57 protein-coding genes and 2 tRNA genes (2 of these 59 cut by a window edge) are annotated in these 56,232 nt (G+C 57.9%); 28 read left to right on the top strand and 31 right to left on the bottom strand.

Going from position 1 to position 56,232, the window contains the following annotated elements:
• The 4 genes from moaA to LKE90_RS04595 form a co-directional block, all read left to right on the top strand.
• A protein-coding gene (gene moaA / locus LKE90_RS04610; RefSeq protein ID WP_291491711.1) for a GTP 3',8-cyclase MoaA crosses the window boundary here: on the top strand, positions 1 to 920 show its 3' portion. 118 nt of this gene lie to the left of the window's left edge; only the last 920 of its 1,038 coding nucleotides appear in the window; its start codon lies off the left edge, out of view; its stop codon occupies positions 918 to 920.
• Positions 921 to 1,046: 126 nt separating this feature from the next.
• Positions 1,047 to 1,832, top strand: a complete 786-nt coding sequence (locus LKE90_RS04605) for a DNA polymerase beta superfamily protein (protein WP_291491710.1) — start codon at positions 1,047 to 1,049, stop codon at positions 1,830 to 1,832.
• Between the two features lie 70 nt (positions 1,833 to 1,902).
• A complete protein-coding gene (locus LKE90_RS04600) occupies positions 1,903 to 2,091 on the top strand; it encodes a DUF4089 domain-containing protein (RefSeq protein ID WP_291491709.1) in 189 nt (62 codons plus the stop codon).
• Positions 2,088 to 3,458, top strand: coding sequence for an AtzE family amidohydrolase (locus LKE90_RS04595; protein WP_291491708.1), 1,371 nt, complete (start codon positions 2,088 to 2,090; stop codon positions 3,456 to 3,458). Before LKE90_RS04600 ends, LKE90_RS04595 begins: the two co-directional genes overlap by 4 nt.
• An 18-nt stretch (positions 3,459 to 3,476) precedes the next feature.
• On the opposite strand, the gene LKE90_RS04590 is transcribed toward LKE90_RS04595, so the two are convergent.
• Positions 3,477 to 3,869, bottom strand: a complete 393-nt coding sequence (locus LKE90_RS04590; protein WP_407066053.1) for a DUF4112 domain-containing protein — start codon at positions 3,867 to 3,869, stop codon at positions 3,477 to 3,479.
• Positions 3,870 to 4,035: 166 nt separating this feature from the next.
• Here LKE90_RS04590 and LKE90_RS04585 point away from each other — a divergent pair, with 166 nt between their 5' ends.
• Entirely contained in the window at positions 4,036 to 4,734 is a 699-nt protein-coding gene (locus LKE90_RS04585) for a MarC family protein (protein WP_291491706.1), read from the top strand.
• A gap of 85 nt (positions 4,735 to 4,819) precedes the next feature.
• Here LKE90_RS04585 and LKE90_RS04580 read toward each other — a convergent pair whose 3' ends face one another.
• The 7 genes from LKE90_RS04580 to LKE90_RS04550 all read right to left on the bottom strand — a co-directional run bounded on the left by LKE90_RS04580 (position 4,820) and on the right by LKE90_RS04550 (position 11,265).
• Positions 4,820 to 5,404 (bottom strand): uracil-DNA glycosylase family protein, encoded by a 585-nt coding sequence (locus tag LKE90_RS04580; RefSeq protein WP_291491705.1) that lies wholly within the window; start codon positions 5,402 to 5,404, stop codon positions 4,820 to 4,822.
• Complete coding sequence (locus LKE90_RS04575) at positions 5,404 to 6,126, bottom strand: NAD-dependent deacylase (RefSeq protein WP_291491817.1); 723 nt, start codon at positions 6,124 to 6,126, stop codon at positions 5,404 to 5,406. The genes LKE90_RS04580 and LKE90_RS04575 overlap by 1 nt, the downstream gene beginning before the upstream one ends.
• A 2-nt stretch (positions 6,127 to 6,128) precedes the next feature.
• Complete coding sequence (locus LKE90_RS04570; RefSeq protein WP_291501390.1) at positions 6,129 to 7,313, bottom strand: hypothetical protein; 1,185 nt, start codon at positions 7,311 to 7,313, stop codon at positions 6,129 to 6,131.
• Positions 7,314 to 7,337: 24 nt separating this feature from the next.
• The gene (locus tag LKE90_RS04565; protein ID WP_291491703.1) at positions 7,338 to 7,631 is read right to left on the bottom strand and encodes a hypothetical protein; all 294 of its coding nucleotides are present in this window, start codon (positions 7,629 to 7,631) and stop codon (positions 7,338 to 7,340) included.
• Positions 7,632 to 7,848: 217 nt separating this feature from the next.
• Complete coding sequence (gene cysC, locus LKE90_RS04560) at positions 7,849 to 9,726, bottom strand: adenylyl-sulfate kinase (protein WP_291491702.1); 1,878 nt, start codon at positions 9,724 to 9,726, stop codon at positions 7,849 to 7,851.
• 18 nt (positions 9,727 to 9,744) lie between these two features.
• Positions 9,745 to 10,539 (bottom strand): sulfate adenylyltransferase subunit CysD, encoded by a 795-nt coding sequence (gene cysD / locus LKE90_RS04555; RefSeq protein ID WP_291491701.1) that lies wholly within the window; start codon positions 10,537 to 10,539, stop codon positions 9,745 to 9,747.
• Positions 10,540 to 10,578: 39 nt separating this feature from the next.
• Complete coding sequence (locus LKE90_RS04550; protein WP_291491700.1) at positions 10,579 to 11,265, bottom strand: phosphoadenylyl-sulfate reductase; 687 nt, start codon at positions 11,263 to 11,265, stop codon at positions 10,579 to 10,581.
• A gap of 233 nt (positions 11,266 to 11,498) precedes the next feature.
• On the opposite strand from LKE90_RS04550, the gene LKE90_RS04545 reads away from it, so the two are divergent.
• Positions 11,499 to 12,104: a glutathione S-transferase family protein gene (locus LKE90_RS04545; RefSeq protein WP_291491699.1), complete on the top strand. Its 606-nt coding sequence runs from the start codon at positions 11,499 to 11,501 to the stop codon at positions 12,102 to 12,104.
• 65 nt (positions 12,105 to 12,169) lie between these two features.
• Here LKE90_RS04545 and LKE90_RS04540 read toward each other — a convergent pair whose 3' ends face one another.
• Positions 12,170 to 13,060, bottom strand: a complete 891-nt coding sequence (locus tag LKE90_RS04540) for a methyltransferase domain-containing protein (protein ID WP_291491698.1) — start codon at positions 13,058 to 13,060, stop codon at positions 12,170 to 12,172.
• A 137-nt stretch (positions 13,061 to 13,197) separates the two neighbouring features.
• Here LKE90_RS04540 and LKE90_RS04535 point away from each other — a divergent pair, with 137 nt between their 5' ends.
• The 6 genes from LKE90_RS04535 (at position 13,198) to LKE90_RS04510 (ending at position 18,399) form a co-directional block, all read left to right on the top strand.
• Positions 13,198 to 13,989, top strand: coding sequence for a ComF family protein (locus LKE90_RS04535; protein ID WP_291491697.1), 792 nt, complete (start codon positions 13,198 to 13,200; stop codon positions 13,987 to 13,989).
• Positions 13,990 to 14,140: 151 nt separating this feature from the next.
• Complete coding sequence (grxC, locus tag LKE90_RS04530) at positions 14,141 to 14,401, top strand: glutaredoxin 3 (protein ID WP_291491696.1); 261 nt, start codon at positions 14,141 to 14,143, stop codon at positions 14,399 to 14,401.
• Between the two features lie 8 nt (positions 14,402 to 14,409).
• Positions 14,410 to 14,880: a DUF1178 family protein gene (locus LKE90_RS04525; protein ID WP_291491694.1), complete on the top strand. Its 471-nt coding sequence runs from the start codon at positions 14,410 to 14,412 to the stop codon at positions 14,878 to 14,880.
• Positions 14,881 to 14,923: 43 nt separating this feature from the next.
• Positions 14,924 to 15,481, top strand: coding sequence for a DUF2147 domain-containing protein (locus LKE90_RS04520; RefSeq protein WP_291491693.1), 558 nt, complete (start codon positions 14,924 to 14,926; stop codon positions 15,479 to 15,481).
• Positions 15,482 to 15,523: 42 nt separating this feature from the next.
• Positions 15,524 to 16,075 carry a DUF2946 domain-containing protein gene (locus LKE90_RS04515; protein ID WP_291491692.1) on the top strand — a complete coding sequence of 184 codons (552 nt, stop codon included), beginning with the start codon at positions 15,524 to 15,526 and terminating at the stop codon, positions 16,073 to 16,075.
• 110 nt (positions 16,076 to 16,185) lie between these two features.
• Positions 16,186 to 18,399, top strand: coding sequence for a TonB-dependent receptor (locus LKE90_RS04510; protein WP_291491691.1), 2,214 nt, complete (start codon positions 16,186 to 16,188; stop codon positions 18,397 to 18,399).
• A gap of 49 nt (positions 18,400 to 18,448) precedes the next feature.
• On the opposite strand, the gene LKE90_RS04505 is transcribed toward LKE90_RS04510, so the two are convergent.
• From LKE90_RS04505 to LKE90_RS04495, 3 genes are all read right to left on the bottom strand, one after another.
• Positions 18,449 to 19,183 carry a hypothetical protein gene (locus LKE90_RS04505; protein WP_291491690.1) on the bottom strand — a complete coding sequence of 245 codons (735 nt, stop codon included), beginning with the start codon at positions 19,181 to 19,183 and terminating at the stop codon, positions 18,449 to 18,451.
• Between the two features lie 116 nt (positions 19,184 to 19,299).
• Positions 19,300 to 20,451, bottom strand: a complete 1,152-nt coding sequence (gene lldD, locus LKE90_RS04500) for an FMN-dependent L-lactate dehydrogenase LldD (protein WP_291491689.1) — start codon at positions 20,449 to 20,451, stop codon at positions 19,300 to 19,302.
• A gap of 174 nt (positions 20,452 to 20,625) precedes the next feature.
• Positions 20,626 to 20,973, bottom strand: coding sequence for a DUF3147 family protein (locus tag LKE90_RS04495; protein WP_291491687.1), 348 nt, complete (start codon positions 20,971 to 20,973; stop codon positions 20,626 to 20,628).
• A gap of 152 nt (positions 20,974 to 21,125) precedes the next feature.
• Here LKE90_RS04495 and LKE90_RS04490 point away from each other — a divergent pair, with 152 nt between their 5' ends.
• Positions 21,126 to 22,109 carry a zinc-dependent alcohol dehydrogenase family protein gene (locus LKE90_RS04490; RefSeq protein WP_291491686.1) on the top strand — a complete coding sequence of 328 codons (984 nt, stop codon included), beginning with the start codon at positions 21,126 to 21,128 and terminating at the stop codon, positions 22,107 to 22,109.
• Between the two features lie 12 nt (positions 22,110 to 22,121).
• On the opposite strand, the gene LKE90_RS04485 is transcribed toward LKE90_RS04490, so the two are convergent.
• Positions 22,122 to 24,710, bottom strand: coding sequence for an HWE histidine kinase domain-containing protein (locus LKE90_RS04485; RefSeq protein ID WP_291491685.1), 2,589 nt, complete (start codon positions 24,708 to 24,710; stop codon positions 22,122 to 22,124).
• Between the two features lie 215 nt (positions 24,711 to 24,925).
• Positions 24,926 to 25,504, bottom strand: a complete 579-nt coding sequence (locus LKE90_RS04480) for a YqaA family protein (protein ID WP_291491684.1) — start codon at positions 25,502 to 25,504, stop codon at positions 24,926 to 24,928.
• A 466-nt stretch (positions 25,505 to 25,970) separates the two neighbouring features.
• On the opposite strand from LKE90_RS04480, the gene LKE90_RS04475 reads away from it, so the two are divergent.
• The 5 genes from LKE90_RS04475 (at position 25,971) to LKE90_RS04455 (ending at position 32,680) form a co-directional block, all read left to right on the top strand.
• Entirely contained in the window at positions 25,971 to 26,846 is an 876-nt protein-coding gene (locus tag LKE90_RS04475; protein WP_291491683.1) for a bestrophin family protein, read from the top strand.
• 265 nt (positions 26,847 to 27,111) lie between these two features.
• Positions 27,112 to 28,779, top strand: coding sequence for a porin (locus LKE90_RS04470; protein WP_291491682.1), 1,668 nt, complete (start codon positions 27,112 to 27,114; stop codon positions 28,777 to 28,779).
• Positions 28,780 to 28,947: 168 nt separating this feature from the next.
• Positions 28,948 to 29,538: a CarD family transcriptional regulator gene (locus tag LKE90_RS04465; protein WP_173572437.1), complete on the top strand. Its 591-nt coding sequence runs from the start codon at positions 28,948 to 28,950 to the stop codon at positions 29,536 to 29,538.
• 18 nt (positions 29,539 to 29,556) lie between these two features.
• Positions 29,557 to 31,191, top strand: coding sequence for a tetratricopeptide repeat protein (locus LKE90_RS04460; RefSeq protein ID WP_291491680.1), 1,635 nt, complete (start codon positions 29,557 to 29,559; stop codon positions 31,189 to 31,191).
• A 31-nt stretch (positions 31,192 to 31,222) separates the two neighbouring features.
• Positions 31,223 to 32,680 carry a SulP family inorganic anion transporter gene (locus tag LKE90_RS04455; RefSeq protein WP_291491679.1) on the top strand — a complete coding sequence of 486 codons (1,458 nt, stop codon included), beginning with the start codon at positions 31,223 to 31,225 and terminating at the stop codon, positions 32,678 to 32,680.
• 207 nt (positions 32,681 to 32,887) lie between these two features.
• On the opposite strand, the gene LKE90_RS04450 is transcribed toward LKE90_RS04455, so the two are convergent.
• The 10 genes from LKE90_RS04450 to LKE90_RS04405 all read right to left on the bottom strand — a co-directional run bounded on the left by LKE90_RS04450 (position 32,888) and on the right by LKE90_RS04405 (position 41,876).
• A complete protein-coding gene (locus LKE90_RS04450; protein WP_291491678.1) occupies positions 32,888 to 33,079 on the bottom strand; it encodes a hypothetical protein in 192 nt (63 codons plus the stop codon).
• Entirely contained in the window at positions 33,076 to 34,026 is a 951-nt protein-coding gene (locus LKE90_RS04445; RefSeq protein WP_291491677.1) for a hypothetical protein, read from the bottom strand. The genes LKE90_RS04450 and LKE90_RS04445 overlap by 4 nt, the downstream gene beginning before the upstream one ends.
• A complete protein-coding gene (locus LKE90_RS04440) occupies positions 34,023 to 34,973 on the bottom strand; it encodes an MlaD family protein (protein WP_291491676.1) in 951 nt (316 codons plus the stop codon). Before LKE90_RS04440 ends, LKE90_RS04445 begins: the two co-directional genes overlap by 4 nt.
• Positions 34,973 to 35,671, bottom strand: a complete 699-nt coding sequence (locus LKE90_RS04435; protein WP_291491675.1) for an ABC transporter ATP-binding protein — start codon at positions 35,669 to 35,671, stop codon at positions 34,973 to 34,975. Before LKE90_RS04435 ends, LKE90_RS04440 begins: the two co-directional genes overlap by 1 nt.
• An 82-nt stretch (positions 35,672 to 35,753) precedes the next feature.
• Positions 35,754 to 36,653, bottom strand: a complete 900-nt coding sequence (locus LKE90_RS04430) for an MlaE family ABC transporter permease (RefSeq protein ID WP_291491815.1) — start codon at positions 36,651 to 36,653, stop codon at positions 35,754 to 35,756.
• 44 nt (positions 36,654 to 36,697) lie between these two features.
• Positions 36,698 to 39,016, bottom strand: a complete 2,319-nt coding sequence (locus LKE90_RS04425; RefSeq protein WP_291491674.1) for a cache domain-containing protein — start codon at positions 39,014 to 39,016, stop codon at positions 36,698 to 36,700.
• A gap of 106 nt (positions 39,017 to 39,122) precedes the next feature.
• Complete coding sequence (locus LKE90_RS04420; RefSeq protein WP_291491673.1) at positions 39,123 to 40,517, bottom strand: MATE family efflux transporter; 1,395 nt, start codon at positions 40,515 to 40,517, stop codon at positions 39,123 to 39,125.
• A 192-nt stretch (positions 40,518 to 40,709) separates the two neighbouring features.
• A tRNA-Thr gene (locus tag LKE90_RS04415) sits at positions 40,710 to 40,784 on the bottom strand.
• 85 nt (positions 40,785 to 40,869) lie between these two features.
• Entirely contained in the window at positions 40,870 to 41,283 is a 414-nt protein-coding gene (gene dksA / locus LKE90_RS04410) for an RNA polymerase-binding protein DksA (RefSeq protein WP_291491672.1), read from the bottom strand.
• A gap of 155 nt (positions 41,284 to 41,438) precedes the next feature.
• Entirely contained in the window at positions 41,439 to 41,876 is a 438-nt protein-coding gene (locus LKE90_RS04405) for a flagellar assembly protein FliX (RefSeq protein ID WP_291491670.1), read from the bottom strand.
• Positions 41,877 to 42,023: 147 nt separating this feature from the next.
• On the opposite strand from LKE90_RS04405, the gene LKE90_RS04400 reads away from it, so the two are divergent.
• From LKE90_RS04400 to LKE90_RS04390, 3 genes are read left to right on the top strand one after another with little or no spacing between them, the layout of a single operon-like run.
• Complete coding sequence (locus LKE90_RS04400) at positions 42,024 to 43,172, top strand: flagellar basal body P-ring protein FlgI (protein ID WP_291491669.1); 1,149 nt, start codon at positions 42,024 to 42,026, stop codon at positions 43,170 to 43,172.
• Positions 43,169 to 43,486: a rod-binding protein gene (locus LKE90_RS04395; protein WP_291491668.1), complete on the top strand. Its 318-nt coding sequence runs from the start codon at positions 43,169 to 43,171 to the stop codon at positions 43,484 to 43,486. Before LKE90_RS04400 ends, LKE90_RS04395 begins: the two co-directional genes overlap by 4 nt.
• Positions 43,483 to 43,887: a flagellar protein FlgN gene (locus LKE90_RS04390; protein ID WP_291491667.1), complete on the top strand. Its 405-nt coding sequence runs from the start codon at positions 43,483 to 43,485 to the stop codon at positions 43,885 to 43,887. The genes LKE90_RS04395 and LKE90_RS04390 overlap by 4 nt, the downstream gene beginning before the upstream one ends.
• 85 nt (positions 43,888 to 43,972) lie before the next feature.
• Here LKE90_RS04390 and LKE90_RS04385 read toward each other — a convergent pair whose 3' ends face one another.
• The gene (locus LKE90_RS04385; protein WP_291491666.1) at positions 43,973 to 44,464 is read right to left on the bottom strand and encodes a hypothetical protein; all 492 of its coding nucleotides are present in this window, start codon (positions 44,462 to 44,464) and stop codon (positions 43,973 to 43,975) included.
• A gap of 498 nt (positions 44,465 to 44,962) precedes the next feature.
• Here LKE90_RS04385 and mtnA point away from each other — a divergent pair, with 498 nt between their 5' ends.
• Both mtnA and LKE90_RS04375 read left to right on the top strand, forming a co-directional pair.
• Complete coding sequence (gene mtnA / locus LKE90_RS04380; RefSeq protein WP_291491665.1) at positions 44,963 to 46,063, top strand: S-methyl-5-thioribose-1-phosphate isomerase; 1,101 nt, start codon at positions 44,963 to 44,965, stop codon at positions 46,061 to 46,063.
• 247 nt (positions 46,064 to 46,310) lie between these two features.
• A complete protein-coding gene (locus LKE90_RS04375) occupies positions 46,311 to 47,219 on the top strand; it encodes a DUF2272 domain-containing protein (protein ID WP_291491664.1) in 909 nt (302 codons plus the stop codon).
• A 26-nt stretch (positions 47,220 to 47,245) separates the two neighbouring features.
• Here the strand turns inward: LKE90_RS04375 and LKE90_RS04370 are convergent, their stop codons facing one another.
• Positions 47,246 to 47,653 carry a rhodanese-like domain-containing protein gene (locus LKE90_RS04370; RefSeq protein WP_291491663.1) on the bottom strand — a complete coding sequence of 136 codons (408 nt, stop codon included), beginning with the start codon at positions 47,651 to 47,653 and terminating at the stop codon, positions 47,246 to 47,248.
• A gap of 136 nt (positions 47,654 to 47,789) precedes the next feature.
• Between LKE90_RS04370 and LKE90_RS04365 the strand changes: the two genes are divergently transcribed.
• On the top strand, positions 47,790 to 48,830 hold the full coding sequence (locus LKE90_RS04365) for a cysteine synthase A (RefSeq protein WP_291491662.1): 1,041 nt from the start codon (positions 47,790 to 47,792) through the stop codon (positions 48,828 to 48,830).
• A gap of 51 nt (positions 48,831 to 48,881) precedes the next feature.
• Here LKE90_RS04365 and LKE90_RS04360 read toward each other — a convergent pair whose 3' ends face one another.
• The 5 genes from LKE90_RS04360 to argC all read right to left on the bottom strand — a co-directional run bounded on the left by LKE90_RS04360 (position 48,882) and on the right by argC (position 52,882).
• A complete protein-coding gene (locus LKE90_RS04360) occupies positions 48,882 to 49,736 on the bottom strand; it encodes a DUF2167 domain-containing protein (RefSeq protein ID WP_291491660.1) in 855 nt (284 codons plus the stop codon).
• 109 nt (positions 49,737 to 49,845) lie between these two features.
• Positions 49,846 to 51,036 carry a phosphoserine transaminase gene (locus LKE90_RS04355; protein ID WP_291491659.1) on the bottom strand — a complete coding sequence of 397 codons (1,191 nt, stop codon included), beginning with the start codon at positions 51,034 to 51,036 and terminating at the stop codon, positions 49,846 to 49,848.
• A 17-nt stretch (positions 51,037 to 51,053) separates the two neighbouring features.
• Positions 51,054 to 51,138, bottom strand: a tRNA-Leu gene (locus tag LKE90_RS04350).
• A 52-nt stretch (positions 51,139 to 51,190) separates the two neighbouring features.
• Positions 51,191 to 51,838 (bottom strand): glutaredoxin 2, encoded by a 648-nt coding sequence (grxB, locus tag LKE90_RS04345; RefSeq protein ID WP_291491658.1) that lies wholly within the window; start codon positions 51,836 to 51,838, stop codon positions 51,191 to 51,193.
• A 78-nt stretch (positions 51,839 to 51,916) separates the two neighbouring features.
• Positions 51,917 to 52,882, bottom strand: a complete 966-nt coding sequence (gene argC, locus LKE90_RS04340; protein WP_291491657.1) for an N-acetyl-gamma-glutamyl-phosphate reductase — start codon at positions 52,880 to 52,882, stop codon at positions 51,917 to 51,919.
• A 249-nt stretch (positions 52,883 to 53,131) separates the two neighbouring features.
• Here argC and LKE90_RS04335 point away from each other — a divergent pair, with 249 nt between their 5' ends.
• The 4 genes in view from LKE90_RS04335 to LKE90_RS04320 are tightly spaced (at most 35 nt apart) and all read left to right on the top strand, a layout consistent with a single transcriptional unit that may run on beyond the window.
• The gene (locus LKE90_RS04335) at positions 53,132 to 54,304 is read left to right on the top strand and encodes an ABC transporter permease (RefSeq protein WP_291491656.1); all 1,173 of its coding nucleotides are present in this window, start codon (positions 53,132 to 53,134) and stop codon (positions 54,302 to 54,304) included.
• Positions 54,305 to 54,306: 2 nt separating this feature from the next.
• Entirely contained in the window at positions 54,307 to 55,155 is an 849-nt protein-coding gene (locus LKE90_RS04330; protein WP_291491655.1) for an ABC transporter ATP-binding protein, read from the top strand.
• Positions 55,145 to 56,128 carry an MlaD family protein gene (locus LKE90_RS04325; protein ID WP_291491654.1) on the top strand — a complete coding sequence of 328 codons (984 nt, stop codon included), beginning with the start codon at positions 55,145 to 55,147 and terminating at the stop codon, positions 56,126 to 56,128. The genes LKE90_RS04330 and LKE90_RS04325 overlap by 11 nt, the downstream gene beginning before the upstream one ends.
• 35 nt (positions 56,129 to 56,163) lie before the next feature.
• Positions 56,164 to 56,232: the beginning of a PqiC family protein gene (locus LKE90_RS04320; protein ID WP_291491653.1), read on the top strand. 528 nt of this gene lie beyond the right edge of the window; only the first 69 of its 597 coding nucleotides appear in the window; the start codon lies at positions 56,164 to 56,166; the stop codon falls past the right edge of the window.

Below are 56,232 nucleotides of genomic sequence, written 5' to 3'. Positions count from 1 at the left end.
CTCGTCCTGAGGTTCTGACCTATGCGGAACTCGAACGGCTCTGCGCGGTCTTCATCCGTCATGGCGTGCGACGGATCCGTCTGACGGGTGGTGAGCCGCTGGTCAGACGCGATATTGGCGATTTTCTTCTCACCCTTGGACGATGGATTCAACCCGACGCGACTAGACCGGCTGACGCGACTGGGCCGGGTCTGGATGAACTGACGCTGACGACCAATGGCAGCCAGTTGGGGCGTTATGCCGACCTTCTGGCGAGAGCCGGGGTAAGGAGGGTCAATGTCAGTCTGGATTCCCTGAAGCCGGACCGGTTTTCCGCGATTACCCGGCGCGGCGATCTGTATCGGACCCTTGAGGGTGTTCGTGCCGCGCGGAATGCGGGGCTGGCTGTCCGCATCAATACCGTTGCCATGAAGGGGATCAACGATGACGAGTTTGATGATCTGATCGTCTGGTGTGGCGAAGTCGGCGCCGATCTGTGTCTGATCGAGACGATGCCGATGGGAGAAACCGGAGAGGACCGGCGGGCCCAGTATCTTCCTCTCCACGCCGTGAGGCTCAGCCTACAGAAGCGCTGGACGTTTGAAGCCGCGAGCGGTGCGGGTGGCGCGGGGCCCGCACGCTATGTGCGTATCGGTGAGACCGGACAGAATCTCGGTTTCATCACGCCGCTCAGTCACAATTTCTGTGACAGTTGCAACCGTGTCCGTCTGTCCTGCTCGGGGCAACTCTATACGTGCCTCGGATCGGATGGGGCTGTCGATCTGCGCGCCATTCTGCGGAATGGCGGGAGCGATGCCGATATTCTCGAAGCTATTGACCTGAGTCTGTCCCGCAAGCCTTTGCGTCACGAATTTCTCATTCCTGACAACGATGCGAAAGTGCGGGGACCGACACGTCTGATGAGTGTTACAGGTGGATAAGTTAATCAGACTGTTGACGTTTGCCTAACACGAACGGACATTAGCGCCGGATGGCATTTTCACGGAATTGGTGATTTCTCAATATATTCCGTGCCTCATGCCACGATGCACAACATGAGGCAGGAAATGAGCGTCAGCAGTCGGATTGATCCCGTCATTCAGGACATCGTTGAGAAAGCTCTTGAAGAAATCGAGACATCACTGGGCGCCCGTATTCTCCTTGCAGTGGATGCCGGCCTGCGAGGGCAGGGTATGGAGTCTGTGGACAGCCCGTACCGCATCATGTTTGTCTATGTACATCGGCTGGACTGGTATCTGAAACTCTCACCCGGTCCTGCGACGGTCGAGCTGCCTGCCTCGGATGATTTTTCACTGACAGGCTGGGACATCCGGCATCTCGTCGAAAAATTGAAGCAGTCCAGCGCGACCGAGACGACATGGCTGAACAGCGGCGCGGTCTATCGTTCCGATGAGGATTTGACGAGACGTCTTGCGGTTCTGCAACGTCGCGTCTGGCAGCCGGCCTCCGCTCTTGCAGACGAAATCAAAATTGCGACCGGAGCGCAGGGCAAATGGTCGCTCGGCCACGACATGAGCACGGAAGAGTTCCTGACACCCATGTATGCGACTCTTTCGGGGAGAGCGATCGCGGAGGATAACGGGCCGCCCCCGCAGGACATAAGGGTGCTGTATGATGGGCTGAGCGCGGAAGTCACGGGCGAGATGGATTGCATGTTGTCTGAAAAGGCAAAAAACGTTGCAAATTCTGAATCTCCTCCAAGCTTTCGGTCCCAGATTTTTCTGAACGCCGAACTGGAGCGTTTGCAGACAGTCGAGCTGCCGACACATCCTGCTCCGGATGACAGTCTTTTTGACCGTTTTCTGGCTGATACGATCCGCCGGTTTGGCTGATACGGACCGGGAATATCGCTCTTGGATGTGATAGGACGATCCGAGGTAACCAGAGGGAAAGGCGAAAGCAGTGCAGTGTGACACGGATCAGGAAGCGGACGAGCTCCTTGCTGAAGCCCGGAAGATCGGGCTGACAATCCCGGAGGCCTGCATGCCTGGGGTTGCCGCCAATACCAGACTGCTGCGCTCTTATATCGACCTTGTGCTGGAACTCGATCTTCCTGACGACTGTCATCCGGCCTATGAGTACACACCATGAGCCAGACTGCCGTCGCCATTGCGAACACCGTGCGTTTCGGGCTGAGAACCGCCCGTGATGTCGTGGAGACGACGCTGGAGGCGCTCAGGACCCGTGACCAGACCTATCATTGCGCCACCCGTTTGCTGACAGAACGGGCGCTCCATATGGCCGACACGCTGGACGCCAGAATAGCTAACGGCGATCCGGTCGGCGTCCTTGCCGGTGTTCCCTTCGGTGTGAAAGATCTCTTCGATATGGAGGGGCTGGTCACGACCGCGGGTTCAAGCGTGCTGAACGGCAATCCTCCGGCCACACAGGATGCGGTCGTTGTGCAACGGCTTGTCGCTGCTGGCGCCATTCCTGTCGCCACATTGAACATGGATGAATTCGCCTACGGTTTCTCCACGGAGAATGCCCACTACGGCACCACCCGCAATCCAAGAAACACCGAGTGTCTTGCAGGTGGTTCATCCGGTGGTTCAGCCGCTGCGGTCGCGGCTGGCCTGCTGCCATTCTCTCTCGGCTCGGACACGAACGGCTCCATCCGTGTGCCCTCCTCATTATGCGGTATCTGGGGCCTGCGTCCTACTCAGGGTCTTCTGCCGCTGGACGGGACCTTTCCTTTTGTCCCCAGTCTCGACACGATCGGGCCTTTTGCCGGGACAGTGACGGATCTCCAGCGTGTTTTCGAGGCCATGAATGGTCATGCCCTTGAGGAACTCGAAGGTACGAACGGTCTGCGTGTCGCCCGGCTGGGAGGCTGGTTCCAGCAGGATGTCGATCCGGCCCTGCTCGACGGCATCGACCGTATACTGGCGTTTTTCGGTAGCCATAAAGAAATCGAACTGGCGGAAGTCGCACGCGCAAGAGCGTCTGCTTTCCTGATTTCAGCCGCCGAGGGGGGCAATCTGCATCTGCCCCGCCTGCGGAAATCTCCCATGGATTATGATCCTGCGACAAGAGACCGGCTGATCGCGGGCGCCATGCTGCCGTCGGCTGCCGTCATTCAGGCACACCGCTTCAGGAACTGGTTTCGCAAAGGGCTGCATGAACTCTTCGAGCAGGTTGATGTGCTGATTGCGCCAGCGACACCCGGCCCAGCTCCCCGTATTGATCAGGCGACCATCTCGGTTGGCGGCAAAACCGTTTCTGCCCGCGCCAACCTTGGAGTCTTCACACAACCCTGGAGTCTGGGAGGAATGCCCATTCTTGCCGCTCCTCTCCCTCCAGCCGCCTCAGCCGCGAAGGACGGGATGCCGCTGGGCGTACAGATCATCGCCGCTCCCGGAAAAGAGAATGTGCTTTTCGCTGTAGGCAAGGCGCTCGCTCATGCGGGTCTTGCGGGGTATCCCGTTCTGGGCACGACGCCATCAGAGGAAAACTGAGCCAGACAAAACGGTCGGTTATCGTCTGACAACGCCGAAATACTGTTCCAGAAGTTCGACATTACGCAGATTGGCCTTGAAGGCGATATCGACCAGATTTCCCAGAACCGGAACCAGATCGAACAGTGCTTCCAGCACGATGTTCACCAGCATTCTGGCCAGCAGACCGGCTGGCGCTTTCATACGCCAGCCTTCCAAGACGAAAAGCAGGGACAGGACAGTCATGATCACCGTGCCGCCCACCGGCAGCAGACCGATCAGAGCATCCGCTCCCATCCGGTATTTCGTTCCGGGTATGCGAAGGGCCGCATCCAGAAGCCATGCCAGCCGCCTCAGCCTCTGAAGACGCTGAAGCTCGTCTCCGGCAAGTGGGGGCAGGATGTCTCCGCTCAAAGCCGCTGCTGCATTCATATCAGAGATATGAGAATCGCCGGTCTCCCGCGCAAGGAGAGTAATGCAAAAATTTACTTTGCTTGCTAATGGAGGCCGCTTCGCTCCGGTTTGTCGCGACTGTCAGCCGCCGGATGACACTATTTTTCTGGGCCTTTTCGGGCCCGTTTCTGGAACCCGTCCGGTCATGCATATCCCGTCCGCCATAGTCGTTGCACGCGACAGCTTTCTTCTGGCGTTTCCCGCCCTGTTTTCGATCATCAATCCGTTCGGGGCGGCGATCATTTTTATTCAGGCAGCGGGTAACTGTCCGGCGAGCGAGCGCGCCCGTCTGGCCAAGATGGTCGCCTTTTATACAACGCTTCTGCTGATAGGGTCTGTCTGGATCGGCAGTCTGATGCTCAGTTTTTTCGGCATAACCCTCAACGCCCTGCGCGTGGCGGGTGGCCTTTTCGTCGCGCGTGGTGGCTGGATCATGCTGCAAAGTCCTGACGACAATGACCAGCAGAGACAGAGCCAGATTGTCAGTGAAGATGGCACGCCGATTTCAGCGCCCAACTCGCAGGACATCGCGTTCTTCCCTCTCACCATGCCGTTCACCGTTGGTCCCGGCACCATGTCCGTGGCCATTGCCCTGAGTTCCGGTGACAGCGGCAAGCATTCACTGGCCTACGAGGGAGGATTGTCCGCGGCGGCCGTCGCAGTGGCGCTGACCGTATGGCTTGCCTACGCCTATGCTGACCGGCTGACCAATATTCTGGGTGTTACCGGGACCCGGATCATGGGACGGCTGGCCGCCCTGATCCTGCTGGCGATCGGCGTGCAGATCGTGGCCGCCGGATTGATGGGGTTCGGGCATGACTTCCTGAATACCGTGAAAGACTGACACGTTTTCTGTCCTTTCGTCATGCAGACGGATGATATCAGGCAACCACCGTGCAGAGTTGTGTGACCAGAACCGGCGGTATGCATCACTGTCCGAGAATGCGGGCAACGTCCTGTCTGAGCGCGGGCAGGACATCTTCGCCAAACCAGGGATTGCGCTTCTCCCATGCTCCGGTCCGCCATGAGGGATGGGGCAGGGGAAAATAGCGGGGAAGATAATCCCTGAAATGGGCTACACGATCAGAAACACGGCCGGGTCCGAGCACGTAGTTCTGGGCGTAGCTGCCGACCAGCAGCGTCAACTGGATGTCGTGCAGTTCAGACAGAACCTGTTCGCGCCATAAGGGTGCGCATTCCGGTCTGGGCGGGCAGTCACCGCCCTTTGGCAGACGTCCCGGATAACAGAACCCCATCGGGACAAGCGCGACCTTTTCCGTGTCGTAAAAAGTGTCCCGATCCATATCGAGCCACTGCCTGAGCCTGTCACCGGACGCGTCATTGAAGGAAATGCCAGTCTCATGAACTTTCGTGCCGGGAGCCTGACTGGCGATCAGCACTCTTGCACGCGGCGAAACATGCAGAACCGGCCTTGGTCCAAGCGGCAACGCGTGCGCACAGACGGTGCAGGAGCGGATGCGGGTAACCAGTTCGTCCAGAGTGGCGTCTGACATCAGACTCTTCTGGCTGACAGTCGATCCCGGACAAAACGGGGAACAATCTGGGTCGCCGGGCCATACGCTGCTTCGTCGAACAGCGCGGCGTTGCCGCTCGGCACGAGGTTCAGTTCCACCGTATGGGCGTGGTCAGCCGCCTGACTTACGAAACCAGCAGCCGGATAGACGGTTGCGGATGTTCCGATGGCGACGAAGATGTCGCAGGCGTCGATGGCCTGCATGATCCGCTTCATGTGCAGCGGCATTTCCCCGAACCAGACCACATCAGGCCGCAGAGCTTTCTCTCCACATCCGGGGCACCGTGTTTCCCGGGTGCAGTCCCCCTCCCATTCCGGCGCGGCGCCGCACGCCAGACAGCGGAGACGCAGCAGTTCACCGTGCATGTGAATGACGTTTTCTGAACCTGCGCGTTCATGAAGATCGTCTATGTTCTGGGTGACCAGAAGAAAGGCATCGTCGCGGTTGCCTTCCAGTTCTTCCCGATAGGCTTTTTCAAGTTCGGCCAGAGCGGAGTGGGCTGTGTTGGGCGTGACGTTTTTCAGTTCAAGACGGCGGCGATTGTAGAAATCATCGACCATGGCCGGATTGCGCTCGAAACCTTCCGGCGTGCAGACATCCTCCAGCCGCACCTGTGACCAGATTCCGCCCTCATCACGGAAAGTGTCCAGCCCGGACTCACGACTGATTCCGGCTCCGGTCAGAATGACGATGCGTTCCAGTATCAGGGTTTCCTGTTGTCGAGTTTGTAGACGACCAGAAAAGCGCCGCTTCTGGATTGCCTGCGTCTGTAGACCTCATGATAGCGGCTCTTCAGAACGGCATAAAGCTGGGATCGTATGGCAAGATTTTCTTCCGACCAGGCTGGCTCTTCTGTCGTTACATAGAGCGGAGACGCCGCAAGAATACGCTCCATTTCCTCATGAGGGTCCATGCCGGTTGCGTTTCTTTCCGCGAACTCGTTGAAATGACCGGGAAAGGGATGGTTGGTCAGTCCACACCACGGCAGGACGTCATAGAGAATGACAGGTCCCTGATAGACAAACGTGCAGCCGATGGGCTGGGACATGACGGTCGTCAGTTGGGCCAGTGTCGCCCTGTTTCCATGCTGTTGTGTGTGTTTATGAATATCTTTCCGCCCCATAACAACGCCGCATGCCGTCAGCAGGACAAGGCAGACGCGTCCGCCGTTTGGAACATCCCAGAGCGGGGCGCACAGCAGCGTTAGCGGGGGAAGCAACGGTAGCGCATAATGCGTGTACCATCCTCCGAAGAGAATGACCCCGACACAGGCGGATACGGCCCACAGAATGAGGTAGCGAAAGGCCATGACTGTGGATTTTTCGGCGACTGCGGATTTTAATCCCCACCAGCAACCCGCTACGGCAGGGATGATGAGAGGCAGCGTGATCGACAACATCCTCAGTTTGTTGTCTCTCAGGGTCGCAGCAGTACGTGTTCCGCGCAGAAAGATTGAATCGGCATTGGCGAACAGCCAGTCCTGACCATGGCCGTCCGCATAGTAGAAACCGGCGACAGCAAGTGTGGGGACGAGCGCCAGCAGGCACCACAGGAAACCATCCCGCAGGATCGCATTGAGAGGGTTTCCTGCGCGCCAGTCGCTCCAGAGCAGGAAAATCCCAAGAAATACACCTTCAAAAACAGCCGAATATTTGATCTGAAGGGCCAGTCCGACAAGCAGCATGGCCTGACAGCCGGTTTTCCGCAGAATATTGTCGGGAGGATTCCGAAGAACCACCCGAAACAGGACCAGCGACATCGCTGCAATCATCAGGAAATTATAATAGACCGGGCTCTGGCCACCTTCGCCGCCGGCCAGATTGAGCCAGGCAATGTAGAGCAGCGCCGCGACGAACGCCCCGTTGCGGGAAGCGACCGTTCCAGCCATGCGCATCAGGACGAGAGCCGTTCCTCACACGGAGAGAAGCGCTCCGATCTGATAGGCCAGAAAGCGCCACGGCCCGAACAGGTGGAAAAAAGCGTAGAGCAGGAAAAGACCAAGCGGCTTACGATCCCATATCTGCACATAGGGCAGATCACCGTGAAGAAGGCGTCCTCCTGCGAACAGGTAAAACTGCTCGTCGATATGAATGAGAGGATTACCGAATGTCGCGACACGGGAGACTATTGCGAACAGCAGAAGCGATACGGGGAAAACGGCTCTGGTCTTGGCGTTGGGAAGCACTGTAACAGCCTGCTGAATCATATCTTCGCATCTGATGACAGCGATCGTTCAGAACGATACTCCCATATTCAGATCACGAAAAATTCTGAACGGCTGCATTCATAAACTGTATGTTCACCCAGACAATGCCGGGTAAAACACAAAATGTTTGGATATTTTTCAAAGTGTGACCCGTCTGGACACGCCAGCGGGAGATAGGGCCTGCCCCTGAAAAACAGGAGGCAGGCCCTTTGTGGGATCAGATAACGCTCAGAATGTGCGTCACAAGCGCGTCGGCGTTCTGTTCCGCCGTGGCGCCGTCTGCCCTGATATGCAGGTCGGCTTTCGTCGGCGCTTCATACGGCGCGCTGATGCCCGTGAAGTTCTCGATCTTTCCATCCCGTGCGGCCTTGTAGAGCCCCTTGGAATCACGCTGCTCACAGGTCGCGAGACTGGTGTCCACGAACACCTCGTCAAACGCCTCGCCGACGATTTTCCGCGCGAGGGCGCGGTCAGCCACCAGCGGCGAAATCAGCGCCACGATCACGACCTGACCGGCCTGTGTGAGAATGCTGGCGACCTCGGCGGCACGGCGGACATTCTCGTGACGATCAGCCTCGGTGAAGCCCAGATCGCTGCACAGTCCCATGCGGAGCGTGTCGCCATCCAGCACGAACGCATCCGTGCCACGGGCAAACAGTTTCTTCTCGGCCAGACGGGCGATGGTACTCTTGCCCGCGCCAGACAGTCCGGTCAGCCACATGACACGCGCCTTGTGACCCTTGCTGCGCGCACGCTGCGCGCTGTCAACTTCACCGGCTGAAGGATGGATCGCATGACCGTCCTTCAGATCGGCCGGACCAAGCAGCGGAGCACCACCAACGATGCGCTGGTTGCGGTCAACCAGAACACCGCGTCCATCGGATGTGCCGGGTGAGAACGGGTCGAACTGGATGGCTTCACCCGCTACCAGCGTAACGTGAGCAAAGCCCTCCGGTCCGACTTCCTCGGCCTGCTGTTCGGTCAGATCATCCAGACGCAGGACTGAGTCGATGGACGCAACCGTGACCTGATGCTCGGCTGTGGAGAGACGCAGACGGAAGCTCTCGCCAACACGCAGCGGCTCCTGACGCAACCAGAACAGATGCGCACGGATGCGGGCCGTTTTCTCGGGTGCCTGATGCGGCAGGAACAGCATGTCGCCACGGGCAGGGATCACATCCGGTTCAAGAACCAGCGCGATGGATTCACCGGCCACGGCTTCGTTGCTGTCAACTGCGTTCCAGCGGGCAACCTTCGCCACGCGGGCCTTGCTGCCCTGCGTGCCGATTTCAACCGTGTCACCCTCGCGAATGACGCCACGCTCGATGCGACCGGCGACGTAGCGCACGTCATCATAGCGGTAAACATCCTGCACCGGCATACGGAACGGCAGCGCGGCGCGGGTGTTGCCGCTAGGGACCGCCGCCAGAGCCTCGGTGAGGATCGGGCCTTTGTACCAAGGAGATTTCTCGGAACGGGAGGCGATATTGTCACCGTCGCGGGCGGAAGCCGGAACGAACAGGGATGGCTTCAGCTCAAGCTGGGCCAGAAGATCGGTCACGGACTGTTCGACGGCGCGGATTTTCTGCTCATCAAAGCCCAGCAGGTCAGCCTTGTTCAGCAGCACGATGATGTGACGGATACCGATCAGACGCAGCAGCATCGCGTGGCGACGGGTCTGCTCCTGAGCGCCTTCGTTGGCGTCCACCACCAGCACGGCGGCTTCAGCGTCGGCGGCGCCGGTGATCATGTTGCGTAGGAACTGGCGGTGGCCGGGCGCATCGACGATCACGAACTGGCGGTTGCCGAGACGGAACGGGATACGGGTGGAATCAACCGTTACGCCCTGATCGCGCTCGATCTGGAGGCTGTCGAGCAGGAAGCTCCACTCGACGGCCAGACCGCGCTTCTTGGAGGACTCGATGATCTGCTGGACCTTGCCGTCCTGCAGATTGTCGGTGTCATACAGCAGGCGACCGATCAGGGTGGATTTGCCGTGATCGACGTGACCTACGATGACGATGGGCGTTGCCGTGTCCAGCAGAGCCTCGCGGTCGGCAGCGTCAAGACGTGAAGCAGAGAGTGTGTCGCTCATGGTGTCTGTTCCCAGTTCTCAGAGATAACCGGCGACACGCAGCCGCTCGAATGCGTCTTCGGATTCATGGTCCATGGCGCGTCCAGCACGCTCGGACGTCTTCGTGGTCTCCAGTTCCGCAATGACCTCGGCCACGGTGGAGGCGTTGCTCTCGACCGGGAAGGTGATGTCGGAATCGCCGAGCGAGCGGTAACGCTTGCCGTTCTTGGCGAAATAGAGGTCCACCAGAGGGATGTTCTCGCGCTCGACATAGCGCCAGATGTCGATTTCACGCCATGCGAGCAGCGGATGCACACGGATATGCATGCCTTCCTCGTGCGGGGTGGCGTACTGGTCCCAGAATTCGGGCGGCTGGTTGCGGATATCCCACTTGTGGGACGCGCCACGCGGGCTGAATACGCGCTCCTTGGCGCGGGTGCCCTGTTCGTCACGACGAATACCAGCGATGACGCCCTGAAGCTTGTGATTCTCGATCATGCTGGCGAGACCAGCCGTCTTGCGGGCTGCCGAGCGGGCGGCGGGCGGCAGGGTCGGGTCCATTTCCTCGACCGGCGGGCAGTAGCCCAGCAGCAGGTCAAGATTCCATTTCTTGGTGTATTCGTCGCGGAAGGCATACATCTCGGGGAATTTCTTCTCCGTATCGACATGCATGACCGGGAACGGCACGCGGCCCATGAACGCCTTGCGGGCGAGCCAGACCATGACGTTGGAATCCTTGCCGAGCGACCACAGCATGGCGAGCGGCTTCAGCTTCCGATAAGCCTCGCGGAGGATGAAGACGCTCTGCGCTTCGAGTTGATCGAGATGATCCATGATGAGTGGAACCTTCTTATGCTGTCAGGTCGAATACTGTCAGGTGGGACGGTGGATGCCGCATTCGACTTTTGCCATACCAGCCCAGCGACCGGCACGGGGATCTTCATTTTCGCCGACCGGTTTCGTGCAGGGCGCACAGCCGATCGAGGGATAACCTCTGGAGGCGAGCGGATGACGGGGCAGGCCGCGCCGGGTCATCTCCGCGTCAATCTCCTCTCTCGTCCAGTCGGCCAGAGGGTTGATCTTGATACGCCCCTCGCCATCCTGCTCGATGATTTCCATCCGGTTACGGGTCGCGGCCTGCGAACGCTTGCGGCCTGTGATCAGAGCCGGATAGGGCAGGGACGCTGCATCAAGCGGTTCGACCTTGCGCATCTTGCAGCAGGCATCCGGATCGAACGCCCAGAGCTGGCCTTGCGGATCGCGGTCCTGAAGCGTGCGTTCTGTTGGTCTGACGTCGATCACATCCAGCAGGCCGAGGGTGCGGGCCAGTTCGTGACGATATTCGATCGTCTCCGGGAAATGCATGCCGGTCTCCAGAAACAGGACCGGAATGGCGGGATCGACTTCGGCCGCCAGAGCCAGCAGGAGTGCGGACTCAGCGCCGAACGACGACAGCACGGCGACCTGCCCCGGAAGCACCTCGCAGGCGGCTTTCAGGACAGTGTGCGCATCGTTTCCGGCTGCCCGGAGCGTCTCGATCTGCTGCTGGGTGACACTCATGTCGAACATCCCTGCTTGTTTAATACGACTGAACGCCGTGATTTGGAGGGCATGTAGAGGATCAGAGTCACAAATTCAAGATGTATAACGTAAATTCATAAGAGACTTGAGTATTAATTAAACTATATAAAATTGTACAATTAATGCTGCCGTTTGACAGCCGATCTGATAGTGAGTCTGGTGGCGGTACGGCTACGTTCACAAACAATGCCAGCACTCTCTGGAGGGACAACATGAAGCTTTATTACGCACCCGGCGCCTGCTCCCTTGCTTCCCATATTATCCTCAAAGAAGCGAATCTTCCCTACTCTCTGGAAAAGGTCGATCTGAAGAATAAAAAAACCGAAACAGGCGAGGACTATCTCACAATCAACGGGCGTGGCGCTGTTCCGGTGCTTGAGGTGGAGCCCGGTGTGTATCTGACGCAGAACGTGGCCATCCTTCCCTATATCGGCGACCATTCGACCATCCCCGCCTTCAAAGCGCCTGCCGGTTCGCTGGAACGCGCCCGTCTTTCTGAAGCTCTGGGCTTCTGCGAGGATATCCACTCCGCAATCGGCACCCTTTTTGCCCCGGATCTGGAGCCTGCCCTTCGTGAGCGGGCCACAGCCCAGTTTTATCGTCGACTGGGACAGTTTGAGGCGATGCTGACAGAGGGGCGCGAATACTGGCTTGAGGCCGGTTTTACACAGGCTGACGCTCTGGTGTTTGTCATTCTCAGTTGGGCCGCGCCACTGAAACTTGATATCTCACCCTATACCAAAGCCGTTGCGTTGCGCGACCGCGTTGCTTCCCGGCCTGCTGTGCAGGCTGCACTCAGGGAAGAAGGGCTGATCTGAAGGATTTGGTGTCTCTCTGCCCGGCCGCCCTGCCCAGCGGATCGGGCAGGGCGGCACCCTTACGGTCAGGTCTGATCCGGGTTGCCTCCCAGTGCGTCGCGCAGGGATGTCGTGAACTGTCCCGGCGCGAGCGGCTTCGGCTGTGTCGGGGCGGGCGCCCATGAACTCATCACCGCGAGATGAAGGGGCAGGGACAGAATGCCCTCTTCGTCCCTGCATTTTTCCGCCAGCCCTTCAAGCGCGACAGGAAAAAGCGCCGGGCCGGGGATGCGCCGGTCCCGCAGGGAGAGGGCGTTGGTCTCACCAGCCGCCCGCAGGTCCCGGAACAGCGCGAGCCCTGAGCGGTAACGGATATCCATCACCTCAGCATCGACGACAGGCAGCGCGAATCCTGCTCGCTGGAGAAGGGAAGCGCAGTCACGCAGTGTCGGAAAAGGTGAGACATGCGGCGAGACGCCGCCGCTCAGGGCCAGTTCCGCTTCCTCGAACCCGGCGCGCAGGGGAGCGAGCGTCGGCAGGACCGGCATGCTGGCCAGAAACAGTCCATCCGGTTTCAGGATTTTCCTGATCTGAAGCAGTGTGCCGGGAAGATCATTCACCCAGTGCAGCGAAAGGCTGGCGATCACCAGATCGAAGCTGCCTTCGGCAAAGGGAAGAAATTCTTCATCGGCACAGACGGTCAGGGAGCCGCTCCTGTCGCGGACGTGCCGGGCCATGCGGGGTGACAGGTCGCTGCTGACCACCTCGATGCCACGCATCTGTAGACTCGACGCCGTTGCACCCCGGCCACCGATATCGAGCGCCAGCGTGAAGGATCGGGTCAGGTCGTCCAACCGCTCGATCAGCCGGTCCGAGGCTTCTTCCAGAATGGCGGAAACCCCGTCAAGAGTGTCCGCAGCCCGATCCCGGTGCAGCCGGACAGTATGGCGGTCGAAGATGACATGGTGATGTTCCATGTTGGAAACATGTGCGCCGGTCTTCTCTCTGTGCCAAGAGGAAAGCACAGGATGAAACAGTGTGTTCTTCACCGCGAGGGCGCGGTCGGGGCCAGAAAAGGGATGTCAGCAACCTTGCGCCAGCAAGTCGGGTCATCATGACACGCCCCACAGGGCGGCTGGGCAGGGCGCTCCGGACCACGAGCCGCTTTGCGCTGGATCTCGTGCTGCCCCCCACCTGTTCATCCTGTGACGGGGAAGTCGATCAGCCGCATTCGCTCTGCCCGGCCTGCTTCGTCAGGATGCACCCGATCGGCGAACCTCGCTGCGACCAGTGCGGCGTCCCGCTTCCCGCCTCCACGCATCTCGGGCGCGACGCTCGCTGCGTCTCCTGTGAACTCCATCCTCCACCGTGGTCGAAAGCCCGGGCGGCCTATGTTTATGACGAGGGCTCACGCGATCTGATCCTGTCGCTGAAATACGCCGACCGCACACAGAATGCTCTCATTCTGGCGAGGCAGATGAACAGGGCGGGACGGGACATTCTGGAACGGGCGGACTGGCTGATCCCGGTTCCCGTTCACTGGCGCAGACTGCTGGAACGTAAATACAATCAGGCGGCGCTGCTGGCCCGGGTTGTGAGCAGGCTCTCGTCCGTCCCGGTGTTCGTGGATGCGCTTCAGCGGCCCCGCGCCACCAGCCGTCTGGCCAGCTTTTCCGCCGAGGAACGGGCGAAGGAAATGCAGGATGCGATCCGGGTCAGGTCGCGCGCGGCCGGAACAATCAGGGGAAAGCGTGTTGTGCTGGTGGATGACATCCTGACGACAGGCTCGACCGCATCCGCATGCACCCACGCGCTTCTGTCTGCGGGAGCGGAAAGGGTCTGTCTGCTGGCCGCCGCCCGGACTACACCCGATACGCGGGACGATATCAGCAGGCCGGAGCTGTGAGGATATCGGCGGACAGGGGTTAGTCCACTCGTGATATCATGGAGTGTCTTTCTGTATCGGCTTTCATATGACAGGAAGAAATGACACGCTATGATATGGCATCATCATCGCAGTACGCGGCACAGACCCGCGCCAGAGTAACGGAATACGCATGCCAAAGATCGAAATCTACACCCAGCCCGGTTGCCCTTACTGCATTCGGGCCGTAGCGCTTCTTGAACAGAAGAAAGTGCCCTTCACTGAAATCAATGCGCCGCATGGCACGCAGGAGCGTGTGGATGCGCGGGAGCGTTCCGGCGGCAAAACCACGGTTCCGCAGATTTTTGTGGATGGGAAGGGCATCGGCGGCTGCGATGATCTGTTTGCGCTCGAACGGAGTGGAAAGCTGGACGCCCTGTTGCAGACTGCCTGAAACAGACCATGATCCACTATCAGCTCCGCTGTGTCTCCGACCATGAATTCGAGGGATGGTTCAGCAACTCCTCCTCCTTCGAGGATCAGGCCGCGCGCGGACTTCTCTCCTGCCCGTATTGTGGAACGGCCGGGGTCGACAGGGCTCTTATGGCTCCTGCCGTTCGCTCATCCCGACAAAAGAAGGATGAGCGGCAGGAGACGCCTGTAACACCCGCGGAAGTCCCGGCTGCGACGGTTGTCGGGCAGGCCGGCATTCCGGATGCTCTCCTGTCCACGCTCCAGAAAATGCGGCAGGAAGTGGAAAGCAAATGCGAGAATGTCGGTGACAGGTTCGCCGAGGAAGCCCTTCGCATCCATCATGGTGAGGCGGAGGAACGCGGTATTTACGGTCGCATGACCCCTGACGACCATGAACGCCTTGAGGACGAGGGCGTTTCAGTTCAAAGGCTTCCCTGGGTTCAGCCTGCCGAGGGATGACGGTTCCACCCGATGGGCAGGTTGCCACCGGGTAACCGGAAGGATGAAATACGTGACTGCTGATTTGCCGCCAGAAACTCCCGGTCGCCTCTTCTCCGCCATCATGCCCGGAAAGGCGGTTCTCCGCCTGCTCCTCGCTTCATTCATGGGGCTGGCCGCGTCTGTTCTGGCGCTTCCCGCTCATGCGGCTGAACCAACGGCAACCACGGCGCAGAACGCCTCTGTAATGGGACTGTGGCTGAGCGAAAAGCATGACGGTATTTTCAGGATCGCTCCGTGTGGGGATGCTGTCTGCGGGACCCTGATCGGTCTGTCTTACGGCCCCGACGAGCCCATGCCGCATGCCAAGGATGGCCGGTCGGAATGCAATCTCGTCATGCTGACAGGATTCCATCCCATGACGGATGACCCCGGACGGTGGGAGGGCAAAATCCTCGACCCCGACGCAGGCAATCTTTACCATGCTCAAATCTGGTCTCCGAAGCCGGATATTCTGAAACTGCGTGGCTATATTCTGGTGCCGGTCTTTGGCGAGACCCAGACATGGAGCCGCTATCACGGCACGATCGGCCCCGAATGCCGCATGCCTGCCAACCCGTAAAGGTTTGGCAGGTCACGTCCGGGGTGGACGTCGCTCCGTCATGTGACTAAGGCATGGAACGCAGGGGCGATCATTTTCCGTGAAACGGGGGCAGATTCTGACGACGAGATGAGGCTTTCGGGTTCTCCCGCGACACGATCGTCTGCCGGTCGCTGGTTGGTCGTCGCACTTACCCTCATTGGTCTGCTGGGGCAGCTTGCCCTTCAGAGTCTGGCGTCTCCGGGAGAAACACCCCGGACCGCCATCCTTCGCCTTATCGGCATTGATATCAGTCCCAAGGCTGACCTCTCTCGTCACTCGCCGCACCATGACATGAGCGGCATGGACATGGGAGAGGGTGACTCCGCTGACAGTCGTCATGTCATGCCGATGCCGGACCAGCATGGACAGTCCGGGGAAGGTCATCACCATGACGCCGACTGCCCTCTCTGTCCGTTGCTGCTGTTTTTCGGCATTCTCCTGAACGCGACGGTTTTTCTTCCGGCTGTCAGCGCGGCATGGCTCTCCATGCGCCGGTTCTTCGCGCAGCCACGGGCACCGCCCTCTTTCACTCTGCTGCTGCCGCCAGCGACAGGACCTCCACTCGCCATCTGAACCTCTTCCGCCATCGCGCTTTATGGTCAGCCTGATGGACGCTTCCGTGTGGGCGTCTGTCCGGCGACTGCTGCGATCGACCTCCGTTCAGATCACAGGATAGTCCTGTCATGTTCATTTCCGGCCACAAGCACGCCCTGCTGTGCTCTGTCTTCACGTTTGGATTTGCTGTTTCCACCTCATCGCTCTACGTGTCCAGCGCCCGCGCCGCCACGTTCGATCTGTCTCCGGCAAGGAACCTTTCCCCTGTCTCGTCCAAATCTTCTCAGGGGAAAGTATCGGCTGAACCGGATACGTCCGGACACACCAGAATCGTTGCTCAGGCTGGCGAGAACATCATCGTCAATGCCATCAGGCTGCGCGATCGCACCAGTCCCGACACGACTTCTCTGTTTCGCCATAGCCTAGGCTTCAGCTCCTATTCCGCAGGAGGCGTCTCGGCGCTTCCTGTTCTGAACGGCATGGCCGATGACCGCATCGCCACGATCGTTGACGGTATGAGAATTGCCTCGGCCTGTCCGAACCACATGAATCCCGCCCTCTCCTATGTTGACCCTGATTCTGTCGCGACAGCGCAGGCCATCGCGGGCATTACGCCCGTGAGCATCGGCGGCGACAGCACGGGCGGCAGCATCGTGGTGGAGCGGCGTGATCCATTGTTTGCCGAACAGGGTAAACTCCTCGTCACCGGGCATGTGCGGGGAGATTATCGCAGCAATGGTGGCGGCTCTGGCGCATCGGGCACCATAACCGTGGCCAACGACACATGGAGCCTGCGCTACACGGGGTCGTATGCCCATGCCAGCAATTACCGGACAGGCGGGAACAACAGCAGGCAGGTCCGCTCCACCAGCTATCTGAGCTTCAACCACGCCGTGACCGCCGGTTTCCACAAGGATAACCATCAGGCTTCCATTACCTTCGGGCAGCAGGACATTCCCTACGAAGGCTTTCCCAACCAGTATATGGACATGACCAACAACCGGTCCACCTATGTAAACGGCAAATACAAGGGCGACTTCGATTGGGGTTCTCTGGAAGCACGGGCTTACTGGCAGCGCGTCGATCATGTGATGAACATGATGAACGACAAGGGCGGTCATACTGCCACCACCGGTATGCCGATGAATACGGACTCCCGCTCGGTCGGCTACAGTCTCAAGGCGATCATTCCTCTTGCGCCTAAACATACGCTCACTCTTGGCAGCGAGTTCGAGCATAACGGTCTGAATGACTGGTGGCCGCCACTGACCGGCAGCATGATGATGGGGCCTAACACGTTCCACAACATCAACAACGGCCATCGTGACCGGCTGGGGCATTACGCGGAATGGAACGCCCAGTGGCTGCCACGCGTATCCACGCTGCTCGGCTTCCGGAGCGACCTGATCATGATGAACACGGGACAGGTCGCGCCCTATTCGTGGACCGGCATGATGTCCATGGCTGACGCCATGGCGGCGCAGAAGTTCAACGCCGCGTCACGGGGGCGCACGGATACGAACTTCGATGTGACGGCTCTAGTGCGCTGGCATCCGCTGGACAGTCTGTCGATCGAGGGTGGATATGCCCGCAAAACGCGGTCTCCCAATCTCTACGAACGTTATTCCTGGGCGCAGGGGACAATGGCGACCAGCATGATCGGCTGGTTCGGTGATGGGAACGGCTATGTCGGCAATCTCAATCTGACACCGGAAGTCGCCAACACGGCCAGTTTCACCGTCACATGGCATGATCCAAAGGATGATGGCTGGGAAGTGAAAGTCCAGCCTTATTACACCTACACCCACAACTACATAAATGTTGTACGGATCGGCTCTTTTTCCGACGGTCTGTCCAAACTCCAGTTCGTCAACCACAATGCCCAGAGCTACGGCATCAACTCTTCGGTCAGGGCAAGGCTGTGGAAAACCGACGCCTACGGCACGGGAGAAATCCGCGCCAATCTGAACTGGGTGCGTGGGCAGGATCTCCAGAACCACTCAGGCCTGTATCATCAGATGCCGACCAACGGTACGGTTGGGCTTTATGAAACCTATCAGAACTGGACAGGCCGGATTGAAACCACTCTGGTCAAGAGCAAGAACACGGTGGACTGGATCAGAAACGAGCCCCGCACACCCGGTTATGTATTGCTTGGTCTTGGTGGCAGCTATCGCTGGCGGAATTTCCTGCTGGATGCCAGCATCGAGAATATCTGCAACCAGAAATACTATCTTCCGCTGGGCGGCATGTCGCTTGGAGATTATGATGCCACCGGCGTCATGAGTCCGCTTCAGGGGATGGGGCGGTCATTCAATGTGAGTCTGACGGCCTCTTTCTGATTTATGGGTGGGAGAGGGGCTTTCGCCCCTCCTTGCGTTGGACATTCTTTCACTCCAACAGGAGACGTCGGCTGTTCCGTAAGAGCGCGAGACATTGATCGAAAAGCAGAAAAGGCTGGCAGGACAATAGTGTTTCACCATCAGAGGCAAGGATCAGAACGTCATTCCCAGAGGCGGTCTGGAGGGAGGTTTCCTGTTCTGTCTGATGGCCTTCCATGAAATCTTCCGGCTCATCCGGATAAAGCACGCACAACTGTTCGAAACCTGTGTTGATCGTGCTTTGCATGGCGTCCTCCATATCGACGCCAGCCAGTGAAGTCTGCTCCTTCACCATATCAAAAAATCTGACGATCTGATGAGTGACCTTCGACACCGCCTCACCAAGTGGCCGCTCTTCGGCATGGGCAATGTTCGCCAGCAGACGCCCCAGCCCCTGCATGGTCAGACAATACTGCCCATCGACCACAAGCCTGTCTTCAGCGGGAAGGGTGTGAAAGTTCTTTTCTGTTTCAAGAAAAGAGCCAATTCCGGTCTGGCGTTTGTCCCATACAGGCCAGTCGTAAACCATCCCGACTTTCAGGCAGGCTCTGCGGGCATCCATTTCATTCAGGCATGGCGATAAGGGATGGTGAGTGCCATCCCGAAATATCACGGTTGGCACATGGCTTTTCGGATCGTCGGAAACGGGCCTGACCCAGAGACATCTTACCGCGTCCGGAGCAAGCAGTGTCGGATCAGCAAACGGGGAAGCAATCTCGGAGGCCGTATGATAACCGAAAGTCATGGTCATTTCTCTCGGGATGAAGAGGCATGATTGAAAGCGATTTTCCGTAAGGCTGGTCAAAGGTCGGCTCCCTGCCTTTGACCAGCCCTGTTGCGGTTTGCAGACCGGTCACGTCATCAGAGCGAGTTGCTATCCAGTTTTTCGATACTTTCACGTGTGATGTCCGCAATCGAACTGGCCCCTGTCAGTGTCATGGCGACCTGAAGCTCCTTTTCCATCAGGGAAATAAGATTTTCGACGCCAGCCTGACCGTCCGCGGCCAGCGCATAGACAAATGCCCGCCCCAGCAACACGGCGTCCGCGCCCAGAGCGACCATCCGTGCGATATCGAGACCGGAACGCACGCCGGAATCCGCCAGAATCGCCAGCTTTCCCTTGACCTGATCCACGATGGGCGGAAGGGCGCGGCAACTTGAGAGAACACCATCGAGCTGACGACCTCCATGATTGGAGACGACAATCCCGTCCGCGCCGAACCTCACGGCATCCTGCGCGTCTTCCGGATCGAGTATCCCCTTGATGATCATCGGGCCTGTCCAGAACTCACGGATCCATTCCAGATCCTTCCAGCCGATGGAAGGATCAAAGTTACCGGCCAGCCAACCAATATAGTCGTCCAGCTTCGTCGGGCTGCCGCGATAGACCGAGATGTTGCCCAGATCATGCGGTCGCCCGCGTAGCCCGACATTCCATGCCCAGTCAGGATGTGTGGCAGCCTGAAGATAACGTCTCAGCGCGGCGTAGGGGCCTGACATGCCGGAATGCGCGTCGCGGTAACGCGCCCCCGGCGTCGGCATGTCCACGGTGAAGACCAGCGTGCCGATCCCCGCAGCCTTGGCGCGTTCCAGAACGTTCTTCATGAAGCCCCGGTCCTTGAGCACGTAGAGCTGGAACCAGATCGGCTGCAAGGACTGACTCTGCACTTCCTCGATCGGGCAGACCGAGACCGTTGAAAGTGTGAAGGGAATGCCCTTTTTCGCCGCTGCTCTGGCGGCCTGCACCTCGCCACGTCGTGCACACATTCCTGTCAGACCCACGGGCGCCAGAGCCGCGGGAAGCGACAGCCTGCGGCCGAAAAGATCTGTCTGTGTGCTGAGGCTGGAGACATTTTTGAGAATACGCTGCCTGAGCGCAATATCCGACAGATCGGAGATGTTACGCCTCATGGTATGCTCGGCATACGATCCGCCATCGATATACTGAAACAGGAATGGCGGCAGACGGCGGCGGGCGGCTTCCCGATAATCCGATGGCGCTGAAATGATCAATCCCAATCTCCTGTTGCCGGTTTTCTGGAACGGTTGTTCCGGCGCTATGCGATGATTTGAATTGACAGATAAATGATAATTGTTCTCATTTGCAATAACAGGGCGGTATGATTGGCCGAAAAAACCCTTCCGGCACGTAGATCGTCATGAGTCTGAAGCTGGTTTGTTCAGCCGTTACAGCGAATATCCAAACCAGCGCAGCATCCCCATCGTCGCCGCATAAAGCCCGAATGTCAGACAGCATCCACCCAGCAGGGCGGGATAGAAAGAGAGTCCGTGTTTCATCGTCCATGGTATGAGCAGAAACATCGGCAGGGAAGGCAGCACATACCAGAACGTCGCAAAGACGTGGGCCTGCATCCGCTCGGCGTCATTGGTTTCCTGCCACAGCCAGAGCATCCCGAAAATCGAGACAAGAGGCAGTGAGGCGATCAGGGCGCCTGCAGCCGGGTATCGTTTGGCGACCGAGGAGGCGAGGGCGATCATCAGTCCGGAAAGCACGACTTTCAGAAGAAAAAACATCGACGCCCTGCCTTATTTTTCTGTGCGTTAACCTGTTTTCAATGCTCTGCCCAGTTCCACGATATTTCGAGGAAAAAATCAGATTCGCCTGCGCGTTATCAATGCACCCCACCGCGATATCAGCCAGACCTGATCGGGCAAGGGAGACAGAAATGTTTGCGATGCAGCTCAGTAGACCCCACGCCCCGCTTGAAGGGGTGGAGCTTCCGGACCCTCATCCGGGGCCGGGGCAGATTCGTGTGAAGGTTGGAGCCTGCGGAGTATGCCGAACGGATCTGCATGTGGTAGATGGCGACCTGACGCATCCGGCGCTGCCGATCATTCCGGGTCATGAAATTGTCGGCCGGATCGACGAACTGGGGGATGGCGTCACAGATCTGACCATTGGCCAGCGCGTGGGTATTCCCTGGCTGGGACATACATGCGGTCACTGTGTCTATTGCAACGAGGGGAAGGAGAACCTCTGCGATCATCCGCTGTTCACCGGCTACACGCGCAACGGCGGTTACGCGACGATGGCGGTGGCTGATGCGCGCTACGCCTTTCCGCTGGGAGAAGAGGGGGACGATGTTTCTCTCGCACCGCTGCTCTGTGCCGGACTGATCGGCTGGCGGTCGCTGTCTCACGTGGGGAACGGCAGGAAAATCGGGCTTTACGGATTTGGGGCCGCCGCACACATCATCGCTCAGGTTCTGCGTTGGCAGGGCAGGGAGGTCTATGCCTTCACTACACCCGGCGATACGGAAAAGCAGGCTTTCGCGCGATCACTTGGGGCTGTCTGGGCAGGCGGTTCGGACGAAACGCCGCCGGATCTTCTTGATGGAGCGATCATCTTTGCGTCTGTCGGCGCTCTCGTGCCTGCGGCTCTCAAGGTCATTCGCAAAGGTTGCCGCGTGGTCTGTGCCGGGATTCATATGAGTGAAATTCCAGCGTTTTCCTACGATACCCTGTGGGAAGAGCGCGAGATTGTCTCAATCGCCAATCTGACGCGGCAGGATGGGCTCGATTTTCTCTCTCTCGCTCCGAAGATGGGTATCACGACCACCACCAGACCTTACCCGCTTCGCAAGGCGAACGATGCGCTGGACGATCTTCGACATGGACGGTTTGACGGCGCGGCTGTGCTGGTGCCGTGAATCCGTCTGGAATCATGCAAGGGCAGCCTGAAGGTTACGGATCAGGACAGAGGGAGCATAGGGCTTATGTATGACAGGCACATCGGCGAATTCCGGTGGAATCATGTCTTCCCCCGTGTAGCCAGTCGTAAAGATGAAGGCCACTTTTCGCTCGCGCAGGATGACAGCGACATCGATGACATCTTCCTCGCCGAGATTGATGTCCAGGACAGCAACGTCCGGTCTGGAAGAAAGGATCAGCTTTTTCGCCTCGCTGACCGAAGCGGCAGTCAGGACTCCGGCCACTCCATGATCGGTGAGGATGTCTTCAATCTCCATCGCGATCAGCATCTGATCTTCCACAATCAGGACATGGGCATTCCGGAGATTGACGTCTCTTTTTTGATCTTCAGCGGGGGCATGGCTGTTCTGATGAGTCATGGACCACGGCTTTCGATCATGCTCGGGAGCCTGATTTACAAAGCGGGCAGGAACAGACAGCAGGATGTTCACGCCGTCCGGACAGAACGTGCGCTCCGCGACCCCGCCGAGTTCATGCGTCAGGGCCCGGGAAAGCAGCATCGACCCAAAGCCCAGATGGGTCGGCTCGCTGACCGGAGGGCCACCGCTTTCCTTCCACAGGATATCCCAGCTCTGACTGACTGCATTGAATGTCCATGAAATGGCGAGATGTCCGGCCTCACATGATAACGAACCATACTTTGCAGCATTGGTCGCAAGTTCATGAAAGAGAAGCGTCATGACGGAAAGCGCTTTTCCCGGCATCCACAGATCAGGACCGGTCACCGTTATGGCGTCGGGCCGGATGGTGTAGGGAGCCAGTTCAGCTTCAAGCAGGGCATAGAGATACCCGCCGCTATTGGCGCTCACGATCTGGTCGTGAGCAACGGCGAGCGCCTTGATACGGTCACGCAGCCTCTGGATGCTGTCTTTCTGCGATCTTTCCTCGACAATGGAACGGCCGACAACGGACTGCACGATTGACAGGATGTTTTTGACACGATGCGTCAGTTCGTCATTCAGGAGCCGTTGACGCGCTTCGGCCTGCGATCTTTGCTCAAGGAGCGCCTGATAGTAAGTGCCTGTCGCCTCGATCAGGGCGGCGCGCAGTTCTTCCGCCGCTTCCTCGTCCTCGACAGTCCATGTCGCCGAACAGTCATGAACGGTATCGTGGCACAAACCGCCTTTACCATACCGCACTGTCGGGCTCTCGCCGGGCAACGGGGCACGGTTGACGATGCGAACCTTTTCCTTGCGGAAGAAATACAGATAATCCCCCGGCTGGGCAGTCAAAGGCACAACCATCATTCCGGCGACACCGGGCAGATGCGTCACCAGAGAAGGGACGTCCCTGACGAGTGAAACGGTATCCCAGATATGAGTGATCCCGCCCCTGTAGGATCCTGACCAGCGGACCAGTTCCGACACGGACTGAGGCGAAATCTCAAACCCGTAAACTGCTGGATGCCCGTCAATCCAGACGGCTACCCCATCGCACTCCGCCTGTGACATCAGATCCGCCGCGTGAGCACGGATATAGGCCGGGATATCAGTCGCAGAGGCGGCATCATGCACAAATCCATGAATGGCCGCATATGTTTTCTGCGTAACCTGCAAACGGCTGGCGCGAACATTGGCGGCAATCTGAAGCGCCACATATTCGCTGAACATCTTCGCGACGGCCCGCTCATCCATCGTGACGTTCTTGGGCGTGTAGTTGCGCCCGATCAGCATGCCCCATAACGCCCCGTCAACGATCAGGGCCAGCAGCATTGTCGCCTCGACACCGCAGGCGCTCATATAGGCCTGTCGGCATTCCGATGAGGCACGCATCATGACAAGCGAGAGATCGAGCGGCGGCAGGCCGGGAGCCGACAGGATTTCAACCGGTTCCGCCGAGACGTTTTCAACGACCCGGATAAGGGAGCGCCGATAAAGCTTTCTGAGGATATCGGGCATGCCTTCGCGGGATATGTACTGTCCGGACAGACGGGGTAGTCCGGGAGCGCAGTCATCGGCCATCACTTCAGCCAGCCCATGCGGTGCGAACCGGTACAGCATGACATGATCATAATCCACGATCATTCTCATCTGAACGACGGCGGCCTGACACAGCGAGAGAAGCTCGTTGTTCTCTCTCATGCAGTCAATCGCGCTTCTCAGGTGGCGAATGAGGGAGCCAGCCAGTTGTGGGGGGCCGGGAGGCGTGCACTCGATGACAAGGTCATCACCAGAAACATGGACGGCGATGTCGCAGAACACAGGCTGAGGGCCGATGGGGAGGTTGAAAAGCAGGGCCGGGCGGCCTGTAACCTGATTTTCCTGTAGCGCGCCCAGTATGGCGCGGGCGGCGACCTCGGCGGCGCATTGAACGAACGTATTCCCGAGCGCCATACCAGACTGCGAGAGAAAGGCAGGCGCGTTGACGGAATAACGCTGCAACCGGAGTGAATGTGTATCAAAACACAGGAGACATCCCCGTGCCTGAAGAAAATTCCCCGAAGTCATGCCTTCATATTCAACGGGAGCTGTCGCCGCCGGACGTGGGCCCTGTCGGGTCTCACTCCAGACTGCTTCGCGCTTTTCTCTGCTGAATTCCATTCGTTATATCCACCCCGTGAGCCGCCATGCTTCTTTCTCAGCCGATAAAAGGCATCGGCTACTTCCACCGTGATTTCACATGGCTACGGTTGGCAGTGTGCGCTGAAAAAAATCTCCCTCTCGTCAGTTCGGTCCGGCACAAACCCGGATAGCCTTTTCTGTTTCTAACACACCGGGAGCGTCGCAAAATATAAAAAATGCTTCTCTGAAAATATTTATAAATAAGTCAATGCGATAACGCCACCAATCAAGGCCACGGCAAAAGCGCCACACACCAGAGGCAGGCGTTTCTCGATGAATGTTTCAATCGGCGCTCCAAAATGGCGCAGCAATCCCGCCACGAGAAAAAACCGCGCCGCACGCGTCACCAGACTGGCCGCGACAAATGGCAACAGCGCAAAATGTGCTGCGCCGCTTGCAATGGTCACAAATTTATAGGGAACAGGCGTCAGTCCCTTGATGAGCACGATCCAGACACCCCAGGTGCGGAACTTTTCCTGTAAGGCCGCCAGCGTGGCGTCGGCATGGTAAAAATGAACGATCGGGCGCGCTATGACTTCAAGCAGGAAGGCTCCGATATACCATCCGAGCACGCCTCCCGAGACACTGGCCAGCGTCGCAATGGCCGCATAACGCCATGCTTTGGACCTGTCGGCGAGGACCATCGGCACGAGCAGGACTTCCGGGGGTAGAGGAAAGAAACTTGCCTCAGAGAACGCAAGAAGAGCCAGAAACAACGGGGCATTGGGACCAGCCGCATGAGCACGCACGCGCGCATAAAGACGGTCAAGCATGACGGCAGAAACCCCGTATCCAGTTAAGCTGGCGCAGGCATGCCACTTCGAGCGCGTAATGAGCAAGGCTGATGATTGTCCTTGCTGATTATTTATCGGTGAAGCGTAAAAATGACGTTCAGGAGTGGGGTATCGATCTCTGTTTGCTCCAGAATTCTCGCAGGAAGAGAAGGAGGGGAAGGCGAGAAGCGGGTTTGTTGGGCCTTCAGAGACAGCAACGCACACAGTTTCAGATGGAACAGGACCATATCCACTGATGGTTGTGCCGTCACAGGAGGCTCGAAACTTCCGGAGACAGTTTTATCGACACACACGTAAGTCGCATAAGATATATTATGCCAACTTTTATCCATCAAAAAACAGTGCAGATAAACTATGTCAAAGACGTTCGGCTTCGCGTCGATATGATTGTGTCTTACAGTCCGTCATCGAACAAACAGAGCTAGATACGGAAAGACGGCAACGTATGATCGTCAACAAGCGGATTGGTCTCATGGTTCTGATGCGGGAAAGCATCGGCACCCTTCTCCTTCTGGCCGCATGGGATTTTGTGGTCGTCATTCTCTACCAGCTTTTCCATCAGGAATGGATGGAAATCCCCAGTCTGCCGCTTTCCCTGATCGGATCAGCGCTGGCCCTTTTCATGAGTGTGCGGAACAACACAGCCTATGCCCGCTGGTGGGAAGGCCGCACCCTCTGGGGCGCCATCACCAACAATTCCCGCTCTTTCGGTCGTCAGGTCTGCTCCATACTGGGTGGACGCAAGGATCTTGTTCGGGCGATGGCCGCTTATCCGCATGCGCTCAGAACGGCTCTGGGCGAAGTGGACGCCACAAAAGACGTGGAACGGCTGCTTTCTCCCGAAATGGCGGCCCGTATCAAAGGATGGAAGAACCAGCCGAACGGCATTCTGGTCCAGTTGGGACTGGGCGTGACCGAGGAAGCCACGAAACTCGGCATCGACGGCGCTCTGCACGGGCAGATTGATCGCATTCTTTCTGATCTGGCCAATGCTCAGGGCGGGCTGGAGCGGATTCAGAAAACGCCCCTGCCCATACAGTATTCAGGCCTCCCCCGTGCTCTGGCCAATATTTTCTGCGTCGTGCTGCCGCTGTCTGCCGTTCAGACGCTGGGCTGGATCACACCTCTCGGATCCTCACTGGTCGGACTGCTGTTCGTGGTGCTGGACAAGACCGGCGCTGATTTGCAGGAGCCATTCATCAACACGCCGCACGCCCTTCCCATGGCGGCCATGGCCACGACAATCGAGACGGACCTGCTGCAATCCATCGGCGAGGCTGCCCCTCCCCCTGTTGTCATCACAAACGGGGTTCAGCCATGAGTATAAGGCTCGCGTGAAGACGCATTCGATCACAAGACCTTTAGCTGGCACATATTTCGTTGACCGCCATTACTGTTTCGTCACATTTCGGTCGTAGCGTTGTCATATTACTGTTTCACCATGCCCAGCCCGGCTGAAGGCTTCACGAAGCCGCGCCCGCGCAGGCTCGAAAAGGACCAAAATGATCGGAGTTCAGCTGGCCCTGTTTTCTGCCTTGCGCGCCTGTGGCCGATATCGGCCGGATTCGTCGGTAGTATCCGGAAACATGCGTCGTTCGAGCCGACATCACCTGCTGGTTGCCGGCCTGCTCGCAAGCTCTTCACTGTTTGTCACAGCCCATCAGGCCAGAGCCGATGAATATACCGACCTGCTGGATATCCTGAAGCTCAAGGGCAGTCTTACTCAGGGCGAATACAGCGCTCTGATGACCAAGCACAGGCGTCATCAGCAGGAAATGGACGCATCGGATCGTGGCGAACGTCGCCCCGCCCGTCTGGCGTCCGCACGGGATCAGGAGCGTGCAGGCCACATGCGCGCAGCCTCCTCCGCCCATCGTGTCACGGTGGCCAGCGGTTCCGATGTCACGCCGGTCTTTCTGGACGTGCAGGATGCCGCCGATGACGCCGCAGCCAGCGCACGCTCGGCGCGCCAGTCCATGCTGGCGGCTCAGGCGGCCATCAATGATCCCGGCATTGTCCGGGCGGACAAATACGTTCCCGGCAAAGGCGTGACCTTCCACGCCGGTTCTGTCGCGATCAACCTGTCCGGTTTCGTGAACGGCTTCTATACATACGACAACGCATACGGACGCTATGTCGGCGGCGGAACATCCGCTGGCGCTGGCGGCAACAAGTTTGACGCCAGCGCCGTTCGTAACGGTTACCTGCCTGCCGCCCTGATCACCAAGATCACCACCACGCAGGATGGTATCGACATGGCGGCGGTGTTCGGCATGTATCCCGGCCTCGACAACAACAAGCCGGGAGCCATGAACGCCAACTCAGGCGGCAGCCCTGTCGGTCTTGGAACGCCCGGCATCGATTTCCGTCAGATTTACATGACTTTTGGAAACAAGAAGATGGGAACCATCAAGATCGGCCGCGATCTTGGCATCTTCGGCTCCGACGCTATCCTTTCCGATGCCACTCTCATTACCCTTGGCTCCATCGGTGGAAACTCAGCGCCCGGCAACACCAGCCTTGGCCGTATCGGCGTCGGTTATCTCTATGCGGACTGGATTCCACAGATTTCCTATCAGTCGCCCATGATGAGCGGTGTGCAGGTCACGGTCGGCGTCATGCAGCCGATGGATGAGTTCAATTTCGCCGGAACAAACAATAATGGCGCCGGGCCGGACGCACTCTCCGCGCAGTCCACGCATCACAGCGCGCCGATGGCTCAGGGCAAGATCACCTATGATTTCACCAGTGGCGATCTCAAGGGACGTATCTGGGCCGGATTCCTGATCCAGCATCAGCAGAGGCTTTATTCTTCCGTTATCAGCGAAAATCAGGGCAAGAGCGCCACAGTTGAAGCCGGAGAATTCGGCGCCAAGATCACCTACAGGGGCTTCGAGGGGCTGGGCTATTATTATCGGGCGAGTGGTCTGGGCACTACGGGCCTGTTCTTTGACGGCATCACGCCAGCAGGTAACAAACGTAATTCTGAAGGATATTACGTTCAGGGCTCCTACTCGTTCGACAAGCGTCTTCGTCTCGCCGCGAGCTATGGTGTCAGCAATCTCTATCAGGCTCCGGGTGAAATCGACTCTGTCCTCGTTCGACGCAACGAATCTGAAGTGGGCGCCCTGTTCTACAAATGGACGGACTGGATTCAGTTTGTCGCTGAATACAGCCACACTGAATCAATCGCGCATAATGGCAATCGCGGAAAGGATAACTCCGCTTCCGGTGGTGCAGTGCTTTTCTTCTAGGAAAGAAGAAAAACGGCGTCGCCTGCTCTGCCGTGTCCTGTCCGAGCGGGTTGTATTGTAAAAAAACAATGCAACCTTCAGGCGGTCAATGCTTTGAATGTTGCGTATCTCGTGCCGAGCATTTTCGTCCACAAGACAACGTCACGTTTTTATGGTAAAGCATTCCCCATGAATACATTCAGATCTCCTCCGAAGGGCGGCGTCACAGACGCCATGGCAAGGACAGCAGCGGCCACGACCGCTGCGCAGGCGAAAACGAAGGTAAAAGACGAGGACCCGTTTCAGGAAGGCGACTCAATCGTCTATGCGGCGCATGGCGTCGGACGCGTCGACCGGATCGGCGTCGACGAGATCGCCGGGACACAACTGGAAGTGATCCAGATATCCTTTCCCGGCAACCAGATGACGCTGCGTATCCCGCTTTCAAAAGCACGCAAAGCCGGGCTGCGCAAGATCGTCTCCCGTGAGATCGTCGACAAGGCGATGTCCATCATCAAGGGCAAGCCTCATGTCAGCAAGGGCATGTGGGCACGTCGCGCGGTGGCCTATCAGGAAAAGATCAACTCCGGTGATCTGGTCCAGATCGCGGAAGTTCTCCGTGACCTGCGCCGCAATGTTGACAGCCTCGATGGCAGCTTCAGCGAGCGGAAGCTGTTCGAAGCCGCTCAGGAGCGCTTTGTCGCCGAGGTTGCTGTGCTTGAAAAGAAAGAGCCCGCAGACGTACTACAGTCGCTGACAGCCGTGATGAAAGCCGCCTGATACAGGAAGAGACTGACGGTGCCGCTTCCCTCGCCCGCTTCGCTGTATGCGAACACGTCCCTTCCCTCCAAAGAAGCGCTTGCTCTGCTTCTGCGGCGGGCTGAAGCCGAACTGGAAGCGGGACATTTTTCCGAAGTCATGACCGCCCTCAGGCCTCATGGCGGCATGGGGTCCGAGACGGTTGATTCCCTGCTGGGCTTTGCCCTTACCGGCCTTGACCAGCATGAAGAAGCCGCGCTCTGCCTTCTCTCGGCCTTCCATCTCGGGGAAGGCAGCAAGCACCCCGCTCTGGAACTGGTCGCCCTGTTCAGTCGCCTGAACCGACGGGAACAGGCCAGAAAATCGCTCGAAGCCCTCCTCAGGATCACGCCAAACGACGCCCGCGTTCTCGATGCCATGGGAGAACTACTCATCTATCTTGGCGATATTGATGAGGCGCTCAGTGTGCTGGATCACTCGCTGGATATTCGTCCGGTCTCGCCGCTGACGATGAACTTCAAGGCCATCGCCCTCATGGAAAAGGGGGAGCTTACCGAGGCCACGAACATATTCAGGAAAGTGCTGGAACTGATCCCGCACAATGCCAGCGCCCTTTCCAACCTCGCCTGCATCTACTCCGCGATCAATCGTTCTGACGATGCGCTCGCCCTTTATCGTTCAGCCGTCATCGAGCGTCCGCAGAACGCGACAATCCGTCTGAACCACTCCATCTCGCTGCTGAAAGCCGGGCGTTACGCGCAGGGCTGGGCCGAACATGAGTGGCGTCTTCAGCTTCCCGGCCATTCCCAACTGCCTGTCTCGCGGCTGCTGCCTTCTCTGGGAGACGGTGTGGATATCCGCGGCAAACGTATTCTCGTGACGCAGGAAGAGGGGCTTGGCGATACCCTGATGTATCTCCGCTACATCCCCGCTTTGGCCCGTCGCGGAGCGATCGTTCATCTGTGGGTGCCGGAGACACTGGCGGATCTCTGCCGTCGTGTGGAAGGCGCTGCGATCGTGCAGTTCGGCGGAAGCGTGCCGGAATTTGACTGGCATTGCCCGTTCATCAGTCTGCCCAGAGCTTTTGTCGGAACCGAGGACGCAATGGGCGACCCCGTTCCCTATCTCCGAACAGACCCTCAGAAGGATCTGGCGGCCCGCACGCTGCTGCCGGATAACGGCAGGCTGAATGTCGGTCTTGTCTGGGGAGGCGAACCCCGCCCCAACCTCAGCAGCGCGCTGATGCTCGACCGCAAACGCTCGACATCCCTCGCCTCTCTCGACCCTCTGGGCAAAATAGCAGGCATCAACCTGATCAGCTTCCAGAAGGGCGCCCACGCGGAACAGGGAACCACCCTTCCGTGCGGCAGAGACATTCTGGACCTGATGGTCCATGCCGAGACAATGGACGATACGGCCTCCTTTCTGATGGGCATCGACGTGCTTGTCTCAGTCGATACGTCGGTCGTTCACCTCGCCGGTGCTCTGGGACGACCCGTTCTGCTGATGGACAGATTTGACAACTGCTGGCGCTGGCTGTCGGGTCGGGAAGATTCGATCTGGTATCCGGATTTAAAGATTATCCGCCAGAAGAAGCCCAAAAAGTGGGATGACGTGATCAAGCGCGTTGCCTCGGAGCTCAGGAAAATGGCCGCCGCTCACAAAGCATCCTGAATTTTTCGACGCCTCTAATCTGGAACAGTGAATGACTGGTTTTTTGGGAGGCTGGAAAGCCAATCCCGTCCGCGAATGCCTTGCCGGCATGGTCGCCACCTTTGCGCTTATCCCTGAGGTTATCGCCTTCGCTTTTGTCGCGGGGGTTGATCCTTCGGTTGGCCTGTATGCCTCCTTTGTCATCAGCATCGTCATCGCCTTCACAGGCGGCAGGCCGGCGATGATTTCCGCAGCCGCCGGCTCGGTCGCACTCGTTGCCGCCGGGCTGGTTCATGCACATGGCGTTCAGTATCTGCTGCTGGCGACCCTGCTCTGCGGCGTCATCCAGATCGTGTTCGGGTTGCTGCGTCTGCATGTACTGATGCGGTTTGTGTCACGACCAGTGCGGACAGGCTTTGTAAACGCCTTGGCAATCCTGATTTTTTCCGCCCAGTTGCCGCATCTGACCGGCGTATCATGGCAGACATGGATGCTGCTCGGGATCGGTCTGGTCATCATCTACGGCGTTCCACGTTTCTTCACGGCAATCCCGTCACCCCTTGTCTGCATTGTGGTGCTGACAGTCATCGTCACAGTGTATCCGATGCCGGTCGCACGCGTCTCCGACCTCGGGCATCTTCCGGACGGACTACCACTGCCGGTCCTGCCGCATCTGCCGCTTACATCCGAAACGCTTGAAATCGTTTTTCCGGCCGCGCTCGCCATGGCCATGGTCGGATTACTGGAGAGTCTGATGACCGCACGTGTGGTCGATGACCTCACCTCCACCTCTTCCGACAAACGACGGGAATCCGTGGGGCTGGGTCTGGCCAACTGCGCTTCGGGCCTGTTTGGTGGCATCGCGGGCTGCGGGATGATCGGGCAGACGGTCGGCAATATCCGCTATGGTGGTCGCGGGCGGCTTTCAACGCTTTTCGCAGGCGTGTTCCTGCTCGTCCTGATGGTGCTGCTGCGGCCCCTCGTCGCGCAGGTGCCGGTCGCCGCTCTGGTCGCCATCATGGTGATGGTGTCAGCCAGCACCTTCTCATGGTCGTCCATCAGGGAACTCACTTCTCATCCGCCTCTTGCCAGCACGGTCATGGTCGTTACCGTCGTGGTTGTCGTGCTGACCCATAATCTGGCGGCCGGTGTGGCTGTGGGAGTCCTGCTCAGCGGTGTGTTCTTCGCTTCCAACGTGTCGTCGATGCTCAAGATCGACAGGACGCATGATCCCCGGACCGGATCGCTGCACTACGCTGTCAAAGGCGAAATCTTCTTCGCCTCAGCCGAACTGCTGGAAGATTCCATCGAATATGGTGAGCCGGAAGCAGGCAATGGCGCCGCCATCACCATAGACCTCAGTCAGGCGCATATCTGGGACAGCACAGGCACGGGAGCGATTGAAACGATCGTCACCAATCTGAAGGAACGCGGATATGCTGTTCAGCTTACGGGGCTGAATCAGGAAAGCAGCCATCTGCTTGAACGCTGCGCCGCCATTTCCGACTGAATGCAGCACCCGATCCGCTCGGACTGGATCACGGATGCAGCCCTCACTCAGGATTTATCGCGCAACTTCATCCAACCGGACGATTCCGTCTGATCGGATGTTGCTCTCAAACAGAGAGCTGGAACTTTCGCAGAACCGTCGGCGACAGGGTAATTCTGGTGTCCGGTGGCGCGCTGTTCAGCAGAATAAGACCGCCCCCGTCTGTCTTCAGTTCTCTGGCGGTCTGGGAGGAACCTTATACCAAGTCGGCGGCTGTTTTCCGTGATGATGTCTGGAATGGAAACCATATTTCCTGTCAGAATCATCATCGGCGCAGGCGGTAATGGTGCAGGCCAGCACGAAAAGCAGCAGCCAGCGCCGCCAACCGGTTGAGCCTGAAGTCATAATAGTACTCTTCATGGTGTCGTCTCCCGGACTTTGAAGGGCTGGATCGGGGCCATCGACCCGGCTTCTCGCATATACTGCGCGGCCAGAGGATCAGTATCGGTGTCCGTTCCGGCTCTTGCCCCGAGGCTCTGGGCGGCCTGCGCCAGAAGCGCATCCGCACGCCGTCCCTGCCCTGCCTGACGCGCCGCCTGAGCTTCCAGCGCCAGCGCACGAGCCATCGCCCTGTAATCTCCGGTCTCACGACGCAGGGATACGGCATCAGCCGCATGACTCATGGCCTGTTGCGGATTACCGTTCAGGGCGTAGCTGGCCTGAAGCTCCGCCAGATCGCCCTGCTGAACCGCTGATTGAGGCCGTCTGGCTGACTGAATCTGCCCTATGGCCGTCGTGAGAGTCGCCATGTCGTGCTGTCGCGCCGCGACAAGCCCCTGCACAAAAGCGCCACGCAGGGCGACGTCCGTGTCCGGTGACTGTGTGGCCACGCGGGCTTCACGCGCGGCATTGCCAAGATCGTTCAGGCGAAAGGCAGAAGCCGCGGCCACAAGGCTGAGCGCTCCGGTTCCGGATTCCACCGTCTCCGCTCCATGCGAGCTCTGAGGCAGTCCCCCCGTCCGGGCATGCGCCTCGCTTCCCTGACGCATGATCAGGGCGGTCCGGGCGTTCTGGACGGTCTGAAGAGCATCTGACGGTTCATCCGCCGCAAGCTGCGTCACGGCAAGGTTATAGGAAGCATCGCCAAGAGCGCCCACATCATCACGGCGCAGAGCCAGTCGCGTCGCTTCACGATAGGCTTTCTCCGCAACGGCATAGCGCTCGATGGCCAGAGCCTGACTGCCTGCGTCCATGGCCTGCTGATAGGCCATGTCCTGATCCTGTACCGTCTCGTCTTTTGAGGCACCTGCACAGCCGGATAGCACCGTGCACAGAAGCAGGGCTGCGGTGAGAGAGACTGTCTTCATGGCGCCACCTTTCTGGCGGGGAGCCGGTTTCTGCTCTTCTCCTGATGACCGCCGAGGAGCCACAGCCCCTTCAACTGGTCCGTCAGTCTTTGCAGGCTGTAGAGCGTCGTCTGGGCCTGTGTGAGCATGGCGGGCACATCGGAAAGGCTTTCATCCACGCTCCGGGTGATCGCAGGCAGTCTCGGCGTGGCGTTCTTCAGGTCGTGGGTAGCGGATTTGACGTTCGCCATCGTGCTGTCCGTCTTGCTGAGGATGGCGCGGAGCTGTTCTTCCTCGGGACGCAGACGGTTGATCACCTCGTTGAGAGAAACGATCATCGCTTCGGATTTACGGACAAGCTCGTCATTGGTCAGCAACTGCCCGACGCTGCCCTTGCCCGCATGCATGTCCGTGATCGCCTCATCCAACTGGGCCATCATGTGACGGGAACTGGAAAGCGCCGGCATGATCTGGGCCTGAATATCCTTCAGTGTCTGGGTGATCATGTCTGTCGGGCTGGGTTCCGTGATGGCGTTGATGACGGCGTAGTTCCAGTCCATCGTCTCACCGGCGCCTCGGGTCAGATCGAGATAGCTGGCGCCAGCCACGACAAAGGCCTTCCTGATGACGGCCTTGCTGTCACGGCGCAGAAACGGCTCCACCTGCGGATCGAGGTCCACCAGCGCATACATGCCGCCCGTAGGGTTCAGCTTGATGGCGCGGATTGTCCCGGCATGTGCGCCGAGAATCTGGACATCGCCGCCCACGGTCAGACCGCCGACGCCCGTCTCCGGCAGCACGACACGCAGACGGGCTGGCGGGCTGAGCCAGTCGCTGAGCACGCCAGCCTCGATGACGGCCGCAGCGAAAAGCACCATGGCGATCAGAACAAGCAGCCCCACCCATTCGTCAGCGTAGCGCAGATGGATGAGAGGGCGGCCTTTCTGCCGTAGCCTGACCTGAAACATCAGCGTATCCGTACCGTTAAGAGACCATCATCCGCCAGCCGCCACAGGCCGCTGACCGCCCGGCGATAGGGCTGCCACACACTTGAATCGCGGACAAACCAGACGACAGACGCCCCCCTGTCACGCGCTTCTGTCAGACATTCAAAGAATGCCCCTGAAATATCCACGGGACTGCCCTCCAGAGGGTCCTCGATCAGCAGTAGCTGGGGTTGCCCCAGAAACGCCCGAACGCAGGACGCCCTTACCAGATCCGCGCTCGACAGGCGGCGCGGTGTTTCGACAGGGACGCCCGGCAGCCCGAACTGGGTGCATAGGCGAACGGTTTCACTTGTCAGGTCCGGCACCGAAACCGTCGTATGGTGCAGTTCCCTGAGCATGATGCCCACATGGGTTCCGAACAGGTCCGTCCAGAGCGGTCTGCGGGTGATACGTCCGATGCGTCCACGCAGCGCATTGCGATGCCGGTCATCCAGATCGTCCCAGTTCATATCCATGAAACGCGCGCTGCCGTTCCGGAGATGCACCATGCCGGAACACAGATCGGCGAACATGGTCGCCCTCGACATGTCACGTGTTTCAATGACGGCACATTCACCGGGCATCACACGCAGGGAAAGCGGCACGGGCGGCAGGCTGCTCTCATCAAATACCGGCGTGGCGTCGGCCAGTTCCAGCATGGGTCCGGTGAGGTGCTTCATGCGTTCCCCCATCCCGGAGAAAAAGACTGGCCCGGAGAGAAAGACTGGATGTGGCCTGAGAAAAACATGCTCTCCAGCCCCCTCATACCTTGAGGCTGAAAAGAACACTGACCGTCATCACGATCAGAATGCCGCGCGAGAAGCCCCGGGGCAGCATCGTCCGCAGGGAGTCTTCGTTTGACGCCGTCAGACCGCTGACACAGCAGCCCAGCCCCACGAGAAATCCGACGATCACGAATTTCAGGGGAATCAGCAGATAATCGGCTGGAGTCATGGCTGTGGCCACGTCATAGAAATATGAAAACAGCGAGTTCGAGAGCGCTCCAGAGGCCCGGCTGATGATGTAGCCGGTCGTCAGGGACGCAACAGAGAACATGATGCCGAGCGTAAAACCCGCGACCGTGAAGGCCAGTGTTCTCGGCAGCACGAGCAGCAAAAACGGATCGAGACCTTCCGCCTGCATGGAACGGATCTGCCCGCCGGTCGCCAGCATCCCGACTTCCGCCAGAGACAGCATGCCACTGCGGCCAAGCATCAGGATACCAACCAGAATAGGCGCAAGTTCCCGCACAATGACGCTTACCAGCACCGACCCCGTCATCTTTGCCATGCCGGCGAAACCGAGCCAGTAAATCGCCTGCGACACCACTCCGACACCTGTCAGCGCCCCCATGACAACGGTGCTGAGAAGGCCTTTCCCGGCGACATCCGAAAGCGTGAGCTGGAACTCATACCGGACGGTGCGACGCCAGGAATTGCTGCGTACGCTTTCCCGTAGCACGCCCCACATGGTCCCGAGCATGATGAGCAGGAACCAGACCTGTTTGCGGACAAGCGCGCCCAGCCAGCCGAGGAAATAGACGAAGCGCTCGCCAAACGTGGTGTTATCCCGCTGTTCGTCATCCGGATGAAAGGTTTCCGGCGGCGCGCCCAGCCCGTGCGCTATACCCTGCGAGGGGTCCGGCAGGGTGCCCGCGGCCACGTCGTGGGGGTCAGGCTGGCCACCCTGCCCTGCTGGCTTGTCCGTCACCGTCTTGTCGCGAGTACGTAAACCCGCCCTATGCCGGCGCTCGGCGCGTAGAATGAACCCCGGCTATGGAACAGGTAATGTTCCCGCAGCGCCTGATAAACCCGTTCGGTGACTTCGATCGTGCCGACATCCGGCGCGCCCTGCGCCATGAGTTCCGCGAGGGTGACCGCTTCTCCCCACAGATTGAAAGTTCTTGGCTCGGCGCCAAGCTCGCCACCCATGGCGGGACCATAATCCATGCCGATACTGAAAATCGGTTCGATATTGGCGGAGGAAAGAAGCAGCATGCAGGTTTCACGCAGCACCAGAGCGGCTTCTGCCATCCTCCAGATCGCAGTGGAATCAGCTTCCTTTGTGCATCCCGCCACGCAGATCAGCCGATGGCCCGCGACTTTCACGGAAAACAGGCTGTAACGTCTGGCGATTTCCTGAACTTCAGACGCAATCCGGTCAATCAGGGGGAGAAGCGCAGAACCATCGCTTCCATTTTCCATGACAGGGTCGGAAAAGGTGACGACCATCACGGCCACGCTGGGAAACTGTCCCTGACCGACTTCACCGCAGGCTTTCGTGGTCTGCATGAGTGCCGCATCGAAACGCGGCGCGGGCAGTTTCTGAACTTCCGAAGAGTCTGTCTCTGCTGCCTTGTCGGGCTCAGGCAGCTCCGCCATGCCTGCGAAACGGATAGCCGTGATCGACGCGACAATTTCCAGAAAATAGCTGACGGACAGCGGGTCTGGTGCGTCTTCGAGCGTTATGACGCCTACAATATCCGCATGGCCCCCGCTGGCGCCCCGGATGGGATAGAGCATCAGAGAAGACGTACCGCTGTCGCGCATGACAAAGCGCTCATACGGTGCGGTCCGCTCATCTTTTGCCGCCATCGGCACCGCAACAGGCGCACCGGAGTCCACAAGCTTGAAAAAATCTTCCATGTCCTTGCGGGCCAGATCGAAACCACCGGAATGGGCTTCCTGCCGGGAGTCGAAACTGTCCTCACAGATCAGTCCCATGCCGTCATGCAGCAGACGCCACAGGGACGTTTTTCGTGACTGGGTGACGCGGGCGAGCTCTTCCGTCAGGGCCAACGCCTCACCGTTGACGTTCAGCAGATCCGGCGTGACAGCAATCTGTTGCAGGGCTGAAGTCTGCGTGCCGGCCAGCGTTTTTTCGCGCCTGAGTTCTCTTGTGACGCGTTCCGTCCGGCGTCCCTGCCGGGCGAGAAGTCCGGCGAGAACGCCTGCCAGCACAATGATGATGACCGAAAACTTGAAGCTTTCCCGACCACTCTGCCGAGCAAAGCGCGCGAAATCGTTTTCAGGAGCGACAATCAGGAGAACCCAGTGGTCTGATGCGGGCAATGCCTGCACCATGCCGATATAGTTCTTGCCGCCATAACGGAACGGATGAGAACCAACGCCACGCACCCTGTAGGTGTCGTAGACACGCTTGAAAGTTCCCTGCGTCACAGGGTCAAGCGTCATTCTGGCCGGATCGCCCTGAGAGCGTTCGACGACCGACTGAAAACCGTGTCCGGCAATGATGCGGCCATTGCTGTCCAGAATGATAGCCGTGCCGTTCTGGCTGATTTTCAGAGCATCCAGAAAGTCACTCAGCTCATTCAGCGAAACATTGATCGCAAAAACTCTCTGCACACCGTCCTGCCCCACAAGAGGCACGGAGCCGGTGACGACCAACTGTTTTGTCGATTCGTAAATTGTGGGAGGGGTCCAGGCAAATCCCTTTTTCTCCAGGGCGTTCTGATACCAGGGACGTATGCGTGGATCATAATTGTCTGAAGTGTTTTCTTCAGACCGGATTTTCCGGCTTTTTTCATCATAAAAGTCGTGATGAAAAATCGCTTTTCCGTTGACGACCTGCAACTCGGTATATTCGAGGCCTTTTCCGTCCGGCCCCCGCTCGACCAGCAGAAAGCCGCCGTTCTGATCGCCCATGTAATAGGACTGAATCTGCGGAACGAGACGCAGCATCGTCGCGCCATAGGAGTAGAAAGCGCCCCGGGTTACGGTAACAGGCGCATGACCGATGAAATCCTGCGCGAAGGAGCCGCCCAGAGTGGCCGCCCCCATATAACCGGTCACATCCTGCACAACATACCGCTGCACGGACTCTAGCAGGTCATGCGTCAGATTCAGCACACCCGCGCGCGTGGTACGGTAGTTGTGCCAACCGATGCCACCAATCGCCAGAAGAATAAGCAGCACTGTCGCAACAGGCACCACGACCTGAATGAACTTCTGACGCAGGGACACGTCTTTCTGTTCTGTCGGATCGACTATCTCATTCGCAACCAAAAGCTTCGTGTTCCTCTAGGCTCAGACGCGCAATGCCGTGTGACTTCGTTGAAGGGTAACAGAATAACTTATTCTTAACAAAATAGTTTCCGTCACGCACTTCTCATTACACCGGCAGCAGCGGGCGATGTCGCCAGCGTATGGCCCAGTACGCCCATGTGGCCAGAAAGACCGCAGCAAAGCTGGATGTATAGCCAAACCATACGCCCCATGAGCCGTAATAATGCGCAAAGAGGTAGCCTGCGGGCAACTCCACGAACGCAATGCAGCCCAGCATGATGACCATTGGCGCGACGGAATCACCGCTAGCCCGCATGGCCGAACCCAGCACGCCTCCCAGTGAAAGAAGCACCGCGCTGCCCATGACGGCTCTGAAAGCATGTGAGGCCAGCGCTATGACGTGCGGGTTTGACGTAAACAGCAGCGACACCGTTTCCGGGATCAGCGTGACGATTGCCGCCAGCGTACCCGTCATGATCAGCCCGACCAGAAACCCGACCCGCAGGATGTCCCGTGCCCGCTGCGGATTTCGCGCTCCGATGGCATGGGAGCACATGACGGAAACCGTTATGCCGACAGCCATACCCGGATATTCGATATAGGTCAGGGTCTGTGTGAACAGACCATACGCCGCCGTCATCTCGGACCCGAACCCATTGATCCGGCCGACCAGAACGATCTCGGCAAGCCCCTGAGTGGCGACTTCGACCATTGCCGGAAAACCGAGGCGGATTACAGACCAGAGAACCTGACGTTCCGGCACAAACTCCCTCAGCATTCCCTGTCCCGGAGCAAGTTCATGTCCGGACCGTCTCAGCCATAGCCCCGCCAGCAGAAGCGCGAGCACCCACCCGAGAATGGCGGCAACAGCAGCTCCGGAAAGTCCCATCGAGGATGTCAGCAGGATGGGCGTGACGATAAGGGAAACGACGATCTGCAAACCCATCATGACAAGCGGCCGGATATTGTCCCCGGCTCCACGCAGCGTGATCGCCACGGTCACCACCAGAATCAGGGCTGGCGTTCCTGCCAGAAAGACCCGGCAATACTGGGCGGCGTGATCGGTGATGTTGGCAGGCACGCTGAACAGACGGAGCATGGGCCACACGGCCCATTGTCCGGCGATCGCCACAAGAGCGCCCAGTACGATTGCGACCGCCACGGCAGCGGACGCCATGGCGCGCGCACGCTCCGGATGGCCCGCCCCCCATAGCTGCCCGACAAGAACGCTGGCTCCGGACCCGAGCCCCACGCCGCACGAAACGAGAATCAACAATAACGGGTAGAATGTGCTTGCCGCCGCCAGATCCTCGGCGCCCAGCAGACGCCCGATATACATGTTGCCGATTGTGCTTGCGATGGATTGCAGAACACAGTCCATCAGAACCGGCAGCATGAAGAGGAGGAAAGGCTTCACCAGTGTCCGCGCGGCGGTGTCGTCTCCCTGATGTGGGCTGTCAAAGGATTCCGGCTTCTGGATGGAGAGAGCTTCCCTCGGCATTATGTGTCGCTCACCGCTTCGATACTTCCGGGGAAAACCATCCTGAATGATGGTCTGCATTATTGGGCTCAAGGCACCCGGATTCAGGCACGATGATGTGCATATAATATATTATATTTTGATTATTTTCAGAGACTGAAAATGTTCTGGAGAACATTTTATAATGTCGCTGATATGGAATTTGCAGGAAACTGGTGCTGCTGGACAGGATTGAACTGTCGACCTCTCCCTTACCAAGGGAGTGCTCTACCACTGAGCTACAGCAGCGCCTGCGGGTGCTTCCTACCGTCAGAACGTGACGACGGCAACCCCCTAAAAACCTTGGGGAACATTTTTTGTTCCCCACGCGGTTTCAGTCGTCGCGATGAATCTTCTCCATCCGCTCATGACGCTCCTGCGCCTCGATCGACAGAGTGGCAATCGGACGCGCTTCGAGACGCTTGAGCCCGATAGGCTCGCCCGTCTCCTCGCAATATCCATAGGCATTGTTCTCGATACGCAGCAGCGCCTGATTGATCTTGCCGATCAGCTTGCGGGCGCGATCACGCGTGCGGAGTTCAAGAGCACGATCCGTTTCGACGCTGGCGCGATCCGTCACGTCGGCCTCGTGAATGCCACCTTCGGAAAGGCTGGCGAGCGTACCGCCTGCTTCTTTCAGCAGTTCATTGCGCCATTTCACAAGTTTCTGGCGAAAATATTCAACCTGCAGGGGATTCATGAACTCTTCTTTGTCTGAAGGCACATAATCCGGAGGAAGTGTAAGCATAATATTGTCTCCGTTCCCTGAGGCATAGCCCCCTGACGAATGCGCGGCTTATACCCGCGGGGACAGAGACAGCCAAGCGCGAATCCACTTTTTTCTGTGAAACATTTCTGTCGCATAATTTTCGGCGGCCCGGATCAGCCAGCCATTTCCCGTGTTCATTGCGTCTTCCGCACATGCGCAGCGAGACGCTTCATTTTGGCCGTTTCGATGGCGACACGCACCTTTATGGATGTCGTCAGAGCTCTGAACGCGGGCAACTGGACCAGAGGTGATCGTTCGGAAATTTCTTCCAGTTCAGAGAGAAGCGTCATTGTGCCGGTCTTGCCTTCCAGAAAGGCGATCTGAAGTTTTTTCAATGCCTCCAGCGCCTCCCCTCCCCACTCAACGACCATCTGCCTTTCCGAGCGAGGCTGAATCGGAACCTCGCTCTCCTGAAGCGACAGAAGGCAGGGTGCCGAAACAGACGCCACAGGCTGCTCACTCACGACTTCCTGCTCGGAAGGCACTGAAAAGGCTGAAAGCTCCTTTGACTGACGCGTCTGCGTCAGGGGTTTTCTCCGGCTCACATAACCGATCGCGCCAATTCTGTTCACGTTGCACCTCCCAGGGCTCACACATCCGACCCCATGCAGTTCAGCCTCAAAGCTCTGAACAACGCTTTGCCGCTGCTCGTTCAGGAATTGTTTGCTCTTCGCGTCGATAGTGTGCGCTCGAAACATTGACGAGCGGCAAAGAGCGGCATGACCTTTTTTTCTTGCAGGCCAGACGGGGAGCAGCGAAAGACGCTTCCTCTTCTGTCTGCCCTGTTTCTGGCAGGCTTCCTGTTGATTCAGTCTTTTGCCGCCAATGCGGCGCTTGTACGCATCAAGGATATCGCTGACTTTGAAGGGGTCAGAACAAACCAGTTGATTGGTTACGGTCTTGTCGTCGGCCTGCATGGGACCGGCGACAAACTGACAAACGTTCTTTTTACCCGTGAAACACTCATCAGTATGCTCAACCGTCTGGGCGTGAATATCCGTGATCGTGAAATTCAGCTCCAGACGCATGATGTGGCGGCTGTCATGGTGACGGCCGATCTACCAGCTTTTTCACATGGAGGCGGGCGAATCGATGTCACCGTCTCGGCGACCGGCGACGCAAGCGATCTGACCGGCGGCACCTTGCTTGTCACACCGCTGATGGCGGCGGACGGCGAGATTTACGCTGTCGCCCAAGGGTCTCTGGCGACTAACGCCTTCAGCGCACGAGGCGCGGCCGCCTCCATAGTTCATAACATCCCGACCAATGGTCACATAGCCAATGGCGCCGTCGTGGAAAGAGAAGTTCCGGTTGATCTGGCCAATCGCAAGCAGATGCATCTCTCCTTGCGCAACCCTGACTTCACGACGGCGGGGCGTGTTGCTCAGGTGATCAACAGCAGTGTGGGCAATATCGCCCGCGTCATGGATCCACGTACCATAGCGCTTGATCTCACTTTGCGTGACAATATTTCGGCGCTGTCACGGATCGGAGATCTTCTGGTCGAGCCTGATACGCTGGCGAAAGTGGTTGTGGACGACGCCAGCGGAACCATTGTGATCGGCAACGATGTCCGCATCAGCACAGTCGCGATTGCCCAAGGCAACCTGACCATTCAGGTCACTGAAACCCCGATAGTGTCGCAACCCGGGCCGATGTCGAACGGCACCACAACAGTTGCCCCGCGAACCAGCATCAACGTCAATAACGGCAACAACGCCAAACTGGGCATACTGAGAAATGGCCCGGCTCTTAGCGACCTCGTTTCTGGCCTGAACGCACTGGGAGTGGGCCCTCGTGACATGATTTCGATTCTTCAGGCCATCAAAGCCGATGGAGCCCTGCAAGCCGATCTGGAGGTCAGATGAGCAATGAAATAAAAAATGTTGCTGCTCCCGGCTATGGAGTACAGGGAGCAACTCCAACGAAAGCGGTAGATCCGAAAATATGGAAAACCGCTACTGACTTTGAGGCCATGACGGTCGGCCAAATGCTTCAGCCGATGTTCGATACGATTGATACGTCAAAGGGTTTTTTCGGCGGCGGTGTCGGGGAGTCCAGCTTCCGCCCCATGCTGACGACAGAGATGTCGAAGCAGATAGAGAAGAACGGCGGGCTGGGGCTGGCTCCGGCCGTGTATCACCAGATGCTTGAAATGCAGGAAAAAGGATCAGGAAAATGACGGATCAGGCCATTACCGTCATCGAAAAGGCAAATGCCTTGCTGGAAGAAGAAAATGTGTTCTTGCAGACGGGCAATATGCCTGCCGTCGTGGCTCTTCTCAAACGCAAGGAAGCTATTCTGGCGCAGCTAAACGATCTCACCATCAGGTGTCGCAAGTCAGCCGAAGAGCCAGAAAAAACATGCTGCTCGGAAGAGTTACCGCTTGCTACGGAAAAATTAAATCGTACGGTTGAGCAGAACCGTGCACTGCTTCAGCAGGCCATGATCGCACAGAAGCACATTGTGGAACTTCTGACGGCTTCCCTATCTCCTCCAGGAAATAAAACCCATTATGGCAAAAATGGGTCATACAACGCGGCACGCTCTTTCACTGGGAATGCTTACCGCAAAAACATTTAGTTTTCGGCCGTTACGGGTATTTAAATGAAAAAGCCTCTTTTCCAATACAGGAAAAGAGGCTTTTTCATGAAGTGCGAAATATATATCAGACGCGGCGCGGCTTACGGGCTGCTGTCGTTGCCGTCGCCCGGGCGCGTGAAGCAGGACGCTTGGTTGCAGCGGTCTCTTTTTCAGAAGCGAGACGATCCAGACGCTTCTGCTTGCGTGTTTCCTGAGTGATACGCAGCTTGTCCACAGCGGACAACTTGGTCACGGCTTCCGGCTTCCGGCTTGCAGGCTTTGTCGTGCTTTTCGTTGCACGAGGCGTCTGTACAGCCGCTTTGGGTTCAGCCGTCTTTCTGACGGGCTTTGCAGAAACCGGGGCGACGACTGCCTTCTTGGGTGCAGCCTTGGCGGTGGTTTTTGGTGCCGCTTTCACGGCTGGCGCAACGCGCTGTTTCGCGCGAGGCTTCGCTGCCGGTTCTTCAGCAACTACCTTGGCACGCTTCTTTGCTGCTGCAGGTTCTGCCTTCTGCCGCGGAGCCTGTCGTGTAGCCGTCGAAGCTGTCTTGACTTCTTTGGTCGGTTTTCTAGCCATGTCCCAAGTCTCACCCTGTTGGTATCACAACAGACCATTTCAGGAATCTGTTGATTTTATAAGCACTGTTTTCAACGCAAGATCATCATGGAGCCAGATATTCGATACTATGAATAACCCAGAAACACGACAGTATCCCACCATTTATAAGCCACGCAATATAGATTTATAGTGGCGTTTGCAATATCCATATTATGCTTTTCATAATAAAACACTTAGGGTTTTCATAGACAAAAATCAGGAGAAGAAAAAAACAAAATCCAAAAAATCATTTATTACACATAGATTTTTAATATTGTTTCCATTTCGTTTCATCCCGTGATTTCACCACGCTTTTCGGTATGCGTGTTTTTCATATCGTATCAGCATATTTCGTCACCCTTGCCCGACCGCTTATCAGGTCCGCTTTTCAGCTTACCGCCAGAATGTCATTTGTGAGAGCCGCTTGGCTACGCTAATGCTTCCCCGACATCTTTTCCCATGCAGGATCACGCAACCATGAAAATAAACGGTGTGCCTTACCGCAGTGTCTGGATCGATCAGACAGATCAGCGAACAGTCTGCATTTTTGACCAGACACGCCTGCCGTTCGCACTTGAGATCCTGCACCTTTCTTCATCCGATCAGGTCGCACATGCCATTATTACAATGCAGGTCAGAGGGGCTCCGCTGATTGGCGCCGTCGCAGCCTACGGTCTGGCTCTGGCCCTTTCCGTGGATGCAGGCGATGACGCGATGGAACGTGAAGCGTCCATGCTGGCGGCAACGCGACCAACAGCCATCAATCTCCGCTGGGCCATTGAGCGGATGCTTGAAAAACTTCGGCCAATAAGCCCGCAGGATAGGGTGGCCGCCGCTTATGCTGAAGCCGGCCTTATCTGTGATGAAGACGCGGCCCAGAATGAATCCATCGGCAGACATGGCCTTGAACTGCTTCGCGCCATTAAAAAAAGTAAGAAAACAGGAGAAAAAATCAATATCCTGACACACTGCAATGCCGGATGGATTGCAACAGTCGACTGGGGAACGGCTCTGGCTCCCATCTATATGGCGCATGATGAAGGTCTGGATGTACATGTGTGGGTGGACGAGACCCGCCCCCGTAATCAGGGGGCGGCCCTGACTGCATGGGAACTCGGCAGCCACGGGGTGCCGCATACCGTGATCGTGGATAATGCCGGCGGGCATCTGATGCAGCACGGACAGGTTGATATCGTGATCGTCGGAACAGATCGCGTCACAGCCCATGGCGACGTGGCCAACAAGATCGGCACCTACCTGAAAGCCCTCGCGGCCCGTGACAATAATATCCCCTTCTGGGTTGCTCTTCCCTCTACGACCATCGACTGGCGCGTTCAGAATGGCCTGACGGAGATTCCCATAGAAGAACGCTCTTCTCTTGAGGTCACCACGGTCACCGGCCTTAGCAAGGAGGGACGCGTGGAGACAGTCCGCATCACACCTGAACAGAGCAACGCCGCGAATCCCGCCTTCGACGTGACGCCCGCGCGTCTCGTCACGGGATTGATAACGGAACGCGGATGCTGTGATGCTGATGAAGCGGGTCTGCGGGCTCTCTTCCCGTCAGCAGGCAGCTAAAATAGCTGTGCTGCCTTTATCAGTCCCGCACATGTAAAGGCAGCATCTCCCTGCCGCACTCAAAGAAACTTCTGCCCTGTAAATCGGTTAGAAAACCCATCAAGTCCAGCTAAACCCATGACTATTCATCTTTCAGTTCCAGCGGCTTGACGTTAAGCAGGTCTGAACCACATGTTCAGAAGTCGTCACTCTGTGGGCACGCGGTGTTCACGCAATCGGGGAGCCAGAACAAAATTCTGGCATATGCATGAGCAAGACTGCGGCCTTCAGGCACTCTGCGCTTCTTCTGGCTCTTGTGGCCACATCCTGCGCTTCACAGCCGGGAAATAACGCAGCCCCAGTGCAGACGCCTGTCGCGCAATACAGAAATGGCGTCGGTCCTCTGGCGTATAATCCGCATGTGCCCGACTTTGCCTCCCGCAACTTCACACCCTTCAACCGTCAGGATGTCGTCGCCATTGCCATGCGGGAATGGCGACTGTTCGGAATGCCGGTCGATGACGATGATCCCGAGCTTCGGCCGGAACCTACGGTCGCCAGCGTAAAGCCGGAACGGGCGCCCGGATTGTGGCAGCGCGTCGGCGAATACTGGTGGATCGGACAGGACCCGCAGGAAACCGAAGCCTCATGGAGCGGAAAATACGACGCCGACGGCAGACTGTTCAATTTCGTCCATGACGGGCATTACGCCTGGTCCGCCGCTTTCATCTCCTACGTGATGCGTGTCGCGGGAGCCAATGAGCGGTTTCCCTACTCACCCAATCACTCGACCTATATCAATGCTGCTGCCTCCGGCCAGTCGAGCGGCCTGCGGGCGCATGATCCGGCCAGCTATGTTCCCAAGCTCGGTGATCTTGTCTGTACCGGGCGCGGAGGCAGCAAATCCGTCCGGTTTGCAAGCCTTCCCACATCGTATGGCTTCCCCGCCCATTGTGGAATCGTTGTCGCAACAGGGCAGAACGGACAGCCGTTCGGGCACCAGCTCAGCATCATAGGCGGTAACATCGACGACGCCGTCGCCCTGACGCACGTTCCGACCGACGCGAATGGCGCTGTCGCATCAGCCGACGGTCAGAGCTATGATTCGCGTTACCCGTGGTGCGCCGTTCTGGAAGTGCTTTACGACGCCGAGGAAGAGCCGGACGCCGGTCAGTAAAAACCGGCGTCATCGGTGTGAAGGTTTCAGTTCTGACGCCAGGGCAGCCCCGAGGCCTTCCAGCCCGCAGCGTTGCCACGGTGCATCTCCACGTCTAGGGGGCCTTCGAAACCGTCCGCCACGTTGAAGACCTGCTCAAACCCCTCTCTGGCGGCGGCCATCGCAGCCGAACGGCTGCGCGCTCCTGAGCGGCAGATGAAATAAAGCTTCTGTGTCTCTCCAATGCCGGCGCGCCGCAATTCCTCGATGAACTGGCCGTTTATATGGCCGCCCATGATCTGCCAGCTGACAGGATACAGGCTGTGACCTATTGCCGAGACATCAGGGATGCCGACAAACTGCCATTCTTCTGGAGTACGCACGTCAATCAGACAGGCTCCCGGATCATTTTCCAGCGCATGCCAGACATCGTTCGGGCTTACATCCTTGATCATCGTTCCTGAAACTCCTCTCTCCCGCCCCTGTTTATCAAACAGCTCCTGCGGGGCTCGACATTCATCATCCAAACCTGATTGCATGCGGTGCTCACACGCGCTAGCCCCAATGCCAATAGGATGAAAGGCAGATAGCATGACTCCGACTTCACATTCCCTGCCGTTTCCCGGCTGGACAACCTCGTCACATGATATGGCGGGCGCCATAGGCGGAACGCCGCTCATCAGGCTGACACGCGCTTCTGAATCCACCGGCTGCGATATTTTCGGCAAGGCCGAGTTCATGAATCCCGGAGGATCGGTCAAGGACCGCGCTGCTCTCGCAATCATCACGGATGCAGAAAAGCGCGGTTTGCTGAGCCCCGGCGGGACGATTGTCGAAGGGACCGCGGGCAACACGGGGATCGGACTGACACTTGTCGCCAATGCGCGTGGTTACAAGAGCATCATCGTCATGCCGGAGACCCAGAGTCAGGAGAAAATTGATTTTCTCCGCATGATCGGCGCAGATCTCCGTCTTGTGCCTGCCAAGCCCTACCGGGATGAAGGCAATTACGTCCACGTATCGCGCCGGATTGCCGAAGAGAACGGCTTTGTCTGGGCCAACCAGTTCGATAACCTAGCCAATCGTGAAGGTCATCGCCACACGACGGCTCCAGAAATCTGGGAGCAGCTTGGTGGACGTGTCGATGCCTTCACCTGCGCCTGCGGGACAGGAGGAACGCTTGCTGGCACAGCTCTCGGTCTGGATGACTGCGCTGAGAAGGCTGGGGGCAAACGTCCGCAGATCGTTCTGGCCGACCCGGAAGGCTCCGGTCTGTATGGCTGGGTAAAATCGAACGACCTTTCGGTCAGCGGGTCTTCCATCACCGAAGGCATCGGACAGTCTCGCGTCACCGCCAATCTGGAAGGCGCTCCGATTGACGACGCGGAACGCATCCCCGACCCGGAAGCGCTGGAACAGATCTACAGCCTGCTTATCCATGAAGGGCTTTCCGTCGGCGGTTCTTCGGGCATCAACGTCGCTGCCGCCATTCGTGTCGCCCGTCGTCTTGGACCGGGGCATCGTATCGTGACCATTCTGTGTGACGGTGGCGCACGCTATCAGTCCAAGCTGTTCAACCCGGAATTCCTGCGGGCCAAGAACCTGCCGGTCCCGTTCTGGCTCGATAAATAAACACCTGCACTCTCCACGGACTTTCCATAAGCCCCGTGGAGAGTGGCTGAGCTATGGCAATTTTTTATTTCGCCGACGTCTTAACCAATAAAGCGAAAATGCAACCAGCACGCTGCTGCCTATTCTCTGCCACGATGGTAAAGCGATTTCATGTTCATACGGCGCGCGACGATCATGCGCCGGATCGAAATCAGTATAGTCGTGGCCAGCCAAATAGCTAAAATGCTGATTGATCGGGTTTATAATGGGATAAATGGCATCCAAAGGACGAGTTGTCCCGACAAAATTAAACGATACAATTCCGTTGCGTCCCATAAAATAGTGAATGAATACAACTGCTTCTTTATCAAGCCCTTCAATCGTCCCGTTTAATGCATATTCTGCAGAATGGTTGACAGTATCGCAATGAGGGTAAAGCAGCATGTTCTTCAGATGAAGAGCTGGAAGCCCAGTCTTCTGACGGATTTTATTCTGTGCCGCTACTGTTTTTTCGATTGAGCGAACGACCTGCTGATCCGTGAGATTTTTAAATCTGCTCTCATCGACAAAACCATCATCATCCCAACGAATGATAATCGCCCAGTCAGGGTTCACGTAAAAATCTTGAGGAATGATCATTCCCACAATGGAATGACTGGGAGGGTTACCCACAGATTCCATAAACGCTCTGGTCTGTTCAGCCGGAACAAACCGTGTGCCTTCCGGCACTTCAAGCAAACCCTGCCCTGCTATCGGAACAAGAGATGAACTGGGTTGTGTACTCGCCTCAGCTTCTTGCAAGGCTGTCGCAAACCGTTTCAGCCGATCCTCAATACGCTCTGTCGCACGGGAAGGAGTGGCTCCAGTCAGGAGCGGAAACAGCAGAATCAACGCTATCCAGCGCCAGACCGAAAATCGGAAAAGCAAATGATACCATCCTCGAAGACCATGCGAGGAAGTATCTTTTCTTCATAAGAATAAAGAAAGGATATACACCATAAGATATATATCCTCTGATTATGAAGTAACTGAAGGGTCAGGCGGAAAATTCAGCCCTTACTTCCGCTTCCGCCCAGTCCAGCCACGGAAGAAGCGCCTTGATATCCGAAGTTTCCACCGTCGCACCACCCCAGATTCGCAGGCCGGGCGGTGCGTCACGATAACTGGCGATATCGTAGGCAACGCCTTCCTTTGCCAGGATGTCAGCAATCTTTTTGGCGGCTTTTGTCTGAGTCTCTGCATCCAGCACCACGAACCACGGGGCAATAATACGCAGGCAGATGGCCGTGTTGGAACGGATGGTCGGCTCAACAGCAAGGAACTGCGCCCAGTCGGACGTCTCTTCCCATTTTTCAAGAGCGGCAAGGTTGGCCTGGCTCCGGGCAATCAGACCTTTCAGCCCACCCGCTGCTTCAGCCCATTTCAGGCCATCCAGAGCATCTTCGACACACAGCATGGAAGGCGTGTTGATCGTATCGCCACGGAAGATGCCTTCAATCAGCTTGCCTTTGGAGGCCAGCCGAAAAATTTTGGGTAATGGGCGCGGAGCCGGACCGGCCTCAAGTCGGGCCACAGCGCGAGGCGAAAGAGCCAGCATGCCATGAGCCGCCTCACCGCCCAGCACTTTCTGCCATGACCAGGTCACGACATCGAGCTTCTCCCACGGCAGTTCCATGGCGAAGGCGGCTGAGGTCGCATCGCAGATCACCAGCCCGTCATGGTCGGCAGGAATGGCCTCGCCATCCGGGAATTTCACGCCTGACGTGGTGCCGTTCCATGCCAGCACCACATCCCGCGACCAGTCCACGAGGTTCAGATCAGGCAGTTCGCCATACCCGGCCTCCAGCACTCGCGCGTCAAGTTTCAGTTGCGCGGTGATGTCGTTGGCCCATGTCGCGGAAAAACTCTCGAAGGCGAGAACGTCCACAGGCCGCGTGCCCAGCAGCGACCACAGCGCCATCTCGACGGCACCTGTGTCAGACCCCGGCACGATCCCGAGACGCCAGCCTTCCGGCATCCCCAGAATGGCAGCCGAACGATCAATGACTTCCCCGAGGCGAGCCCGGCCTTCCGGAGCACGATGGGACCGTCCCAGAAGAGCGCCGGAAAGCCCGTCAAGCGACCAGCCCGGTCGTTTGGCGCATGGGCCTGAAGAAAATGCAGGGTTGGCGGGGCGTGTCTGAGGCCTGCTCTGCCGGGAGGACACGGGCGCTGCTGTAACGGTCATGAATCATCCGGAATGTCTGGTGCGAGAGGGGGGACTCGAACCCCCATGCCTAAAAGGCGGTCGATTTTGAGTCGACTGCGTCTACCATTCCGCCACTCTCGCGACTGCCTGCTCTGTATCAGCATCCGATCGTTCGGAAAAGATGCCAATCTGCTCAGGCGGCGTAATCGTCCATCAGCGCCACCCCGCTGAGGCGTGCCATCGTCTGACGATAACGCTCGACCTCAGGCGGGTAGATCACGCCTTTTATCACGGACAGGCTGTGTAGCGCCGCGAAGAGATGAATATCATCCATGGAAAGAACGCCGTTCACGGCCGTTTCGGAACGAATCAACGGAGCAAGCACATGAAGCTGGGAATTGAGCGCTGCAAGGAAGTCCGTTCCATCTTCCAGAAGAAGCGAAAACTGCCCGGCTGAAGGTTCTTTTTTCCGCACGAAATAGGCACGGGCCGCCGTGGTCGCAAATTCCGGTAGCGGCGCACAGGCCACACGCGGCAGCATCAGCTTGTACAGGGGTTTCGCGATGCTTGAAATCCACTCTGTAATGGCCGGATTGGACTCGCCTGTCAGAACGGTCTCACCAGTCCCGTCAATATGGGCGATGATATCCAGACTCTCGCCCATGAAGCGGCCATCCTCATCAAGGATGGGCAGCATTTTCTGACCGATCATGCCGATCGGACCGGCTTCGTCATTATTCAGCAGGTACCTGACCTCGACCGGAACATTCCTGAGGCCAAATATCATGCGTGCTTTCACGCAGAACGGGCAGTGTTCGTAAACATAAAGAATGCGGGTCACAGCCGAGCTCCTCAGTTAGGGCAACATCCGATCAGACGGAATCGTCTGGTCGGATAAAGTTGCTCGATAAACAATGAGTTAGAGCGGCATCCGTGATCCGGTCTGAACGGACGCCACTTCAGGGGAAATGCCAAGCATGAGAGCGATATTCTGGATCGCGGCCCCAGAAGCGCCTTTCCCCAGATTATCCAGCCGCGCCGTCAGCACGGCATGATATCCCTCGGTATCGGCATGGACCCGCAGTTCCATGCCATCGCTTCCCGCCAGAGTGTCCGCGACCAGAGTGTTTTCCGGTCCGGCAACCGTGACAAAAGAAGAAGCGACATAGCGTTCTTCCAGAATACGACGCAGGTCCGCCACCGTGGTTCCCTTCACCAGCAGATCCATATGCACCGGGATCGACACAATCATGCCGCGTGGAAAATGCCCGACGGAAGGCACAAAAACAGGTCGCCGCTCCAGCAGGGAATGCTGACGGATTTCGGGAAGATGCTTGTGAGCAAGGTTCAGCCCGTAAAGCAGAAAGGCCGGTCCCCCTGCCCGCTCCTGTTCCTCGATCATGCTTCTGCCGCCGCCTGTGTAACCGCTCACGGCATTGATCGTGACAGGAAAATCCGGCTTCATCATCCCCGCGTCGATCAGCGGACGCAGCAGAGCGATGGCTCCCGTGGGGTAACAGCCCGGATTGGCGACACGATCCGCCCGCATGATCGCTTCAGGCTGATCCGCCGTCATCTCGGGGAAGCCATACACCCATCCCGGCGCTGTCCGGAACGCTGTGCTGGCATCCAGTATCTTCGGAGCATGATCTCCCTGCGCGCGGAACAGGCTGATCATCTCCACCGCTTCCCGGGATGCGTCATCAGGCAGACAGAGGACAACCAGATCAGCGGCCTGCATGGCTTCGGCCCGTGCCTGCGGTTCCTTGCGGCGAGCCGGGTCGATGGAGTGAATTTTCACAGGCAGGGAAAGAAGACGCTCGCGGATTTCGAGCCCGGTCGTGCCTGCTTCGCCATCAATAAAAACAACCGGTTCGGACACCATGCCCTGTTTTCCCTCATCATGTTCCAAGTCTGATATAACCGGTCAGGGGGTGATAAGGCCAGTATGGTGATGGCAGACCTCCTTTACCCGTCTGCAATCAGAGAAATGCTACGTCTGGAATTGTGCCCGACTGAAGCTTACAGTCTCAGCAAAACCAGCACACGGTGTCATTTTCTGTCAGACGGCAGGTGTCTGTCCCAAAGGCCTCTGGCCAAAAAGCGGTGTCTGTCTTATGGTTGCGAAGGATACATGGACAATCACGCACCAGAAAGTTCTTCCGCCGCACAGGACATCACGTCCGCGCAGCCTGAATGGACTCTTTCAACCAATGGGCAGGTGCCTGAACTCCATATTTCAGGTAACTGGACGATCGATGAACAGGTGCCGCTGGCCTTTTCCAGCGATGCCCTGTCGGCCCACAATCAGTCGGGCGCTCTGACCGTCGATGCCAGCAGGCTCGGTCAGTGGGACTCTTCTCTCGTCTCGTTTCTGTGGAGCGCACAGCAGGCTGCCGCCAGCGAAGGGCTGAGCCTTGATATCAGCGATCTGCCCGAGGGTGTGCAGAGACTTTCCTCCCTTCTGCCTGAAACGCCTCAGATACCTGCCCCTGCCGGTGACAAGATACGCAATCCGTTCCAACTGAGCGGCGCATTCACCCTCTCCTCCCTCAATGAAGTCGGCGCCCTGACACTGCTCGGACTGGAAACCGCTCAGGTTTCGACAAAGGCCCTGAGCGGGCATGGTGGGATGCGGATTCGTGACCTGCTTACGAATATTTTCGACGCGGGACCGGCTGCGCTGCTGATCGTCAGCATCGTCAATTTTCTGATCGGCGCGATCCTCGCCTTCGTCGGCGCCGTGCAGCTCCAGAAGTTTTCCGCCGATATTTACGTCGCCAATCTCGTCGGCATTGCCTGCGTCCGCGAACTGTCAGCCGTCATGACGGCCATCATCATGGCGGGCCGCACGGGTGGCGCGTATGCGGCCCGTATCGCCACCATGCTGGGCAATGAAGAGATCGACGCCCTTCAGGTTTTTGGTATTCCCATCTCCAGCTATATTCTGGTCCCGGCAGTCGTTTCCCTGATGGTGATGATGCCGCTTCTGTATCTTTATGGCTGCGTGATGAGCATTTTTGGGGGGTATGTCGTGTCGGTCGGCATGCTGCCCGACATTACCGGCGCGGGGTACGTTCATCAGACTTTCGGCGCTGTCTCCATGAGCCAGTTTGAATTCGGTTTTGTAAAATCCATTGTCTTCGCGATCATGATCGGCCTTGTTTCCTGCCGGATCGGCCTGAAAGCCGGACGAAGCGCCGCCGATGTCGGCACGGCGGCCACATCTGCCGTGGTCGTGGGCATTGTGGGTGTCATCACACTGGACGCGATCTTTGCCGTCATAGCCAACGTCCTCGGAATCTGACGATGCAGAGTAGCGCCAGCCCTCTCCAGCACGCAGCAGCTTCCGAACAGAACGATGTCCTGCTGTCACTGCGGGACGTCACCATTGGTTATGGTCCCAAGGTCATCCAGAAAAACATCACGATGGATGTCAAACGTGGCTCCATCTTTGCCGTCATGGGCGGTTCCGGTTGCGGCAAAAGCACCATTCTTCGCAGCATGATCGGTCTGCTTCGGCCTCAGGCGGGGCGCTATACGGTTGACGGCGATGACTACTGGTCAGGTCCGGATTCCCACAGAACGGCCCTCAACCGTCGTTTCGGCGTGCTGTTCCAGAGTGGCGCGCTGTGGTCTTCCATGACCGTCGGCGAAAATATTGCCCTGCCGCTTGAGATGTTTACACGGCTCGACAAGGCTATGATCCGTAACCTTGTCGAACTCAAACTCGGGCTGGTCGGCCTTTCCCATGCGATCGACCTCTATCCTTCCGAAATCTCGGGCGGCATGAAAAAGCGGGCCGGGCTGGCGCGCGCGATCGCCCTTGATCCCGACATCCTGTTTTTCGACGAACCCTCAGCAGGGCTGGACCCGATCACATCGGCGCGTCTGGATGATCTTATTCTCAGTCTGCGTGAAGGGCTGGGAGCGACCATCGTCATCGTCAGCCATGAGCTCTCCAGTCTGTTCGCCATTGCCGATGACGGTATCTTTCTCGATGCCCAGAGCAAGACACCGATCGCCCACGGCTCGCCTCGCGATCTGAGAGATCATTGTAGCGACCCACAGGTTCATGCCTTCATGCACCGCGATGCTCAGGTCGATCCAGCGCCCGCTGAACCAGTCAGGAAAGGCTCACCTCACAATGGCCAATGATTCAGGCGCAGCCCGTCAAACGATTGTCGGTCTTTTCGTCACGGGAGGCATCGCGCTGAGTGTGCTGGCCTTCATCTTTTTCGGGAACACCAGACTTTTCTCGAAAAATATCCGGGCGGTCATTGTATTTCAGGACTCCGTTGCCGGGCTGTCCGTGGGCGCGCCTGTGACCTTCCGGGGCGTCCGTGTGGGCGCCGTTGACAAGATCACGCTCCGCTATGATCAGGGCAATGGTGTTCCCTATATTCCGGTGGAAGTCAGTCTGGACCCCGATCAGGTCCATGTCAGCGACGCCCCGAAATCGGCGGAGCGCCTCAATCTTCGGCAGGTGGTCGCTCAGGGGCTGAGGGCCGAACAGAACATCCAGAGTTTCGTGACCGGCACCGTCAGCATCAATCTGGATTTTTTCCCCGGCTCACCTGCGATCTCCCACCCTGAAGTGTCCAGTCTGGTCGAAATTCCCACTCATGCGTCAGCGATCCAGAAGATGAAGGAAACGCTGTCCGATCTTCCTCTGAAAGAGCTTGCGACCAATGCCAACGACGCGGTGCTGTCCATCCGTGACGTTGCTGAAAAACTGAACACCCAGTTCCCGGCGCTTGTCGCCAGCCTTCAGGAAAGCTCGAAAGACTCCCAGCAGACCCTGAAAGCCGCCACTGCGACCATCAATGATCTGCACGGGAAGCTCAATGTGACCCTGCTTGATATTGATCGGCTGATGCAGACAGGGAACACCCAGTTGCAAAGCCGTGGAGCGGATTTGCAGGCCACACTGACGAGCGCCACAAAAGCAGCCGATGAGGCCAGAAAAACACTGGAAAACGTTGAAGGCATTCTCTCACCGCGCTCGGTGAACCGGGATAATCTGGATTCCGCCCTGCGCGATATCGCAACCGCCGCCGCGTCCCTGCGCGGGTTTGCGAGCGACGTTGAACGCAATCCTCAACTGCTCCTCATGGGACGGCGGCAGTAAATCAGATCGAAATCACTGTGCATAAAGGGAAGCTTATGTCTGGAATACGCAAGAAACTGCCGCTCACGGCTGGTCTGGTCTTCGCCGTGTCCCTGACTGGGTGT

This window comes from Acetobacter sp., from assembly GCF_022483985.1.
Lineage (GTDB): Bacteria > Pseudomonadota > Alphaproteobacteria > Acetobacterales > Acetobacteraceae > Acetobacter.
This window is presented reverse-complemented; position numbering and strand designations above follow the sequence as displayed.

Excerpts from the sequence above, each read along its gene's own strand:
- LKE90_RS04355 (WP_291491659.1), bottom strand. The coding sequence starts at position 51,036 with ATGACCGTTACAGCAGCGCCCGTGTCCTCCCGGCAGAGCAGGCCTCAG.
- LKE90_RS04485 (WP_291491685.1), bottom strand. The coding sequence starts at position 24,710 with ATGGAATTCAGCAGAGAAAAGCGCGAAGCAGTCTGGAGTGAGACCCGA.
- LKE90_RS04375 (WP_291491664.1), top strand. The coding sequence starts at position 46,311 with ATGAGCAAGACTGCGGCCTTCAGGCACTCTGCGCTTCTTCTGGCTCTT.
- LKE90_RS04480 (WP_291491684.1), bottom strand. The coding sequence starts at position 25,504 with ATGCTTGACCGTCTTTATGCGCGCGTGCGTGCTCATGCGGCTGGTCCC.
- LKE90_RS04455 (WP_291491679.1), top strand. The coding sequence starts at position 31,223 with ATGACTGGTTTTTTGGGAGGCTGGAAAGCCAATCCCGTCCGCGAATGC.
- LKE90_RS04520 (WP_291491693.1), top strand. The coding sequence starts at position 14,924 with ATGAAATACGTGACTGCTGATTTGCCGCCAGAAACTCCCGGTCGCCTC.
- LKE90_RS04465 (WP_173572437.1), top strand. The coding sequence starts at position 28,948 with ATGAATACATTCAGATCTCCTCCGAAGGGCGGCGTCACAGACGCCATG.
- LKE90_RS04585 (WP_291491706.1), top strand. The coding sequence starts at position 4,036 with ATGCATATCCCGTCCGCCATAGTCGTTGCACGCGACAGCTTTCTTCTG.
- LKE90_RS04400 (WP_291491669.1), top strand. The coding sequence starts at position 42,024 with ATGACCTTTTTTTCTTGCAGGCCAGACGGGGAGCAGCGAAAGACGCTT.
- LKE90_RS04550 (WP_291491700.1), bottom strand. The coding sequence starts at position 11,265 with ATGAGTGTCACCCAGCAGCAGATCGAGACGCTCCGGGCAGCCGGAAAC.
- LKE90_RS04370 (WP_291491663.1), bottom strand. The coding sequence starts at position 47,653 with ATGATCAAGGATGTAAGCCCGAACGATGTCTGGCATGCGCTGGAAAAT.
- cysD (WP_291491701.1), bottom strand. The coding sequence starts at position 10,539 with ATGGATCATCTCGATCAACTCGAAGCGCAGAGCGTCTTCATCCTCCGC.
- LKE90_RS04565 (WP_291491703.1), bottom strand. The coding sequence starts at position 7,631 with ATGATTCAGCAGGCTGTTACAGTGCTTCCCAACGCCAAGACCAGAGCC.
- grxC (WP_291491696.1), top strand. The coding sequence starts at position 14,141 with ATGCCAAAGATCGAAATCTACACCCAGCCCGGTTGCCCTTACTGCATT.
- LKE90_RS04590 (WP_407066053.1), bottom strand. The coding sequence starts at position 3,869 with ATGAATGCAGCAGCGGCTTTGAGCGGAGACATCCTGCCCCCACTTGCC.
- LKE90_RS04330 (WP_291491655.1), top strand. The coding sequence starts at position 54,307 with ATGCAGAGTAGCGCCAGCCCTCTCCAGCACGCAGCAGCTTCCGAACAG.
- mtnA (WP_291491665.1), top strand. The coding sequence starts at position 44,963 with ATGAAAATAAACGGTGTGCCTTACCGCAGTGTCTGGATCGATCAGACA.
- LKE90_RS04390 (WP_291491667.1), top strand. The coding sequence starts at position 43,483 with ATGACGGATCAGGCCATTACCGTCATCGAAAAGGCAAATGCCTTGCTG.
- LKE90_RS04470 (WP_291491682.1), top strand. The coding sequence starts at position 27,112 with ATGCGTCGTTCGAGCCGACATCACCTGCTGGTTGCCGGCCTGCTCGCA.
- LKE90_RS04475 (WP_291491683.1), top strand. The coding sequence starts at position 25,971 with ATGATCGTCAACAAGCGGATTGGTCTCATGGTTCTGATGCGGGAAAGC.
- LKE90_RS04445 (WP_291491677.1), bottom strand. The coding sequence starts at position 34,026 with ATGAAGACAGTCTCTCTCACCGCAGCCCTGCTTCTGTGCACGGTGCTA.
- LKE90_RS04440 (WP_291491676.1), bottom strand. The coding sequence starts at position 34,973 with ATGTTTCAGGTCAGGCTACGGCAGAAAGGCCGCCCTCTCATCCATCTG.
- LKE90_RS04325 (WP_291491654.1), top strand. The coding sequence starts at position 55,145 with ATGGCCAATGATTCAGGCGCAGCCCGTCAAACGATTGTCGGTCTTTTC.
- LKE90_RS04490 (WP_291491686.1), top strand. The coding sequence starts at position 21,126 with ATGTTTGCGATGCAGCTCAGTAGACCCCACGCCCCGCTTGAAGGGGTG.
- LKE90_RS04535 (WP_291491697.1), top strand. The coding sequence starts at position 13,198 with ATGACACGCCCCACAGGGCGGCTGGGCAGGGCGCTCCGGACCACGAGC.
- LKE90_RS04580 (WP_291491705.1), bottom strand. The coding sequence starts at position 5,404 with ATGTCAGACGCCACTCTGGACGAACTGGTTACCCGCATCCGCTCCTGC.
- LKE90_RS04505 (WP_291491690.1), bottom strand. The coding sequence starts at position 19,183 with ATGACTTTCGGTTATCATACGGCCTCCGAGATTGCTTCCCCGTTTGCT.
- LKE90_RS04510 (WP_291491691.1), top strand. The coding sequence starts at position 16,186 with ATGTTCATTTCCGGCCACAAGCACGCCCTGCTGTGCTCTGTCTTCACG.
- LKE90_RS04420 (WP_291491673.1), bottom strand. The coding sequence starts at position 40,517 with ATGCCGAGGGAAGCTCTCTCCATCCAGAAGCCGGAATCCTTTGACAGC.
- LKE90_RS04525 (WP_291491694.1), top strand. The coding sequence starts at position 14,410 with ATGATCCACTATCAGCTCCGCTGTGTCTCCGACCATGAATTCGAGGGA.
- LKE90_RS04595 (WP_291491708.1), top strand. The coding sequence starts at position 2,088 with ATGAGCCAGACTGCCGTCGCCATTGCGAACACCGTGCGTTTCGGGCTG.
- argC (WP_291491657.1), bottom strand. The coding sequence starts at position 52,882 with ATGGTGTCCGAACCGGTTGTTTTTATTGATGGCGAAGCAGGCACGACC.
- LKE90_RS04495 (WP_291491687.1), bottom strand. The coding sequence starts at position 20,973 with ATGTTTTTTCTTCTGAAAGTCGTGCTTTCCGGACTGATGATCGCCCTC.
- LKE90_RS04570 (WP_291501390.1), bottom strand. The coding sequence starts at position 7,313 with ATGGCTGGAACGGTCGCTTCCCGCAACGGGGCGTTCGTCGCGGCGCTG.
- LKE90_RS04385 (WP_291491666.1), bottom strand. The coding sequence starts at position 44,464 with ATGGCTAGAAAACCGACCAAAGAAGTCAAGACAGCTTCGACGGCTACA.
- LKE90_RS04605 (WP_291491710.1), top strand. The coding sequence starts at position 1,047 with ATGAGCGTCAGCAGTCGGATTGATCCCGTCATTCAGGACATCGTTGAG.
- LKE90_RS04335 (WP_291491656.1), top strand. The coding sequence starts at position 53,132 with ATGGACAATCACGCACCAGAAAGTTCTTCCGCCGCACAGGACATCACG.
- LKE90_RS04545 (WP_291491699.1), top strand. The coding sequence starts at position 11,499 with ATGAAGCTTTATTACGCACCCGGCGCCTGCTCCCTTGCTTCCCATATT.
- LKE90_RS04450 (WP_291491678.1), bottom strand. The coding sequence starts at position 33,079 with ATGAAGAGTACTATTATGACTTCAGGCTCAACCGGTTGGCGGCGCTGG.
- LKE90_RS04365 (WP_291491662.1), top strand. The coding sequence starts at position 47,790 with ATGACTCCGACTTCACATTCCCTGCCGTTTCCCGGCTGGACAACCTCG.
- cysC (WP_291491702.1), bottom strand. The coding sequence starts at position 9,726 with ATGAGCGACACACTCTCTGCTTCACGTCTTGACGCTGCCGACCGCGAG.
- LKE90_RS04435 (WP_291491675.1), bottom strand. The coding sequence starts at position 35,671 with ATGAAGCACCTCACCGGACCCATGCTGGAACTGGCCGACGCCACGCCG.
- LKE90_RS04540 (WP_291491698.1), bottom strand. The coding sequence starts at position 13,060 with ATGGAACATCACCATGTCATCTTCGACCGCCATACTGTCCGGCTGCAC.
- dksA (WP_291491672.1), bottom strand. The coding sequence starts at position 41,283 with ATGCTTACACTTCCTCCGGATTATGTGCCTTCAGACAAAGAAGAGTTC.
- LKE90_RS04395 (WP_291491668.1), top strand. The coding sequence starts at position 43,169 with ATGAGCAATGAAATAAAAAATGTTGCTGCTCCCGGCTATGGAGTACAG.